This window comes from Bordetella pseudohinzii, assembly GCF_000657795.2.
Taxonomy (GTDB): Bacteria; Pseudomonadota; Gammaproteobacteria; order Burkholderiales; family Burkholderiaceae_B; genus Bordetella; species Bordetella pseudohinzii.
This window is the reverse complement of the sequence record NZ_JHEP02000003.1, coordinates 394,197-448,122: the sequence shown is the minus strand read 5'-3', so window position 1 is coordinate 448,122 and position 53,926 is coordinate 394,197. Positions and strand designations below refer to the sequence as shown.

Sequence of the window (53,926 nt, the reverse complement as noted above, 5' to 3'; positions counted from 1 at the left end):
TGTCCTGTCCTGTCCTGTCCTGTCCTGTCCTGTCCTGTCCTGTCCTGTCCTGTCCAACCGTCCCTCCCGTTGAATCACCAGTCCAGCGCAAGCTTGGCAATGCAAATAGTCTAGGGAGACGGCGTCACGGCGTATGTCGGCGCTTTCGCGTAAACAAGCGCCGGTTTCCTCGCTTCCTATCAACCACGGCTCGCGGTGGCCAAGAAAAATGCCCGCGCGGAGCGCGGGCATATCAAGGGGTACTACGGAGCCTGACAGATCAGCTGGCGTGTTCGACAGGGATCTGCTGGATGCCGGCCAGAAGCCAGCCGCCACTGGTGGGCTTGAAGAGGTTCCAGACCTCTTCGAAGCGGAAAGCCTCGGCACCCGGGTTTTCGCGCAGCATGCCGGAGAAGCGGACGCTGGCCAGGTGGCCGTCGGAGACGGTCTCGATGCCCAGGAGCTCGGCATTGAGCAGCACGACCTCGGTCTTGTTGGCCTCGTTGCCGCGCGCTTCGAGCTGCGGCTTGAGTTCGGCGATCAGGTCGTCGGTGAGCAGGTCGCGCAGGTTGTCGACGCTACCGCTGTCCCAGATGGCCTGGATGCGGACGAACTGCTCCTTGGCCTGCTGCAGGAAACGCGGCGTGTCGAAGTCGCCCGGGATGAACCAGTTGCCGTCCTCGCCCGCCTTGGGCAGGGTGGCGGCGGCCGGCGCGGCAGCGGCGGCGGGCGCCGGCGCCAGGCTCTCGCGCCACATCGGCTGCTGCTGCGCTTGCTGGCCGGCGGAGGCGTTGTACGCGCCCTGCATGGCCTGGCGCGGCGCCGCGCCGCGCAGGCGGCGGACGATGAACAGCACGGCGAAGACCACCAGGCCGATCAGCAGGGCGCTGCCGAGGAATTCGGCCAGCGCGCCGCCCAGGCCCAGGCTGGAGAACAGCGCGGCCAGGCCCAGGCCGGCGGCGATGCCGGCGATGGGGCCGAGCCAGCGCGAGGCGCCGCTCTTGGCGGCCGCGCCCGCGGCGGCCGTGCCGGCCGCGGCGGTGCTGGCGCCCGTGGCGGCGCCGGCCGTGGTGCCCGCGCCCGGGGTGGCCGGCGGCGTGGTCGCCTGGCGTTGGGTGGTGACGTTGGAAGACTGGCGGCCGACGCTGGAGCCGCCACCCGCGCGGCGCGCCTCCGCGTCAAAAGACGCGGTGATCAGCGCGGCGCCGGAGACGGCGATCAGCGCCGCGGCCAGCACTCGGGAAAGGCCAAACTTGGTGGACATGACGGTAATGCTCCTCGTGTATGCGCCCGCCCCACAGGAGCGAGAGGCGGCAGGGCGGCGCCTGCCGTCGATTTCTTACAAAAAACTGAACAACCCTAAGAATAACGGACAAGATCGTCCGCCACAAGTTCCCGGGAGGGCCCGCGCCGGGGCCGCCGGGGACGGGGCGTTCAGCTCAGGCGCACCCCTTCGTGCAGGGCGGCCACGCCGGCGGTCAGGTTGAAGTACTGCACCCGGTCCAGGCCGGCGGCGCGCATCATGTCGGCCAGGGTGTCCTGGTCGGGATGCATGCGGATGGATTCGGCCAGGTAGCGGTAGCTCGCCTCGTCATTGGCGACCTTTTTGCCCAGCCAGGGGAGCACATTGAAGGAATACCAGTCGTAGGCCGGCGCCAGGGGCTTGGCGACCCGCGAAAACTCCAGCACCAGCAACTTGCCGCCGGGCTTGAGCACCCGCGTCATTTCCGCCAGGGCCTTGTCCTTGTGGGTCATGTTGCGCAGGCCGAAGGCCACGCTCACGCGGTCGAAATAGCCATCCGGGAAGGGCAGCTTTTCCGCGTCACAGACGGCCAGCGGCAGGATCATGCCGCCATCGGTCAGCCGGTCGCGGCCCACGCGCAGCATGGAATCATTGATATCGGTGAGCCAGACCTCGCCCGTGGGCCCGGCCCGCTTGGCGAAAGCCCGGGCCAGGTCGCCCGTGCCGCCCGCGATGTCCAGCACCTTCATGCCGGGCCGCACGGCGGCGCGGCCGATGGTGAAGGCTTTCCAGATGCGGTGCAGGCCGGCCGACATCAGGTCGTTCATGACGTCATACCGCGAGGCGACCGAATGGAAGACTTCGGCCACTTTGCGCGCTTTGTCGCCCTCGGGCACGGACTGGAAGCCGAAATGGGTGCTGCCCGAAGGGGACGGATCGGAAGAAGAGGGAGGCTTTTGCATGGTGAAATCCCGGGAGATGGCCCAATGGTAGCCGATTGGCGCAGGGGATCCGGCCTCGGATTCGGTCACATACCTGAAATATTGCGGCCATACTATGGCAACGTTCGCGCCATCAGGCGCCCCGCTGCGTATCCATCCCTATGTCTAGCACCATTCTTGTCGTCGAAGATGAACCCGCCATCCAGGAACTGATCGCGGTCAACCTCTCTTTCGCCGGCCACAAGGTCTTGCGCGCTTTCGACGCCGAACAGGCCCAGACCCTGATCCGCGCCGAACTGCCCGATCTCATCCTGCTGGACTGGATGCTGCCCGGCATGTCGGGCCTGTCGCTGGCCCGCAAGCTGCGCGACGACGAACGCACCCGCAGCGTGCCCGTCATCATGCTGACGGCCAAGGGCTCGGAGCAGGACAAGGTGGACGGCCTGGAAGCCGGCGCCGACGACTACATCACCAAGCCCTTCTCGCCCAAGGAATTGATGGCGCGCATCAAGGCGGTGCTGCGCCGCCGCGCGCCCCAGCTCACCGACGACATCATCGATGTCGGCGGCCTGAAACTCGACCCCGTCACGCACCGCCTCTCGGGCAATGCCCAGCCGCTGCAGATCGGGCCGACCGAGTTCCGCCTGCTGCACTTCTTCATGACCCACCCCGAGCGGGTGTTCTCGCGCTCGCAGCTGCTGGACCAGGTCTGGGGCGACCACGTCTTCGTCGAGGAACGCACGGTCGATGTCCATATCCGCCGCCTGCGCAAGGCGCTGGAGCCCAGCGGCCACGACGCCCACGTCGAGACCGTGCGCGGCAGCGGCTATCGGTTTACGTCCCAGGTGCCGGCGCGGTAAAACCTCTCCACGATGATCTGGCTGCGCACGCTTTCGCTGATTGCCCTGTGGGGGGTGCTCAGCCTGTTGCTCCATGGCCTGGCGGGCTCGCCCGCGGGCTGGATACTCTTTTCCGTCGCCATGATGGGCATGGTGCTGTGGCGCAGCTGGCGCCTGCAGCGGGTCTCGGCCTGGGCCCATGATCCCGATTCGGCGCCGCCGGCCGGCGTGGGGCCCTGGGAAGACATCCTGGCCCCGCTCTACCGCTATACGCGCGCCCGGCGCCGCGAACTGGCCGAACTGCAGGAAACCATGCAAGGCATGCTGGCGGCCGCCCAGGCCCTGCCCGATGGCGTGGTCACCCTCAATGAGGACTTCCAGATCGAGTGGGGCAACCGCATGGCGCGCCGCCACCTGAGCCTGCGCCTGCCCGCCGACCGGGGCCAGAACCTGCTGAACCTGCTGCGCGCGCCGGAATTCGTGGCCTACGCCCATCGCAGCGCCTGGCCCGAACCCATTCTGGTGCGGCTGGGCCAGGCCGGCCAGGAGCGCGTCATGATGATCCAGCTGGCCGCCTATGCCTCCAACCGCCGGCTGCTGATCTCGCGCGACGTGACCCAGATCGAAAAGCTGGAGACCACCCGGCGCGATTTCGTCGCCAATGTCTCGCATGAGCTGCGCACCCCGCTCACGGTGCTGGCCGGCTTTCTCGAAACCCTGCACGAGATGCCGGCAGCGGCCCTGGGCGAAGAACAGCGCAGCCAATACCTGGCCATGATGCTGGAGCAGGCGCAGCGCATGCAGGCCATCGTCGAAGACCTGCTCACCCTTTCCACGCTGGAGTCCTCGCCCGGCTCCGACCCGGTGGCGGTCAACCTCGCCGCGCTGCTGCAGACCGCGCGCCAGCAGGCCGAGGTGCTATCGGGCGGCCGGCATGCCTTCGACTGGCATATCGACCCCGGCCTGGACGTGCTGGGCAATGGCACGGAGCTGGCCTCGGCCCTGTCCAATCTGCTGACCAATGCCGTGCGCTACACCCCCGAGGGCGGACATATCACCGTGCGCTGGGAGGCCACGGCCGACGGCGGCGCGCGCTACAGCGTGCGCGACACCGGCATCGGCATCCCGGCGCGGCATATCCCGCGCCTGACCGAGCGCTTCTACCGGGTGGACCGCGGCCGCTCGCGCGCCGTGGGCGGCACCGGCCTGGGCCTGGCCATCACCAAGCACATCGCCCTGCGCCACGACGCCGAGCTGCTGATCGAAAGCGAGCCCGGCAAGGGCAGCACCTTCTCGCTGCGCTTTCCGCCCGACCGCGTGGTGCCGGCCGAAGCGGCCTGAAAGCCCGGAGGATGGCGGATAATGGCGGATCCGCCATCCTCCGCCTGCCGCCATGCGCATTCTTGTCATCGAGGACGAGCCCAAGCTGGCCGAATACCTGCACAAGGGGCTGTCCGAGCAAAACCATGTGGTCGATCTCGCGCATGACGGGATAGACGGCTGCCACCTGGCCATCGAAGGCGATTACGACGTGGTCATCCTGGACGTGATGCTGCCCGGCCAGGATGGCTTCAGCGTGCTGCGCCAATTGCGCGCGCGCCGGGGCACGCCCGTGCTCATGCTCACCGCGCGCGACCAGGTGGAAGACCGCGTGCGCGGCCTGGAGGGCGGCGCCGACGATTACCTGGTCAAGCCTTTCGCGTTCTCCGAACTGCTGGCGCGGGTGCATGCGCTGCAGCGCCGCGGCCGCGCCCAGGAGCCCACCCTGCTGCGCCTGGACGATCTCGAACTCGATCTGGCCAGCCGCAAGGCCCAGCGCGCCCGCCAGCGGCTGGACCTGACGGCCAAGGAGTTCACCCTGCTGGCCCTCCTCTTGCGCCGCCAGGGCCAGGTGCTGTCGCGCGCCACGCTGGCCGAACAGGTCTGGGACATGAATTTCGACAGCGACACCAATGTGATCGAAGTCGCCATCCGGCGCCTGCGCGCCAAGATCGACGATCCTTTCGAGCGCAAGCTGCTGCACACCGTGCGCGGCATGGGCTATGTGCTGGAGCGCCGCGATTGAAAGCGCCGTCCCTGCAGCTGCGGCTGACGCTGGCGCTGGGCGCCATCGCCCTGCTGGTGTCCCTGGTGGCGGGCCTGACGCTGTACTGGGCCTTGCAGCGCGAGGTGCGGCGCCAGGAGGTGACCGAGGCGGCCGGCAAGGCCGAGCTCATCGCCCACCTGGCCGGCATGCAGCCCGGCTCGCTGACCGAACTGCGCGCCAGTCTGGACGGCATGACCGCCGGCCACGGCAATCTCGGGGTCTGGATCGAGGCCGATGGCCGCCTGCTCTATGGCGCGGCCCCGCCGCGGATACGCCGCCAGGCCGGCCATGAAGTCGAAATCCAGATGCCGGACGGCGCCCGCCTGCATGGGGTGCAGACGCCGCTGGATGCGCATGGCCTGGCCGGCGGGCGCCTGACCGTGGCGGTGGGCACGGGCGCGGGCAGCCAGTTTCTCTACGCCTATGGCAGCGCGCTGCTGCTCATCTGCGCGCTATGGGTGGGCCTGACCGTCGTCCTGTCGGCCTGGGCCGTGCGGCGCACGCTGGCCCCCATGCGGCGCCTGTCGGCGCAGGCGGCCGGCATCGGCCCCGATCATCTCGAGCGGCGCCTGCCGCTGGCCGGCGCCGACCGCGAGGTCCAGGACCTGGCCGCGGCCGTCAATCGCTTGCTGGACCGCCTGCAGCTGGCCTATCAGCAGATGGAAGGTTTCAACGCCAATGTGGCCCATGAGCTGCGCACCCCGCTGGCCACGCTGATCAATGGCGCCCAGCTGGCGCTGTCTTCGCCCCGCGGCAATGACGAATTGCGCGACACCCTGTCCTCCAGCCTCGAAGAACTGGAAGACATGAAGACCCTGATCAATGACATGCTTTTCCTGGCGCGCGCCGACAGCGGCGAACGCGCCGGCGACGCGGCGCCCGTGGACCTGGCCCAGGAGGCCAGGCGGGTGGCCGAGTTCTTCGAGCCCGCGCTGGAAGGATTGCATCTGGACGTACAGGGCCAGGCCGAGGCGCGCGCCAATGCCAATCTGCTCAGGCGCGCGCTGGTCAATCTGGTGGCCAATGCCATCCGCGCCACGCCGCCTGGCGGCGTGATACGCATCGTCTGCGAGACCCTGCCCGGCGGCATGGCCCGGATCTCGGTGCGCAATCCCGGCCCGCCCATCGCGCCGGCCGATCTGCCGCATATCTTCGAGCGCTTTTACCGCGCTGGCGCGGCCCATCGCCGGCGCGGCGAAGGCCATGGCCTGGGCCTGGCCATCGTGCGCGCCATCGCCATCATGCACGGCGGACAGGTCCATGCCCGCAGCGGCGCGGAGGACACCGACATCGGCCTGACGCTGGGGCCGGGCGCCAGATAACAGAATCGTAATGTTGGCGACAGGCTGGGGTCAGAGCGCCCTGGCTAGAGTGGAGGGCTCATTCTTTCGGACGGATCATCCATGAAATCAGCCCTCGGCGCCCTCGCGCTAGCCCTCGCCCCCCTGCTCTCCCTGGCCGCGCCGGGCCAGGGCCACATGGGCCAGATGGACCACACGAATATGAATATGGCGGGCATGAACCACGGCCCGGCCGACATCGGGCAGCCGGCCAAGAACCCCACGCGCGATATTCAGATCGACATGGGCGACAACATGCGTTTCACGCCCGAGCGCATCCGCGTCAAGCCGGGCGAAACCGTGCGCTTCGTGGTGAAGAACAGCGGGCAGATCCGCCATGAGTTCGTGCTCGGCACGCCGGCCGATCTGCAGGCCCACTACCAGATGATGCTGCAACAGCCCGACATGCCCCACCATGGCATGGGCAATTCGGTTTCGCTGGAGGCCGGCCAGACCGGTGAACTGATCTGGCGTTTTCCCAAGCAGGGCGACGTCGGCTTCGGCTGCCTCGAACCCGGCCACTACCCCGCCGGCATGCAAGGCAAGGTGGTGGTGGAATGAGCCCCGCCGATCCGGGCCGCCGGCGCTTCGTGCGCGGACTGGCGGGCGGCGGCGCCCTGCTGGGCGCGGGTTTCTGGCCCGCCCTCTCGAACGCGGCCACCGAGCTGCCTGAATTGCGCGGCACCGAGTTCCAGCTCGACATCGGCGCGACGCCGGTCAACTTCACCGGCCGCCCGCGCATCGCCACCACGGTCAATGGCAGCCTGCCGGCGCCGGTGCTGCACTGGCGCGAAGGCGACGAGGTGACGCTGCACGTGCGCAACCGCCTGGCCGAAGCGACCTCCATCCATTGGCACGGCATCCTGCTGCCCACCGAAATGGACGGCGTGCCGGGCTTGAGCTTTCCCGGCATCGCGCCGGGCGAGACCTTCACCTATCGCTTCCGCCTGCGCCAAAGCGGGACCTACTGGTATCACAGCCACTCCGGCTTCCAGGAACAGACCGGCCTGTACGGCGCCATCGTCGTGCACCCGCGCCGCCGCGACCCCGTGGCCAGCGAGCGCGACTACACCGTGCTGCTGTCCGACTGGACCGACGAAGACCCCATGCAGGTCTTCCGCAAGCTCAAGGTCATGCCGGATTACTACAACCTTATCCGGCCCAGCCTGCAGAGCCTGCGGCGCGATGCGCAGCGCGCGGGCTGGCGCGACGCGCTGTCCGAACGGCTGATGTGGGAACAGATGCGCATGAACCCGACGGACCTGGCCGATGTCTCGGGCGCCACCTACACCTATCTGCTCAACGGCCGCACGCCCGCCGGCAACTGGACCGGCTTGTTCACGCCCGGCGAACGGGTGCGCCTGCGCCTGATCAATGGGTCGGCCATGAGCTATTTCGATGTGCGGCTGCCCGGCCTGAAAATGACGGTGGTCAGCGCCGATGGCCAGGATGTGCGGCCAGTGACGGTCGATGAGCTGCGCATCGGCGTGGCCGAGACTTATGACGTCATCGTCCAGCCCAAGGAAGCGCGCGCCTATACCCTGTTTGCGCAATCCATCGACCGCTCGGGCTACGCCCGGGGCACGCTGGCGCCGCGGGCCGGCATGCAGGCCGAGGTGCCGGCGGTCGACGACGTGCAGGTGCTGTCCATGCAGGACATGGGCATGGACCATGCCGCCATGGGCCATGGCGCGGCGCCGGCGATGGACCATGGCCAGATGGACCATGGCGCGATGCATCACGGCCCGGCCGGCGGCGGCCTGATCGCCGCGGCCCATGCGCATGCGGCCGGCGATGGCGTGGCCAACAATATGGTGCCCGCCATGGTCAGCACGCGCCTGGACGACCCCGGCCCCGGCCTGCGCGGCAACGGCCGCCGGGTGCTGACCTACGCCGATCTGCATTCCATCGTCGAACCGGCCGACAAGCGCCCGCCCAGCCGCGAAATCGAACTGCACCTGACCGGCAATATGGACCGCTATATGTGGTCCTTCAATGGCAAGACCTTTACCGAGGCCGAGCCCATCGTGCTCAAGCAGGGCGAGCGCGTGCGCTTTGTGCTGGTCAATGACACGATGATGCTGCACCCCATCCATCTGCATGGCCTGTGGAGCGACCTGGAGTCGCCCGAAGGGCGGTTCCAGGTGCGCAAGCACACCATCACCGTGCTGCCCTCGCAGCGCATCAGCTACCGCGTGAGCGCCGATGCGCGCGGCAACTGGGCCTATCACTGCCATCTGCTTTATCACATGGAAGCGGGCATGTTCCGCGCCGTGGTCGTGGAGTAAGCCATGAAGACCGCTTTGTTCGGCCTCGCCTTGGCCGCCTTCTGCACCGCTGCCCTGGCCCAGTCCGCCGGCCACGCCGGCCATGTCATGCCCGCCGCCAGCGCCGCCATGCCCGCCGCCGGCGACGGCGCGCCCGCGGTGGGCAGCCTGCCCTCCAGCGATGGCGGCGGCGGCCGGCGCTATGACGAGTACGGCATCCACCCGCACATGCTCGACGATGCCGTGAGCTGGCGCCTGGGCTTCGAGAAGTTCGGCCTGGCCCAGCTGCGCGACGGCAGCAGCGCGGCCCAATGGGACGGCCAGTTCTGGATCGGCAACGATCGCGACAAGCTGGTCGTCGAGAGCGAGGGCGAAAAAGCAGCGGGCCGCTCCGACGCATTTGCCCAGGCCTTCTGGAGCCATGCCATCAGCCCCTATTGGGATCTGCGGCTGGGCGCGCGGCGCGATTTCGGCAGCGAGGCCGCGCGCAACTGGGCCGCGCTCGGGCTGGCCGGCGCCCTGCCCTACAACATCGAGACGCAGCTCACCGCCTACGCAGGCGGTTCGGGCCGCACGGCCCTGCGGCTGCAGGCCGAGTATGATTTCCTGATCACGCAAAGGCTGGTGTTCACGCCCGAAGTCGAGGCCATGGCCTACGGCAAGACGGATCGGCAGCGCGAGACCGGATCCGGCCTGGCCCAGGGCAGCCTGAGCCTGCAATTGCGTTACGAGGTCACGCGCCAGTTCGCGCCCTATGTCGGCGTGTCGTTCAGCCGCAAGTTCGGCAACACGGCCAGCATGGCGCGCGACGCGGGGCAAAGCGTGTCCGATCGCGCCTGGCTGATGGGCGTGCGTTTCTGGTTCTAGGATGCCTGCGATGACATCACCTTCTCCCGCGCGCCGCCGCCTGGCCGGCGCCGCCCTGTTGCTGCCCCTCCTGGCGCCGCTGGCCGCGCGCGCCGCCCAGGACCCGGTCATCGAGGTCTGGAAGACGCCGTCCTGCGGCTGCTGCGGCGCCTGGCTGGACCATCTGCGCGCATCCGGCCTGCGCGTGAACGCGCGCGACGTCGCCGACACCGCGCCCATACGCAAGCGCGCCGGGCTGGCGCCGCAATATGCGTCCTGTCATACCGGACTGGTGGCCGGCTATGCCATCGAGGGCCATGTGCCGGCCGAAGACATCCGGCGCTTGCTCGCGCTGCGGCCCCGGGCGGTCGGGCTGGCCGTGCCCGGCATGCCGGTAGGCAGCCCGGGCATGGACGATCCGGTCTATGGCGGGCGGCGCGATCCCTACGATGTGCTGCTGGTGCTGGCCGATGGCGGCGCCAGCGTCTGGCGCGCCGTGCGCTGAGGCCACACTGCCGCCAAGGGATTGTGCGCTTGGCGCGTGGATCTGGGCCACAATGGAGAAACCGGCGCCCGCTGGCGCCGGCTCCGGGACAAGGCCCGGCCCCCCTCTCCTGACGGCAAACATCCATGGCTCAAATCGTATTTTTCGAGAACGTCCATCCCAGCGCCCGCGCGGTCTTCGAAGCCGCCGGCTACACCGACATCGCCACGCACAGCACGGCCCTGCCCGCCGAGCAGCTGCGCGCCGCCCTGCGCGGCGCCGAAGTCGTGGGGATCCGCTCTCGGACGCATCTCGATGCCGAGCTGCTGGCTGAATTTCCCGACATCCGCGTGATCGGCTGCTTTTGCATCGGCACCAACCAGGTCGATGTCGACGCCGCCATGAAGCGCGGCGTGCCGGTGTTCAACGCGCCTTTCTCCAATACCCGCTCGGTGGCCGAGCTGGTGCTGGGCGAAGCCATCCTGCTCCTGCGCCGCATTCCCGAGAAAAATCTGCGCGTGCATCAGGGGCACTGGGACAAAAGCGCCGCCGGCGCCTTCGAAGCCCGCGGCAAGACGCTGGGCATCATCGGCTACGGCAACATCGGCTCGCAGATCAGCACGCTGGCCGAGGCCGTCGGCATGCGCGTGGTGTATTTCGACGTCGAGGCCAAGCTGCCGCTGGGCAATGCCCGCGCGGCGGCCTCGCTGGAAGAGCTGCTGAACCAGTCCGACGTCGTGACGCTGCACGTGCCCGGCGGCAAGAGCACCGAGAACATCATCAACGCCGAGACGCTGGCGCAGATGCGCCGGGGCGCCATCCTGATCAACGCCTCGCGCGGCACGGTGGTCGATATCGCGGCCCTGGACGCCTCGCTGCGCTCGGGCCACCTGGCCGGCGCCGCGCTGGATGTCTTTCCGACCGAGCCCAAGGGCCCGGACGAAGCGCTGGCCAGCCCGCTCATCGGCCTGCCCAACGTCATCCTCACGCCGCACATCGGCGGCAGCACCCAGGAGTCCCAGGAAAATATCGGCCGCGAGGTGGCGGAGAAACTGGTGCGCTTTCTCAAGGCCGGCACCACCAAGACGGCGGTCAATTTTCCGGAACTGGCCTATGTCGAGCCGGCGGGCGCGGCGCGCATCCTGCACGTGCACCGCAATGCCCCGGGCGCCCTCGGCACGCTGGACAGCCTGCTGGCCGAACACGGCCTGAACATCGTCAGCCAGACGCTGCAGACGCGGGGCCAGATCGGCTATGTCGTCACGGACGTCGACGGCAGGGTGGACGACGCCGTGATGAGCGCGCTGCGCAACCATCCCATCACGGTGCGCTGCGATCGTCTGTAAGCCCGGCGGCCGGGCCTTCGGGCCTGGCCTGCCCCAGGGCGGCCTGCCCCAGGCAGTCCACCATTTTTTCCAGCAGCGGCGAACGCGACAAACGCCCGATCACGCCGATCTCCCGCACGAAATCCGGCTCGCCCAGGTCCATCAGACGCAAGCCCCGCTCGTCCAGCCGGCGGGTGCGCGGCAGCAGCGCGACGCCCAGCCCTTCGCGCACCAGATTCGCCAGGGCGTCGATCTCGTCCAGTTCGACCGCCTCATGCACCGCCACCCGATGGCGCCGCAGAAAGCGATCCACCAGGCGCCCGCCGAAAGACGAACGGTCGTAGCGGATAAAAGGCTCGCTCTCCAGCACATCGCGCCAGGGCCTGGGCGGCATGCGCGCGCTGACCGCCAGCACCATGGGCTCGCGCAGCAGCACCTTCCAGGCCAGTTCGGGCGGCAGCGTGAACGGCGGCCGGATCAGCACCACGAGATCCAGTTCGCCGGCATCGACCTGGCCCAGCAAGGACAGCGACACCCCCGGAACGACACGCACCCGCACATCGGGATAGGCCGCCCGAAACGGCTTGAGCGCATGCACCAGCAGATCCTGCTGCACCGAGGCGATGGCCCCGATGCGCAAGACGCCGCTCACGCGCCCGCCGGCCTGGTTGACCATGCCCTCGGCCAGGGCCAGCAGCTCTTCGGCCTGGGGCAGCAGTTCGCGGCCATGGGCATTGAGCACGGCCGCCTTGCCGCTGCGGTCGAACAGGGCGGCGCCGAGATGGTCTTCCAGGCGGCGGATCTGGGCGCTGACCGCCGACTGGGTCAGCCCCAGCTGGCGCCCGGCGCCGGTGAAGGTGCCGTCGCGCGCCACGGCGACAAAGGTCTTGAATTCACGCAGCATAATCAGGGACGAGCTTATACCCCAGGGCAAGCATCAATTTTTTTGATGGCAAGTCCCAAAAAATATCGTTTTTCGATCAAAAAAACAATACGTAAACTAGCGCTGTCGCAGCCTTGCCGCTGCCTTGCCCTGGAAACGCCATCATGACGACCGCCATCCCTCCTTTCCACCTTGCTTTCCCGGTCCGCGACCTGGCCGAAGCCCGCAAGTTCTACGGTGAACTGCTGGGCTGTCCGGAAGGGCGCAGCTCGCCCGAATGGATCGACTTCAATTTCTATGGTCACCAGATCGTGGCCCACCTGGCCCCGGGCGAATGCGGCGCAAACGCCACCAATGCCGTAGACTCGCATAATGTGCCGGTGCGTCACTTCGGCGTGGTGCTCTCGATGGAACAATGGGAGGCCATGGCCAAGAAACTGACCGATGCCGGCACCGATTTCGTCATCGAGCCCTACATCCGTTTCAAGGGTGAAGTCGGCGAACAGGCAACCATGTTCTTCCTGGATCCGTCGGGCAACGCCCTGGAGTTCAAGGCCTTCAAGAATATCGAGTCGCTGTTCGCCAAGTAAGCCCTTGCCGCCCAGCAGGATTGCCGTTGTCCGAGACTCAAGAAGCCGCTCCCGGTCATCCCGACTGGCGCATCCAACCCCAGGGCGACCGCTGCCTGCTGGTCATCCTGGGCGACAGCATCGCTGAAGCCACCGGCCGGCTCTGCCTGGGGCTGGCCCGCCAGATCCGCCTGGCGCGCTGGCCCGGCGTGGTGGACGTGGTGCCTTCGTTCACCACGGTGGCCGTGCACTACCGGCCGCTGCCCCAGGGCGGCCCGCGGTTCGCCGACCTGGCCGCGCGCGTGCGCGGACTGCTGGCCCAAGGCATCGCGACCGACACGCTGGCCGGCCGCGACGTGGACGTGCCCGTCTGCTACGGCGGCAGGCACGGCCCCGACCTGGCCGAGGCCGCGCGGGCCTGCGGGCTGTCCGAAGACGAGCTCATCGCGCTGCACGGCCAGCCCGGCAGCATGGTCTATATGCTGGGCTTCGCGCCGGGACACAGCTATATCGGCGTGCATGATGCGCGCCTGAACCTGCCCCGGCGCGATTCGCCGCGCACCGAGGTGCCGGCCGGCTCGGTGGCCATCGCCAACCGCCAGACCGTGATCTATCCCAGCCGCCTGCCCGGCGGCTGGAGCATCATCGGCGCCACGCCGCTCGTGCTGTTCGATCCGGCGCGCGAGCCGGCCTCGCTGCTGCAGCCGGGCGACCGCATCCGCTTCGTGCCCATCGATGAGGCCGCCTTCGACCGCCTGCGCGCGGAACAGCCATGAGCATCACCGTACTGAAGCCCGGCATGTTGTCGACCTTCCAGGACGAAGGACGATATGGCTACCAACACCAGGGCATCCCCGTGGCCGGCGCCATGGACGAGCGCGCCCACCGGCTGGCCAATCTGCTGGCCGGCAACAACACCCAGGCCGCCACGCTCGAAATCACGCTCACCGGCCCTACCCTGCGCTTTGACAGCGCGGCCTGCTTGGCCGTGGCCGGCGCCGACCTGGGCGCCACGCTGGACGGCAAGCCGCTGGCGCTCAATCGCCCGCTGATCGCGCGGCCCGGCGCCATCCTGGCCTTCGGCGCGCCGGCGCTGGGCGCGCGCGCCTATCTGGCGGTCTATGGCGGTTTCGCGCTGGAGCCGGTCATGGACAGCGGCAGCACCTATCTGCGCAGCGGCTTTGGCGGCTGGCAAGGGCGCGCGCTGCGCAAGGATGACCGCATCGGCCTGGCCCGGCCCCTGCGCGCCGCAGCCGAGGTGCTCGACCCCCTGGCCCAGATGCTGTGGGACACGCGCATCTACCTGCCCGCGACCCTGCGCGCTTTCGCGCGCGATACCCTGAGAGTGCTGCCCGGCCCGCACTGGGAAGAATTCTCCGCCGGCTCCCGCGCCGCCTTCCTGGAGCAGCCTTTCCGCATCAACGCCCAATCCGACCGCATGGGCTACCGGCTGCAGGGCCCGCCCCTGCGGATGGACCGGCCGCGCCAGATCCTGTCCGAAGCCACCTGCTTTGGCACCGTGCAGGTGCCGGCCGGCGGCGAGGCCATCGTCCTGATGGCCGACCGGCAGACGACGGGCGGCTATCCCAAGCTGGCCCAGGTCGCCAGCGTCGACCTGCCCGCGCTGGCCCAGCGCCGGCCCGGAGAAGAAGTCCGTTTTTCCATGATCGAACTGGAGCAGGCCCAGGCGCTGGACGGCGCCCGGGCGCGCGCCTTCGATGAACTGCATGCCAGCCTGCAAGCCCTGCGCGACCCGCTCTTGCAGTCCATCGCCCTGAAAGAGGCCCGAACATGAGCAAGACCCTGGATCTGAACTGCGACATGGGCGAGAGCTACGGCGCCTGGCCGATGGGCAACGACGCCGGCGTGCTGCCGCTGGTGAGCTCGGCCAATATCGCCTGTGGTTTTCATGGCGGCGACCCCGGCACCATGCGCAAGACCGTCGCGCTGGCGCTGGCCAACGGCGTGGCCATCGGCGCGCATCCCAGCCTGCCGGACCTGGGAGGCTTCGGACGCCGCGTCATGCAGATCAGCGCGCAGGAAGCCTACGACATGGTGGTCTACCAGGTCGGCGCCCTGGCCGGCGTGGCCGCCTCCCAGGGGGCCCGGCTGCATCACGTCAAGGCCCACGGCGCGCTGTACAACATGGCCGCCAAGGACGCCGCGCTGGCGCGCGCCATCTGCACGGCGGTGCGCGACGTGGACCGCCAGCTCATCCTCTACGGGCTGGCCGGCAGCCACTGGATCAGCGAAGCGCGGGCCCTGGGCCTGCCCGCCGCGCAGGAGGTCTTCGCCGACCGTTCCTACCAGGACGACGGCAGCCTCACCCCACGCACCCAGCCCGGCGCCATGATCACCGATGCCGACCAGGCCGTGGCCCAGGTCTTGCAGATGGTGCAGCAGGGCAGCGTGATCAGCGTCAGCGGCAAGACCGTGCCGCTGGCCGCCGACACGCTGTGCATCCATGGCGACCAGCCCAACGCCGTGCCGTTCGCCGGCGCCATCCGCCAGGCCCTGCGGGCGGCCGGCATCGCCGTGGGCGCCCCGCGGGCCTGAATGCTTCAGAGCACGGCGGTTTCGGCGGCCGCCTCGTCGTAGGCGCGCACAATGCCCGGCAGATGGTCCAGGACGTGGGCGCGCGCCGCGTCGGCCGCGCGCAAGGCATCGCCGGCCTCCAGGGCGCGCAGCACTTCGCCATGAAAGGTGTCATAAGCCAGGTGAGCCAGGGCGTGGCGCAAAAAGAGGTAGCGCATGGGCTCGACCTGCTCGTATAGCCGCGCCAGCGTGTCTTCCAGCGGCGTATTGCGGGCGTAGCGCACGCCGGTCAGATAGAAAGCGCGCAAGAAGGCGGCATAGCCGCGGACATCCTGGCCGGCATGCGCGCGCGCCATGTCCCGGTCACAGGCCCGCAGTTCATGCAACAATTCGCCACAAATCATGCCATCGAGCTGTCTCAGCCCGTAGGCGGCCAGCTCGGCGCGCAGCGCATAGATCTGCCGGATCTCGGCTTCCGCATAACGCCTGACGCGAAAGCCCTTGCGCTGCATATGCACCACCAGGCCGGTGAGCTCCAGCAGGCGCAAAGCCTCTCTTATCGGGCTGCGGCTGGTGCCGAAGCGCTGTTCCAGCTCCTGTTCGCGCAGCGGCTGGCCTGGCCTGAACGTGCCATCGATGATCAGCTCGCGGATTTGTTCCTGGAGGAAATAGGGAATCGTGGCTGGCGCTTTGACGTGCAAGTTCGGTTCCAACGGTATGAAAAACTGTTGCATGGAGGGAGACAAATATTGAAACACAAAAGTCTCCGCCGACTCCATAGGAAATCCATACCGCCGGCCCGCGCGGGACCGGCCCGCGCGGCCTGGAACCCAGGCTAGACCAGCACGCGCTCGATGCCGCCCGTATTGGCGCGGCGCACATAGTCTTCCATCCAGCTCTCGCCCAGGATGTGGCGCGCCATCTCCACCACGATGTAATCCGCGTCCATGCCGGTGTCGCCCTGGTAGCGCGACAGGCCCTGCAGGCAGGACGGACAGGAGGTCAGCACCTTGACGTCGCCGTCAAAGCCGTCGGCGCGCACGGCCGCGCCGCCTTTTTGCAGCTCTTCCTGCTTGCGGAAACGCACCTGGGTCGAGATGTCGGGACGGCTGACGGCCAGCGTGCCGGATTCGCCGCAGCAGCGGTCGCTCTTGACCGCCTGCTCGCCCACGAGGGAGCGCACCGTCTTCATCGGATCCTGCAGCTTCATGGGCGTATGACAGGGGTCGTGGTACATATAGCGCACGCCCTGCACGCCATCGAGCTTGATGCCTTTTTCGAGCAGGTATTCGTGGATGTCGATCAGGCGGCAGCCCGGGAAGATCTTGTCGAATTCATAGCCGGCCAGCTGGTCATAGCAGGTGCCGCAGCTGACCACCACGGTCTTGATGTCCAGATAGTTCAGCGTGTTGGCCACCCGGTGAAACAGCACGCGGTTATCCGTGATGATCTGCTCGGCCTTGTCGGTCATGCCATTGCCGCGCTGCGGATAGCCGCAGCACAGATAGCCTGGCGGCAACACGGTCTGCACGCCCGCATGCCACAGCATGGCCTGGGTGGCCAGGCCCACCTGCGAGAACAGGCGCTCCGAGCCGCAGCCCGGGAAATAGAACACCGCCTCGGTATCGGCCGTGGTGCTCTTGGGATCCCGGATGATGGGCACGTAGTTGGCGTCTTCGATATCCAGCAGCTTGCGCGCGGTCTGCTTGGGCAGGCCGCCCGGCATCTTCTTGTTGATGAAGTGCACCACCTGCTCGCGCAGGGGCGGCTTGCCCACCGTGGCCGGCGGATGTTCGGTCTGCTTGCGGGCCACGCTGGCCAGCAGGTCATGCGCGGCGCGCTGGACCTTGTAGCCCACGCCCACCATGGCCTTGCGGGTGGCGTTGATGGTCGCCGGGTCCTTGGCGTTCAGGAAGAACATGGCCGCGGCCGTGCCGGGGTTGAAGGACTTGCGGCCCATGCGGCGCAGCAGCGCGCGCATATTCATCGAGACGTCGCCGAAATCGATATCGACCGGGCAGGGCGTATAGCACTTGTGACAGACCGTGCAATGGTCGGCCACGTCCTCGAATTCTTCCCAATGGCGCAGGCTCACGCCGCGGCGCGTCTGCTCCTCGTAGAGGAAGGCCTCGACCAGCAGCGAGGTCGCGAGGATCTTGTTGCGCGGCGAATACAGCAGGTTGGCGCGCGGCACATGGGTGGCGCACACGGGCTTGCACTTGCCGCAGCGCAGGCAGTCCTTGACCGACTCCGAAATCGCGCCGATGTCGCTTTGCTTCATGATGAGCGACTCATGGCCCATCAGGCTGAAGCTGGGCGTCCAGGCGTGGCGCAGGTCGGCGCCCGGCATGAGCTTGCCGGCATTGAAATGGCCGTTGGGGTCGACGCGGCGCTTGTAGGCCTGGAAGGGCGCGAGCTCTTCCTCGGTGAGGAATTCGTACTTGGTCAGGCCGATGCCGTGCTCGCCGGAGATCACGCCGTCCAGGTCGCGCGCGATCTGCATGATGCGGTCCACCGCCTCGTGCGCCTCGCGCAGCATGCCGTAATCGTCGGAGTTGACCGGCAGGTTGGTGTGCACGTTGCCGTCGCCGGCGTGCATGTGCAGGGCCACGAAGACCCGGCTCTTGAGCACGCGCGCGTGGATGTTCTTGATTTCGTCCAGGATGGGCTTGGCCGCGACGCCCGAGAAAATGCCCTGCAGCCCGGCCAGCACCTCGGTCTTCCAGGAGATGCGCACCGTGCGGTCCTGCACGACGTCGAAGACCCGCGCCCGCGGCTGGGCTTGCAGCCGCGCGCCGAAGGCCTCGGCCATGCCGTCCAGGCCGATGTCCGCCAGATGCGGTCCGGCCTCGGCCAGGGCCAGGTCGAGGTGGTCCAGCAGCCATTGCCAGCGGCGGCGCGCGCCGGCCAGCAGCGCCACGGCCTGCTGGGTGCGTTCGGCCAGCACCTCGGCGCGCGTCAGCGCGGCGTCTTCGGCGTCCTCGGGCTTGCCCACGGGCAGGGGCTGGGCGAGATACTCGTCCAGCGCATCCAGCAGGCGCAGCTTGTTGCGCGTGGACAGCTCGATATTGATGCGCTCGATGTGATCCGTGTACTCGCCCATGCGGTTGAGCGGGATGACCACGTCTTCATTGATCTTGAAGGCATTGGTATGGCGCGCGATGGCCGCCGTGCGCGAGCGGTCGGCCCAGAATTTCTTGCGGGCCTCGGCGCTGACGGCGACAAAGCCCTCGCCATGGCGGGTATTGGCCAGGCGCACCACTTCGCTGGCGGCCGCGGCCACCGCATCTTCGTCGTCGCCCACGATATCGCCGATCAGCACCATCTTGGGCAGCACGCCGCGCTTGCTCTTGGTGGCATAGCCCACCGCGCGCAGATAGCGCTCGTCCAGGTGCTCCAGGCCGGCCAGGATGGCGCCGCGCTGGCGGCCCTCGCCGTCCAGATAACCCTTGACCTCGACAATGGACGGGATGGCATCGCGCGCCTGGCCGAAGAACTCCATACAGACCGTGCGCGTATGGCGCGGCATGCGGTGCACCACCCAGCGCGCCGAAGTGATCAGGCCGTCGCAGCCTTCTTTCTGCACGCCCGGCAGGCCGGCCAGGAATTTATCGGTCACGTCCTTGCCCAGGCCTTCCTTGCGGAAGACGCGGCCCGGAATCTCCAGGATTTCGGTGCGCAGCAGCTTCTCGCCGGGCTGGGCCGCGCCGTCGAAGCACTTGACCTCGAAACGCGCCACTTCCACGTCGTGGATCTTGCCCATGTTGTGGTCCAGGCGCGTGACTTCCAGCCAATTGCCGTCCGGATCCACCATGCGCCACCAGGCCAGGTTGTCCAGGGCCGTGCCCCAGAGCACGGCCTTCTTGCCGCCGGCGTTCATGGCGATATTGCCGCCCACGCAGGAGGCCTCGGCCGAGGTCGGATCCACGGCGAAGACAAAGCCGCCGCGCTCGGCCGCCTCGGCCACGCGCTTGGTGACCACGCCCGCGCCGGTGGCGATCACGCCCACCTGGTCGTCGCGGCCGGGCAGGCGCGCCAGCTCGACTTCGCCGATCTGGTCGAATTTCTCGGTATTGATGACCGCCGACTTCCAGGTCAGCGGAATGGCGCCGCCGGTGTAGCCGGTGCCGCCGCCTCGCGGCACGATGGTCAGCCCCAGCTCGATACAGGCGCGCACCAGGGCGGCGATTTCTTCCTCGCCGTCCGGCGTCAGCACGACAAAGGGGTATTCGACCCGCCAGTCGGTCGCGTCGGTGACATGGGCCACGCGCGACAGGCCGTCGAACTTGATATTGCCGCGCGCCGTGATCCGCCCCAGCACCTTCTGCGCCTGCTTGCGCAACTGGTCGGTCAGGTCGAACTGCGCCTCGAATTCGGCCACCGCGGCGCGCGCGCGCGCCAGCAGTTCCACCACCTTGGCGTCGCGCTGGGAATCATGCCCCTGGGCGGCGGCCCCTTCGGGCTCGCGGCGCTTGTCGATCTCGCCCAGGCGGTGATGCAGGGCCTCGATCAGCAACTTGCGGCGCTTGGGGTTGTCCAGCAGGTCATCCTGCAGATAGGGATTGCGGCGCACCACCCAGATATCGCCCAACACTTCGTAGAGCATGCGGGCCGAACGGCCGGTGCGCCGCTCGCCGCGCAGGTCGGACAATAGTTGCCAGGCGTCCTCCCCCAATAGCCGGCCGACGATCTCGCGGTCGGAGAACGACGTGTAGTTATAGGGAATTTCGCGCAAACGCGCGCCGGGTGCGGGCGGTATCGCCGCAGTCAGGATTTGGCTGGCGAGGGGGGCGTTCATGGAAGCAGCTGGAAGGGGCCCTAAAAAAGCATTTTAAGACATTGCCGGGCCCGGGCCGGCCAAGACCCCCCGGCGCCCCGGGAATAGACGTTCAGGAAACCGTCAGCTTGGGCTCAAATGGCCCAGAGCAGGCCCGCGGTCAGGACGACGTAGCGGGCCAGTTTGCCCACCGCCATATAGGCCACGCAGGGCCAGAAGGACAGGCGCAACCAGCCGGCCACGGCGCACAGCGGGTCGCCCACGCCTGGCAGCCAGGCCAGGAGCAACGCGGCCGGCCCCACGCGGCGCAGCCATTGCCGCGCCCGGGCATTCCAGCGCCCCGACATCCGCCGGGCGAAACCGCCCTGCTCTTCGGGCGCATGGGGATGCTTTTCGCGCCAGCGCTCAAAAGCCTGGTGCGCGCCCAGGCCCATCGCGTAGCTGATCACCCCGCCCAGGGTATTGCCCAGCGCGGCGACCACGATCGTCGGCCAGAACATATCGGGCTGCAGCTTGATGAAGCCGAAGACCACCGCTTCCGAGCCCAGCGGCAGCAAGGTGGCCGAGAGCACGCAAACCAGGAAGACGGCCGGCAGGCCCACCTCGGGCAAGGCCAGGGCGGCCAGCAGCCAATGCACGGAGTCGAGCAGCCATTGTTCCATGCGGCGCAGTGTAGCCCGCCCGCGGTTGGCCGGCCCCCGGATGGCCGCCCCCCCTGTGGTAATCTGCCCGACGCTACTTTTTACGCACCGGCTGTTCCATGTCCACTGATTATCTGAAACGCATCCTGACCTCCAAGGTCTACGACGTCGCTGTCGAATCTCCGCTCGAAACCGCTCCCCTGGTGTCGCAGCGAATTTCGAACACCGTCCTGCTCAAGCGCGAAGATACCCAGCCGGTGTTCAGCTTCAAGCTGCGCGGCGCGTACAACAAAATGGCCAACCTCTCGCCGGCCGCCCTGGCGCGCGGCGTGATCGCCGCCTCGGCCGGCAACCACGCCCAGGGCGTGGCCCTGGCGGCGCGCCGCCTGGGCTGCCGCGCCGTGATCGTCATGCCGACGACCAGCCCGCAAGTGAAGATCGACGCCGTGCGCCGCCTGGGCGGCGAGGTCGTCCTGGCCGGCGAAAGCTTCACCGATGCCTACCAGCACTCGCAGAAGCTTGAAAAAGAACAGAAGCTGACCTTCGTCCATCCCTTCGACGACCCGGACGTCATCGCCGGCCAGGGCACGGTCGGCATGGAGATCCTGCGCCAGCACCCCGGCCCCATCGAAGCCGTATTCGTGGCCATCGGCGGCGGCGGGCTGATCGCCGGCGTGGCGGCCTATATCAAGCAGCTGCGCCCCGAGATCAAGATCATCGGCGTGCAGACCGAAGACTCCGACGCCATGGTGCGCAGCGTGCGCGCCGGACGCCGCGTCACCCTGAGCGATGTCGGCCTGTTCTCCGACGGCACCGCCGTCAAGCTGGTGGGCGCCGAGACCTTCAAGCTCACGCGCCAATATGTCGATGACTTCGTGGTGGTCAATACCGACGCCATCAGCGCGGCCATCAAGGACGTCTTCCAGGATACGCGCAGCGTGCTCGAACCGGCCGGCGCGCTGGCCCTGGCCGGCGCCAAGCAGTACGCCGCCCAGCACAAGCTCAAGGGCAAGACGCTGATTGCCATCACCAGCGGCGCCAACATGAATTTCGACCGCCTGCGCTTCGTGTCCGAACGCGCCGAGGTGGGCGAGATGCGCGAAGCGGTGTTCGCCGTGAGCATGCCGGAGCAGCGCGGCAGCTTCCGCCGCTTCTGCGAACTGGTGGGCGACCGCAGCGTCACCGAGTTCAATTACCGGATATCGGATGCCGCGCAGGCCCATGTATTCGTCGGCCTGCAGGTCAGCTCGCCCGCCGAGCCGGACAAGATCGCCGCGCATTTCCGCAAGAGCGGCTTTGCCACCCTGGATCTCACGCACGATGAAATGGCCAAGACCCACCTGCGCCACATGGTGGGCGGGCGCTCTTCGCTGGCCAAGAATGAACTGCTCTACCGCTTCGAGTTTCCCGAGCGGCCGGGCGCGCTCATGCGCTTTCTCAACGCCATGAACCCCGATTGGAACATCAGCCTGTTCCATTACCGCAACCAGGGCGCGGACTACGGCCGCATCCTGATCGGCATCCAGGTGCCGCCCTCGGACAAAAAACTGTTCAAGACCTTCATCGCCGAGCTGGGCTATCCGCACTGGAACGAGACCGAAAACCCGGCCTACAAACTCTTCCTGTAAGGCCGCCGGAATAAAAAAAGGGCCTCCCTTATGGGGAGGCCCTGCTTCTTCGCGTTAAAGACGTCCGGCCGCAAACTTTGGGTTCGTGTCACTCACGGTCTACGGAGATAGGCACCGCGAATTCCTTCAACTTGATGCCGGACGTCTGCAACACTTAGAACCGGTGACGGATACCGACCGCGAACGCCGTATCCTTCGCATCGTGCTGGAAGGCGTAGTTGTCGGCGTACGAAGCGTAGGCGTACAGGTTGGTGCGCTTGCTCAGGTCATAGGTGTAACCCAGGCTGTACACGTTGAACGTGGCGTCGTCGCCCGTCAGCTTGTCGTTGTCCGGGGTGGCGCGCTGCCAGGAACCGAACACGGCATGACGGCCCAGGGGCACGGTCGCGCCGATCATGTACGAGTTGGCGCGGAAGCCGTCGGCGCCGCGGAAGGAACCGAACTTGTTCATGCCGTCCGGGGTCGTGCCCATGTCCTGGCCAACGAACCAGCCGTCGCGGGTCTGGCCAAAAGCGGCAGCCAGCTTGACCACTTCGAAGTCATACGAAGCGCCGAGGGCATAAGCCTGGACCGAGTCCGTGTCCTTGCCGCCGGTGATGTTGTTGCTGACGTTCATGCGGTCATAGACCAGCGCCACGTTCAGGGGGCCGTTCAGGTACTGCAGGCCGGTGGTCAGAACGCGGTTGTTGTCGTTGGTCTGGAAACCCTTGCGACCGTTGGTGTCTTGCGTGTCATCCGCGTTGAAGGCGTAGCCGATGCCAAACTTGAAGCCGCTGAAGCTCGGGGTTTGGTACAGGACCATGTTGTCCAGGCGCATCGTGTTCGCGGTGCTGAACGTCGTACCCAGGTTGGCGGTGTTGTAGCTGATCGAGAAGGGATCGATCGAGCCCAGGAACTTCGACGCCATATTGGTCTGGCGGCCGAATTCCAGGCGGCCCCAGGTGTCGCTGTCCAGGCCAACCGTGGCTTGACGGCCGAACAGGCGGCCATTTTGCTGCGAGTTGCCGTTCAGGGGACCGAAACCGGCTTCCAGGTTGAACACGGCGCGCAGGCCGTCACCCAGGTCTTCCACACCGCGCATACCGAAGCGCGAACCGCTGCTCACGCCTTGAACGGCGCCGAAGCGGTTCTGCTTGTCGCCCTTGAATTTCACTTGCTCGTAACCGATACCGGCGTCGATCAAACCGTACAGCGTGACCGAGTCAGCCGCTTGCGCCGCGCCAGCGAAACCGGCCAGCAGCGCCACAGCCAATAGCGTCTTTTTCATGATGAGTTCCCATTGCGGAAGGACTTGAAAAGGCTTGCGCGCGCTACGCTCATTGCGTCTACCCCACTGCTTTTTGAGGCCTCGGGGCGGCGCGCACAATGAAAGTTTCAGTCGTGTAACGATCAGGAGTAACCCTTATTTCGGAGAACACCTTTCCATCAATGAAAATATAAAGACCCTAATTACATATTAAGGCCATATCTGGAATACCGATTTCCTGCCCGCCTCCCAGGGAAGCCCGGGCGAAAGCGGCGATTTCAGCCCTGGCCGGAACGCCTCCCTGTGGCGGCCGGCGGGTAGTCCAATTCGCCGAAAGTTACTTCCCCCGCGTCCCTGGCCTGTTGTAATTCCGCCGCAATCTGGGCCCGCGTCTTGCCCACGGCGGGCTTGGCCGCGGGCGGATAGTCCAATTCACCCTGCGGGACCCGCCCCTGTTCCTGCCGCTCCCGCTCAACGGCGGCCCGCGTCTTGAAGCGGCCCTGGGGCTGGACCGGGGGATAGTCGAGTTCGCCGGACGCCATCTGTCCGGCCGCCTTGGCCGCCAGGCGCTCGGCGCGCACCTGCTCGCGCGTCTTGGGCGCGGCCGGGCCGGCGCTTTCGGGGGGTGGGATCTTGGCCATAGGCGTCGTCGCGGGCGCTCGCATGGGGGGATGACTGATCGTATTGCCGGCGCCGCCTCCAGGCAACGAACACGAAAGCGGCGCGCAATCGGAGTATCCTGCGCAGCGGGATTAGTAAAAACCCTTAATTTGAGTATCATCTTTCCATCAGTGGGATCAAACGCCCAATGAAGGAAAAATACGGCCTGTTTATAGAACGAAAATCTTGCGATTCAGTTTGCTGAAAGCACTGCCTGGAAAGCAGATTTCCAACTGCGCAATAATCAGGGCACGTATCATAGGCGCGCCAGCAGACACACCCGGAACGATTATGGACATCCAGCTCAACGACATCGCCTTGTTCGTCGAAGTCGCCAAGCGCAAGAACTTCAGCCACGCGGCCGAAGCCTTGGGTATCCCTACGTCCACCCTGTCGCGCCGCGTGAGCGAGCTGGAACGCAGCATAGGCATGAAGCTGCTCAACCGCAGCACGCGCCGCATCGACCTGACCGAAGCCGGCGCGGTGTACTTCGAGCGCTGCCGGCATATCGTCGAAGAGGCCCGCGTGGCCCATGAGCAGCTGCAGGACATGGCCGCCCAGCCCAAGGGCCGGCTGCGCATCTCCATGCCCACCAGCCTGGCGCAGCTCTTCCTGCCCATCGTGATCCGCGATTTCCGCGAGCAGTATCCGGACATCGAATGCGATTTCGACCTGAGCATGCGGCCCATCGACCCCATCAGCAATCCTTTCGACCTGGTGCTGCGCTTCGGGCCGCAGCCCGACTCCAGCCTCATCGCCAAACAGATCGTGCTGATGACGCAGCAGCTCTATGCCTCGCCCCAGTATCTGGAGCAGCACGGCGAGCCGCGCGTGCCTTCGGACCTGGGCCACCATGAATGCCTGCGTCCGGCCATGAACGAAGCCTTTTCCTACTGGGTGCTGCACTCGGGCGAGAAAGTCGAGCGCGTCCAGGTGACGGGCCGGCTGGCCGCCAACAACGTGGGCATGCTGGGCCGCCTGGCCAGCCAGGGCATGGGCATCACCCCGCTGCTGGTCTTTGACGCCATGGAGCGCGCCATCTCGCAAAGCGGGCTGGTGCGGGTGCTGCCGCACTGGAGCCTCACCCCCATGCCCCTGTTCGCCCTGCTGCCCTCGCGGCGCATCCCGGCCAAGACCCGGGCCTTTCTGGATTTCATCCAGCCCCGCCTCACGGACGCCTGAGCGGCGCTAGTCCCCCTGGGAAAACTGGCAGACCGTGTAGAGCGGCGTGCCGGTCTGCGCGATATGCTGCGAGCCGCCCAGATAGGGCAGGTCGATGACGGCGGCCGCCTCGACCACATTGGCGCCCAGGCGCTGCAGCAGCTTGATGGCCGCGACCATGGTGCCGCCGGTGGCGATCAAATCGTCGATCAGCACCACGCGCTGCCCGGTGCGCACCGCGTCGGTGTGCATTTCGACCGTGGCATTGCCGTACTCCAGCGAATATTCTTCGGCCACGGTGCGATAGGGCAGCTTGCCCTTTTTGCGCACCGGCACGAAACCGAGATTCAGCTCATAGGCCAGCACGCTGCCCAGGATGAAGCCGCGCGCGTCCACGCCCGCCACCAGGTCCAGGCGTTGGCGCATATAGCGGTAGACGAAGAGATCGACGAGGGCGCGGAAGGTGCGCGGATCCTGCAGCACCGGCGTGATGTCGCGGAAGACGACCCCGGGGGCAGGCCAATCGGGGACGCTGCGTATGGTGCGCCGGATGAGTTCGGCGTAATCGGTCTGCATGATGAGAACTCCCCGGTTTGAAGCAAGGCGAACTATAACCGCGCCCGGCCCCCGAAGCCAGGACGATCAATGCAGGCGCGCGCCGTCGAGCGACAGAATGCGGTGCACCGCGCCCGCGGGCAGGCGCGCATGCGTGGCCAGGACCACCGCCCTGGCGCCGCAGGCCTGCGCGAGATCGGCCAGAAAGGCCGCTTCGTTGGGACGATCCAGGCCCGCGGTCGGCTCATCCAGGAGGATGATCTCGGCCGGCGACAGCAGCACCCGGGCCAGGCACAGCCGCCTCGCCTGGCCGGCCGACAACCCGGCGCCGGCCTCGCCCACCCAGGTATCCAGCCCCTGAGGCAGTCCGCGCGCGAAATCCGCCAGGCGGGCCGATTCCAGCGCCCGCCACAGCGCGGCCTCGTCGGCCTCGGGCGCGCCGATCAGCAGATTGCTGCGCAAGCTGCCCAGAAAGACCGGAGAATCCTGGGACAAGAGCGCAATGCGCCGATGGACATCGGCCTGGGCGGCCTGGCGCAGATCGCAGCCGCCCAGCGTCACGGCGCCCGCCTGCGGGTCTTCCAGCCGCAGCAGCAGATGCAGCAAGGTGGATTTGCCCGCGCCGCTGGGCCCCAGGATGGCCACGCGCTCGCCCGGCGCCAGAACGAAGTCCAGGCCATCGAGCACCGGCTGATCGCGGCCGGGATAGGCAAAGCGCAGCCCCTGGGCCCGCAACTCGCCCTGCGCGGGCAGGGGCCGGGGCAGGTCTGGATCGCGCAGATCCGGCTCGGCGCGCGTGAGGTCGCCGATGCGCCGCGCCGCGGCGCGCGCGGCCCCAAGCCGCGACACGCCGCGCATGATGGGCCCGGCCACTTCGAATAGGCCCAGCGTGGCCAGCAACAGGCCGGCCAGCAGCGGCCCCTGCCCCGCCGCCAATGCCGGCAGGCCGAACCAGAGCACGGCCACCACCGCCGCGCCCGCGGCCGCCTGGACCAGCCAGAGCCCGTGGGCGGCCAGCCGCGCCTGGGCGCGCCGCGCCTGCTGCAGCTGCCCGCAAGCCGCGGCGAAGTGCGCGCGCGCTTGCGGCTGCGCATGCAGGGCCGCGATGTCCACATGGCCCTCGACCGCTTCCAGCACGGCATGGCGCAAGGCGCCCGCGCTCGCCTGGGCCGTCTCGCCGGGCCGGCGCGCGGCCCGGGCCAGCCACCAGGGCACCAGCACGCTGGCCGCCAGAAGGGCGGCGGCCACGGCCAGTCCCGCGGCGGGCAGGTGGTAACCCAGCACCAGGCAGAACATGGCGCCGCCCGCCAGGGCCGTCGCCACCGGCATCAGGACAAAGAGAAAGACCGTGTCCAGCGCGTCCACATCGCCCGTCAGGCGCGCCACGAGGTCACCGGCGCGATAGCGCGCCAACTGGCGCGGCGTCAGGCGCACGAGGGCGCGGAATACCGTGGCGCGCAGGTCGGACAGCAGGCGCAAGGTCGCGGCATGGCCGACCAGCCGTTCGGCATAGCGCGAGGCGATGCGCAGGAAGGACAGCCCCCGCACCAGCGAGGAGGGAACGAAAAGATTGAAAACCGCCCCCGCGCCGGCCAGCGCGGCGCCAGTCAGAAACCAGCCCGATACGCCCAGCAGGCCCACGCCGGCGGCCACGGTCAGCAGGGCCAGGGCCAGCGCGCCGGCCAAGGCGCCGCGCCGGGGCGCATAAAGCGTCTTCAACAGGCGCCACATGATCAGCAGGCCTCCAGGCGGCCATGGGCCAGTCGCCAGCGGCGCGGCAGACGCCGCGCGACCTCGGCCGAATGCGAGGCCAGGACCAGGCTGCGCCCGCGCGCGAAGGCCAGGATCTCGTCCAGCACGCGGGACTGCGTGCCTTCGTCCAGATGCGCGGTCGGCTCGTCCAGGAGGATGAGGGCGGGATCGCGCAGGAACAGGCGCGCCAGCGCCAGCCGCTGCGCCTGGCCGCCGGACAGGCCCTGGCCCCGGCCGTCCAGCCAGGTGCCCAGCCCCTCGGGCCAGGCCTGCGTGAATTCCAGCACGCAGGCGCGGCGCGCCGCCTCGTGGACGGCGGCATCGTCGGCGCCGGGACGCGCCAGGCGGATATTGTCGGCCAGCGTGCCGGCGTGCAGATAAGGCCGCTGCCCGATGAAGGCGACCCGCTCGCGCAAGGCCGCCTCGTCCCAATCGGCCAAGGGCCGGCCGTCCAGCCACAGCCCGCCTTCGGCGGCCGCGCCCAAACGGCCCAGCACCTGCAACAGGCTGGACTTGCCCGCGCCGCTCTCGCCCATGAGGGCGATATGCTCGCCCGGCTTGATGTCCAGGTCCACGGCGTCGAGCACCGCTTGCGGGCGGCCCGGCAGGACCAGCGTCAGCTGACGGGCGCGCAGGCTGGCCGCCCCCGGCGCGCTAGACGGGGCAGGCGCCGGCGACGGCGGCGGCGCCGCTTCGGACAGGTCGCCAAACAAGGCATGCAGCTGATGCACAGCCGCGCGCGCGGTCCCGCGGTCGTGGTAGTGCGCGGCGAACTGGCGCAGCGGCGCATAGACCTCCGGCGCCATCAAAAGGCAGAAAAAACCCGCCTGCAGCGTCAAGGGCGTAAAGCGGATGTCGATATAGCCCAGATAAGTCAGGCCGATATAGACCGCCACGCCGGCCACGCCCAGCGCGGCGAAAAACTCCAGCACGGCCGAGGACAGAAAGGCAATGCGCAGCACCGACAGCGTGCGCCGCCGCAAGGCTTCGCTGGCCTGCGCCACGGTCTGGCCCTCGGCTTCGGCGCGGCCGAACAGTTTCAGCGTGGCCAGTCCGCGCAGGCGGTCGGCGAAAAACCCGGACAGGCGCGCGAAGGCCTGCAAATGCCGGCGGCTGGCGGCCTCGGCCCCCCAGCCCACCAGGGCCATGAACAGGGGAATGAGCGGCGCGGTCACCAGCAGCAGCAGGCCGGACACCACATCGAAGGGCAGCACGATGACCGAAAAGGCCACCGGCAGGATGGCCGCCGCGCCCATGGCCGGCAGGTACTTGGCGAAAAAGCCGTCCAGGGCCTCCACCTGTTCGATCATGGCGCTGGCAAGTTCGCCGGAAGCCTGCCCGCGCGACCACTGCGGCCCGCGGGCCAGCAAACGCGCGAACAGCGCCTCGCGCACCTGGCGCTTGATGGATTCGGCCGCGCTGGCGCCGGCGCGCTCGCCCACCCAGCCCAGGCAGGCGCGCAACAGGATCAACAGCGCAATGAAGCAAATGGGTTTGAGCAGCTCGGCGCGCGGCGCCTGGACCACGATGGCCTCATGCAGCACATGCGCCAGCAGCCAGGCCTGCCCCACCAGCAGCGCCCCCGAGAGCAGGGGCGCCGCGGCGGCCAGGCCGATGGCCCGGCCCGCGAGCCGGGTTCGTGACATCAACCAGCGCGATTGCTCGCGCGGCAACTTCAGCAGCACGCCCGAAGGGTCGTGCTCCACACTTGAAGGACCGCTCACTCGTCGGCCGGCTGTCTGAACGGATCGTGGGCATGGCCCTCGCGCAGTTCAAACCACATCGCATTGAGGATGGCGAAGGCACAGGCCAGGCCCAAGCCGAGAATCCACGAGAAATACCACATGACCGGGCTCCTGTATCAGTAAGAGTTGGGCGTGCCGCCTATCGATTCCTGTGTCACCTTGCCGCGCATCACGCGATACACCCAGGAGGTGTAGAGCGTGACAATGGGCAGGAAGATGATCACGGCGATGACCATGATCCACAGCGTCAGGTGGCTGGACGAGGCGTCCCAGATGGTCAGGCCGGCCTTGGGATTGACCGCAGACGGCATGATGAAGGGAAAGAGCGCGAAGCCGACGGTCAGGATGATGCCGGCGATGGCCAGCGAGGAGGCGATGAAGGACAGCACGTTGGCGCGCATGGCCAGCAGCGCGATGGTCAGCAGCGCGCCGGCCACGCCCAGCACCGGCCCGATCCAGAACAACGGCCATTTGGCGAAGTTGCCCAGCCAGGCGCCCTGCTCGACCGCCACGGTCTTCAGCATGGGATTGGACGGGCCATTGGGATCGATGACGCTGGTGATCACCTGGCCATCGAGCTTGGCCACCCAGAAGCCGGCCGCCACGAACAGCGCCGCCGTCAGCAGGGCCGTGAGCTGGCCGATGCGGCGCGCGCGCCCGGAGACCGGATCTTCGGTGCGCCAGGCAAGCAGCACCGCGCCATGCATGACGAGCATGAGCACGCTGATCACGCCCGCCAGCAAGGCAAAGGGCGTAAAGAGCTGGAAGAAATGCCCTTCCCAGCTGGGACGCAGCGTCACGGCGTCGAAGTTCTGCGGCACGCCGAGAATGATATTGCCCATGGCCACGCCGAACACCAGCGACGCCACCACGCCCGAAAAGCACAGCACGTAGTCCCAGTTGTTGCGCCAGCGCGGGCTCTCCATCTTGCTGCGGTACTTGAAGGCCACCGGGCGCAGGATGAGCGCCAGCAGCAACAGCATCATGGCCAGGTAGAAGCCCGAGAAGGAGGCCGCATAGAGCACCGGCCAGGCCGCGAAAATGGCGCCGCCGGCGGTGATGAGCCAGACCTGGTTGCCTTCCCAGACCGGCCCCACCACGTTGATCGCGATACGGCGCTCGGCGTCGGTCTTGGCCACCACCGGCAGCAGCGCGGCCACGCCGAGGTCAAAGCCGTCCATCACGGCAAAGCCGATCAGCAGCGCGCCGAGCAGCACCCACCAGATCACGCGCAGCGTGTCCAGATCAAAGGGGATCAAGGTTTCCATTTGCGTTCTCCGGCTCAGGCGTCAAGGGCGGCGTTGACCGCCCGGCTCGTCGGAATCAGGGGCTTGTCCGACTTGGGACCGGCCTTGATGGCATGCGTCATGACCTTGATGCCGATGATGAGCAGCACCGTATAGAGCACGATGAAGACCGTCAGGCTGATCGCCAGGTCCAGCATGGTCAGGCCCGAGGCCGCGTAATACGTCGGCAGCACGCCTTCGATCACCCAGGGCTGGCGGCCGTACTCGGCCACGAACCAGCCGCATTCGATGGCCAGCCAGGGCAGCGGCAGGCTCCAGAAGGCGATCTTGAGCAGGCGCGGATAGGTATCGAGCCGGCCGCGCGTGGACAGCCAGAAGGCCACGGCGAAGAAAAGGATGAAGTAAAAGCCCAGCGCCACCATGATGCGGAACGTCCAGAACAGCGGCGTGACCGAGGGGATGGTGTCCAGCGCCGCCTGGTGGATGTCGGCGTCGCTCACCTTGCTCAGGTCGGGCTGGTAGCGCTTGACCAGCAGGGCATAGCCAAGGTCCTGCCAGGTGCGGTCGAAGATCATGCGCGCCTCGGTGTCCTTGGGATTGGCGCGGATGCGCTCCAGCGCCGCGTTGGCCGCCATGCCCTCGCGGATGCGCGACTCGGCGCGGCGCACCAGGTCGTCGATGCCCAGCAGCGGCGTGGTCAGCGAACGGGTGCCGATCAGGCCCATCACATAGGGAATCGAAATCGCGAAGTCGTTCTTGCGCTCGGCCTGGTTGGGCCAGGCGATCAGGTTGAAGCCGGCCGGCGCGGGTTCGGTATGCCACATCGCCTCGATGGCCGCGATCTTCATCTTCTGGTGTTCGGTGCTGAGATAGCCGCTTTCGTCGCCCAGCACCACGACCGACAGGGCCGAGGCCAGGCCGAAGCTGGCGGCCACCGCCATGGAGCGCTTGGCCAGGTCGATGTGCCGGCCGCGCAGCAGATACCAGGCGCTGATGGCCATCACGAACATGGCGCCACAGACGTAGCCGGCGCTGACCGTGTGCACGAACTTGGCCTGCGCCACCGGGTTGAACAGCACCGCGGCGAAGTCGGTCATCTCCATGCGCATGGTGTCGGGATTGAAGATCGCGCCCACGGGGTTCTGCATCCAGCCGTTGGCGACGAGAATCCACAGCGCCGACAGATTGGTGCCGAAGGCCACCAGCCAGGTGACGACCAGGTGCGACACCTTGGACATGCGGTTCCAGCCGAAGAAGAACAGGCCGACGAAGGTGGCCTCCAGGAAGAAGGCCATCAGGCCTTCAAGGGCCAGCGGCGCCCCGAAGATATCGCCGACGTAGTGGCTGTAGTACGACCAGTTCATGCCGAACTGGAACTCCATCACCACCCCGGTGGCCACGCCCAGTGCGAAGTTGATGCCGAACAGCGTGCCCCAGAACATCGTCATGCGCTTCCAGATCTGGCGTCCGGTCATCACGTACACGCTTTCCATGATGGCGATCAGGAAAGACAGGCCTAGCGTGAGCGGAACGAAAAGGAAGTGATAGAGGGCGGTCGCCGCAAATTGAAAACGCGACAAATTGACGACGTCGAGGTCAATCATGAGTACGCTCCCAAATAGGCGAGAGGCCGGCACAACCGACATGGCCTTCCGGCACGCTCGTTCGACATGATACGGCCCTTGAATACAACTTCATAGACTTATTCCCGAATGCTAGCGGGCGAGCCCTTGTCCCGGCCGCGCAACTTACCGGCAAAATCCAACACCTTCTGGACCTTGGAACCCAGGCGCATCAGGTTCTGCAGGGTCTCGGGGGGCAGGCGTTGCACCTCATCGAACCAGCCGGTAGACAGCTCGATGAGTTCCAGCATCTCGTGCATGCGCTGTTGCGCATGGATTTCGCCCTCGTCGGACGGGCGCGCCAGCAGTGTGTCGCGCAGAAGCGTCAGGGTGGGGTCGATTTCGCGTTTGCGCTTCTCTTCCATCAGGATGCGGAAGATCTCCCAGACATCCTTGGGCGTCTCGAAGTAGTCGCGCCGGTCGCCGACCTGGTGTATCAGCCTCACCAGGCGCCAGGATTGCAGCTCCTTCAGGCCCATGCTCACGTTGGAGCGCGAAAACCCGAGCGATTCGGCGATGTCGTCGGCGTGCAGGGGCCGCGGCGACAGGAACAGCAGGGCATACATCTGGCCGACGGTGCGATTCACGCCCCAACGGCTGCCCATCTCGCCAAAATGCAACACAAAACGCTCGACCTGGGGGGAAAGTGCCACGGACAACCTTTGTTACTTCAATTTCAGGAATTTCTGAAATTATCGAAGCGGCTGACACAAAAGGCAAGTTCCGCGTTGTTCCCACGCGCCAGTCCCGCTCGGCCGCCATTGTGGGGCGCGCGGGCGGCGGAAATGCAAACGGCCGGTTGGCTCCTTTGATCTGGAGCAAACCGGCCGTTGATGAGGCGCGGGAGAGCGGTTACATCAACCCGCCTTGACCGACACCGCCGCCGAGACCCGTCTGGCTTTCTCGCGCGCGGCCTCGGCCGTCTCGGCCACCGCCAGGCCCACGCCCATGCGGCGCTTGACGAAGGCCTCGGGCTTGCCGAACAGGCGCACATCGGTGCCCGGCTCGGCCAGGGCCTCGGCCACGCCATGGAAGGTGACGCCCCGGCCTTCCAGGCCGCCATAGATGACGCTGCTGGCCCCCGGCTGGCGCAGGCGGGTATCCACCGGCAGGCCCAGCAGGGCGCGCGCATGCAGCTCGAATTCGTTCTGGGCCTGGGTGATCATCGTGACCATGCCGGTGTCGTGCGGACGCGGGCTGACCTCGGAGAACCAGACCTCGTCGCCGGCGACGAAGAGTTCGACCCCGAAAATCCCCAGGCCGCCCAGGTTGCCGGTCACGCCCAGGGCGATTTCCTGGGCGCGCTCCAGCGCCTTGGCCGACATCGGGTGCGGCTGCCAGCTCTCGACATAGTCGCCGTCGACCTGCTTGTGGCCGATGGGTTGGCAGAATTGCGTCACGATCTGGCCGTCGGCCCCGCGCGCGCGCACGGTCAACAGCGTGATCTCGTAATCGAAATTGATGAAACCCTCGACGATGGCCCGTCCGCCGCCCACGCGGCCGCCCTCCTGGGCATAGCGCCAGGCCGCCTCGACGTCGGCCTCGCCGCGGATGACGGACTGGCCCTTGCCGGAAGAGGACATGACCGGCTTGATGACGCAGGGATAGCCAATGGCGCCGATGGCCGCGCGCAGCTCGTCCAGGGTATCGACGAAACGATAGGGCGAGGTGGGCAGACCCAGGGTCTCGGCGGCCAGGCGGCGGATGCCTTCGCGGTTCATGGTCAGGCGGGCGGCGCGGGCGGTGGGCGTGACGCGCGCCACGCCGGCCGCCTCCAGCTCGACCAGCAGATCGGTGGCGATGGCCTCGATCTCGGGCACGATGATATGCGGGCGCTCCAGCTCGATCACGGCGCGCAAGGCGGCGGGATCCGTCATGGACACGACATGGGCCCGGTGGGCCACCTGGTGGCCGGGCGCATCCGCATAGCGGTCCACGGCGATGACTTCGACGCCCAGGCGTTGCAGGGCGATGATGACTTCCTTGCCCAGCTCGCCGGAACCAAGCAGCATGACGCGGGTGGCCGAGGGGGACAGGGGGGTGCCGAGCACCGGAGCGGGAAAGGTGGACATGAGGAAAGCGACCTGGGCGGGAAAAAGACAGCGGGCGGCCAAGCGCCACCCGGGCCGCCAGAATGCCATAGGCCCGCCCCCGGCGGCAAATGCGGCGGCCTCTCGTTTAAAATCCCCCCATGACGAACCATGTCCCCACTTCCGCCGACGCCCTGGCCTCGGCACGCCGCAGCCTGCATATCGAAGCCCAGGCCATCCTGGACCTGGCTGCGCGCCTGGACGACAGTTTCACCCGCGCGGTGGACATGCTGCTGGCATGCCGGGGCCGCGTGGTCGTCAGCGGCCTGGGCAAGACCGGCCATATCGCGCGCAAGATCGCGGCCACCCTGGCCTCCACCGGCACCCCCGCTTTCTTCATGCACGCCGCCGAGGCGGCCCACGGCGACCTGGGCATGCTGACCGGCCAGGACGTGCTGGTGGCCCTCTCCTATTCCGGCTCCGGCCAGGAACTGCTCACCATCCTGCCGGTGGCGCGCCGCCTGGGCGCCGGCGTGATCGCCATTACCGGCAACCCGGAATCCGAGCTGGCGGGACTGGCCGATGTGCACCTGGACGCCAGCGTGGCCCAGGAAGCCTGCCCGCTGAATCTCGCCCCCACCGCCAGCACGACAGCCTCGCTGGCCCTGGGAGACGCCCTGGCCGTGGCCTGTCTGGAGGCCAGGGGATTCGGCCCCGACGACTTCGCCCGCTCCCATCCGGGCGGCGCGCTGGGCCGCCGGCTGCTCACCCATGTGCGCGACGTGATGCGCCAGGGGCAGGCGCTGCCCACCGTGACCGGCGCCGACCCGCTGTCCCGCGCCCTGGAAGAAATGTCCGCCAAGGGCATGGGCATGACGGTCGTGGTGGACGAGAAATTCCATCCGGTCGGCATCTTCACCGACGGCGACCTGCGCCGCCTGATCGAACGCAAGGGCGACCTGCGCGGCCTGACGGTGGCCGACGGCATGACGCGCAATCCCCGCAATGTCGATCCCGATGCGCTGGCCGCCGAGGCCGCGCGCATCATGGACGAAAAACGCCTGAGCCAGATGCTGGTCGTCGACGATGACGGCGTGCTGATCGGCGCCCTTCACATGCACGATTTGATGGCTGCGAAAGTGGTATGACGATGCCTTCCCGACTCCCCCACCCCGCCGACGCCCTGGTGCTCGCCCGCATCCCGGCCCCGGTCCGCGAACGCGCCATGGCGGTGCGCCTCATGGTGTTCGACGTCGACGGCGTCCTGACCGACGGCAGCCTTTACTTCGGCGAGCACGGCGAGATGTTCAAGCGCTTCAACGCCCTGGACGGCCATGGCCTGCGCCTGCTCATGGAAGGCGGCTTCAAGGTCGCCCTCATGACCGGCCGGTCCGGGCCCGTGGTCGACCGCCGGGCGGCCGAGCTGGGGATTTCCGAGGTCTTGCAGGGCGTGCGCGACAAAGGCGCCGCCCTGGCGGAACTTGCCCAGCGCCAGGGCATCCAACTGGACCAGACCGGCTATATGGGCGATGACATCATCGACCTGCCCGCCATGCAGCGCGCCGGCTTCGCGGCCAGCGTGAGCACCGCCCCCGCCTATGTCGCGCAGGCCGCCCACTGGGTCTCCACGCTGCCCGGCGGCGGCGGCGCGGTGCGCGAATGCTGCGACCTGCTGCTGGCCGCCCAAGGCCGCCTGGGCGCCTTCCTGACCTCGCCCACGGTCCTGACCGGCCCCGGCGCCATTCAATAACCCCATGAAAGACCGTTTCCCCGCGCTGATCGCCCTGTTCCTGCTGGCCTGCCTGGTGGTGGGCACCTGGTGGGCGGCCGATTACGCGCAGCGGGCCATCGCGATCGATCCGCCGCGCCGCATCACGCACGAAAAAGACGCCTGGTCGCGCAATTTCGTGATGCTGCGCACCGACCCGCAGGGCCGGCCCATCAACCGCATGGAAGGCGTCTACGGCGAGCATTTCCCCGATGACGACTCCTACCATGTGACCTCGCCCCGCGCCATCGGCCAGCAGGCCGGCAACCCGATCACCATCGGCGTCTCCAAGACGGCCATCATGGAGCAAGGCGGCAAGCGCATCGTCATGAACGGCGATGCCCACGTGCACCGCAATCCCGACGCCAACAATGACACCCTGGACGTGCGCAGCCAGCAGCTCATCCTGCTGCCCGACGAAGACCTGGTCTTCACCGACCTGCCGGCGCAGGTCATCAAGGGCAATTCGCGCATGAACGGCACCGGAATGCGTTACAACAACAAGACGCGGCAGTTGGAGGTGTACTCATCGACCGACGTCGAGATCGCTGGCGGCGCAGGCCGCAAGCAGCCCCCCGCGCCCGCCAACACCCCTCAGAACAAACCATGACCCACACCTCCTTCGCGCATCGCCTGATCGGCTCCCTGCTGCTGGCCGCCGCCATGTGTGCCCCCGCGCTGGCCCAGCAGGCCGCGCAGGGCGGCAAGCCCGAAGAGCCCAGCACGCTCATCCTCTCGGACTCGCTGCACTATGACGACATCAAGCGCCAGAGCGTGTTCACCGGCAACGTCGCCCTCACCCGCGGCCTGATGACCCTGCACGCCGACAAGCTCGAAGTCCACGAGGACGCGCAGGGCAACCAATACGGCACGGCGACGGCCAACAAGGGCAAGCTGGTGCGCATCCGCCAGGAGCGCCCCGAGAACTTCGAAGTGATCGAGGGAGAGGGTCTGCGCGCCGAGTACGACGGCACCAAGAGCCAGTTCGACCTGATCGGCCAGGCCGTGGTCACCCGCTTCATCTGCGGCAAACCGTTTGACACCATTCGCGGCGACCGCGTGCGCTACAACGAGAAATCCGGCACCTACCAGGCCGAGGGCGGCCCCAACTCCTCCGCGCCAGGCGGCCGCGTGCGCTCCTTCGCGCCGCCGCGCGCCAAGGCCGATGCCGCCATCGCCGAATGCCGCGAGGGCAAGAAAGCCCCCGCCCCCGCGAAGAAGTAAGCCCGCCCCGGCCCTTGTCGCACACAGGACTCCGCTCCCGATCCATGACGCCCTCCATCCCTTCCACCAGCACGCTGTCCTCTCTGCAACAGGGCAATCTGCGCGCCACCGGGCTGCGCAAGACGTATAACGGCCGCGCGGTCGTGCAGGACGTCTCCCTGTCCGTCGAAAGCGGCGAAGTCGTGGGCTTGCTCGGCCCCAACGGCGCGGGCAAGACGACCAGTTTCTACATGATCGTGGGCCTGGTGCCCGCCGACGCCGGCCGCATCGAGATCGATGGCAGCGAAATCACCGCCATGCCCATCCACAAGCGCGCCCGCATGGGGCTGTCCTATCTGCCCCAGGACGCCTCCGTGTTCCGCCGCCTGACGGTCGAGCAGAATATCCGCGCCGTGCTGGAGCTGCAGGTCGACGAACAGGGCAAGCCGCTGTCGGCCGCCAAGATCAACGAAAGCCTCGAAGCCCTGCTCGAAGAACTCCAGATCGGCCACATCCGCAGCAACACCGCCATTTCGCTGTCCGGCGGCGAACGCCGCCGGGTGGAAATCGCGCGCGCGCTGGCCACCAACCCGCGCTTCATCCTGCTGGACGAGCCTTTCGCCGGCGTGGATCCCATCGCGGTGATCGAAATCCAGCGCATCGTGCGCTTCCTGAAAAGCCGCGGCATCGGCGTGCTGATCACCGATCACAATGTGCGCGAAACCCTGGGGATCTGCGACCGCGCCTACATCATCAGCGAGGGCAAGGTGCTCACCGATGGCCATCCCGACGAAATCGTCGGCGACCCGGCCGTGCGCCGCGTCTACCTGGGCGAGCACTTCCGCATGTAAACGCGGTCCCGCCCGTAAAACCCGTTGCCCTGGCGCAACGGGTTTTTTTTGCCCGCCGGCAACACCGATTCCGGGCCCTTGTCACCCCCGGGAAGATCCCTAGCCGGGGGGTCAGGAAACCCCGCATTTTTATGCGCTAGGTCAACTTGAATTCGGGTGGGGAGTCTATACACTAGTACTCAAGATCCCGCGTTTTTCACGACGCTTTTTTCGAGAAGGAGGATGCGTAACGTTACACATCGCGCACCATGCGCACTTGTTTATCCCATCTCTTTTTCTGGAAGGAGAGCGCACTATGAACCTGAGCATTAGCGGTCGTCGCCTCGATGTCACCCCGGCCATCCGGGAATATGTCATGAACAAACTGGCGCGAGTGTTGCGGCACTTCGATCATGTGATCGATACCCAGGTCATGCTCTCAGTGGAGCCCCTGCGGCATAAAGCCGAAATCACGATGCATCTGCGCGGCAAGGATATTCATTGCGAAGCCGTGGATGAAAACCTGTACGCGGCGATCGACCTGCTTGTCGACAAGCTGGATCGCCAGGTCATCAAGCACAAGGATAAGGTCCAGAGCCACGCCGGCGAGTCCGTGAAGCGACAAAGCGACGCCCTGAATGCGCCGCAACCCTAGTCCCGCGCCTCACAAGCACTCAAGCCATGCTTGATTCCACCCTGACCTGATACAGGTCGCATCGGATCCGGTGTCCCCCAAGAGCTTCTTGACGGGACATCGGCGCCAAAAATCCCGTCCCCAATACTTTCCGCTGCCTGCGACAGGCTTCCCAGCCACGTCCACTCAGACTATGCTTGCCTGCCACGGTGCAAATCGCCAGGCTTTTTTGCACTGCGTCATAAAACTCTATAATGATCCGCATGAATCACTTGTCGCGCATTCTGCCCGCCGGCAATGTCGTGCTCGATATGCTTGCCACCAGCAAGAAGCGGGCATTCGAACAGGCCGGTCTTCTATTCGAGAATCACAATGGCTTGGCTCGATCCGTCGTGTTCGACAGTCTGTTCGCGCGCGAACGGCTGGGATCGACGGCGCTGGGGCAAGGCGTCGCCGTGCCGCACGGCCGGGTCAAGGGCCTGGAGCAGGCCGTCGCCGCCTTTGTCCGCCTGGCGCAGCCCATCCCTTTTGACGCGCCCGATGGCCAACCCGTCTCCATGCTGCTCTGCCTGCTGGTCCCGGAAACCGCCACGCAGCAACACCTGGACATCCTGGCCGAACTGGCCCAGCTGATGTCGAACAAGGCGCTGCGCGAGGCCCTGGCCACCGAAACAGATCCCGCCATCGTGCATCGCATGCTGACCACGGGCAAACTCTGACGCAGGACCGCCATGCTAACGGTGCAGGAACTGGTCGACGATAACGCCGACAAAATCCCCTTCAACTGGATAGCCGGACATGGCGCGGCCGACCGCGCCATTCCCGATGACGGCATGGCGGCCGCCGACCTGGTCGGCCACCTCAATCTCATCCACCCCTCGCGCATCCAGGTCTTCGGCCAGGAAGAGCTCGCGTACTACACGCGCTTTGACCTGCGCCGCCGCATGCACCACATGGATGAGCTGCTGATCGGCGGCGTGCCGGCCATCCTGCTGGCCGACGGCCTGTCCGCGCCGCAGGACCTCATCGACCAGTGCGACCAGCACCAGGTGCCCCTGCTGTCCACACCCGTGGCCGCGGCGCAGTTGATCGACCTGCTGCGCATCTATCTGGGCAAGAAGCTCGCGCCCACCACCACCGTGCACGGCGTCTTCCTCGATGTGCTCGGCCTGGGCGTGCTGATCACCGGCGAATCCGGCCTGGGCAAGAGCGAGCTGGCGCTGGAGCTGATTTCGCGCGGCCATGGCCTGGTGGCCGATGACGCGGTGGAGTTCTCGCGCACCGCGCCCAATATGATCGAGGGCCATTGCCCGCAGCTGCTGCAAAACCTGCTGGAAGTCCGCGGCCTGGGCCTGCTGGACATCCGCACCATCTTTGGCGAGACCTCGGTGCGCCGCAAGATGCGCCTGAAGCTGATCGTGCACCTGGTGCGCGCCACCGCCCAGGACAAGTTCGAGCGCCTGCCCCTGCAGGACATCACCCAAGACATGCTGGGGCTGCCCGTGCGCAAGGTCATGCTGCAGGTTGCGGCCGGCCGCAACCTGGCCGTGCTGGTCGAGGCCGCCGTGCGCAATACCATCCTCAAGCTGCGCGGCATCGACACCCTGGGCGAATTCATGGAACGCCAGGCGATGGCGATCCTGCAAAGCAGCAAATAAACGCCGCGCCCCGCTCAGGGGCGCGCGTCCTGGCGTGCGCGCTTGACCTCCAGCGCGCTCACCGCGCCGGCATCATTGCCCCAACTGCTGCGGATATAGGTCACGACCGCCGCAATATCGTTATCGTCCAGGAAAGGCCCGAAGGGCGGCATGCCATGCGGCCGCGGATTGGCCGCGGTGGCCGGCGCGAAGCCGCCATCAAGCACCATGTGTATCGTGTTCAGCGACGAAGTCGCGGTGACCGAAGGATTCATGGCCAGCGGCGGCCAGGCCTGGCCGCTGCCCCGGCCGTTGTCCTGGTGACAGCCCGCGCAATGCTGGCCGTACAGGCGCTCGCCGATGCGCATGACGCTGGCCGTCGGCGCGCGCTTGCCGTCAGGCAGGGCCACGGCCGGCGGCAGGGCCTTCAGATAGACGCCGATGGCCTGCGCATCGTCGGCGCTCAGATGCTGGGTGCTGCCCAGCACCACCTCGGCCATCGGCCCGGTGGCCACCGAGGGCGTGGCCATGCCATGGCGCAGCAGGCCGGCGATGTCTTCGGCGCGCCAGCTGCCCAGCCCGCGCAGGGCATCGCTGTTCAAGGGCGGCGCATACCACTGGATGACGGGAATCACGCCGCCGGGAAGGCGCGCGCCGTCCTGGGTCGCGCCCAGCGAATTGCGCGGCGCATGACAGGCCGCGCAATGCCCGGGGCCCTGCACCAAGTAGCGCCCGCGGTTCCATTGCGTCGATTGGGTCGGATCCGGCTGGTATGCGCCGGCGCGGAAGTAAAGCGCGCGCCAGGCGGCCAGCAGCGGGCGCTGGTCATAGGGCCAATCCAGCGCGGGCGGGCGGCTGGCCTGCTTGACCGGCGGCACGGTGCGCAGATAGGCGTAGAGGGCGTCGACGTCTTCGCGCGGCATGCGCGTGTACTCGGTGTACGGGAAGGCCGGATACAGCAGCCGCCCGCCAGGCGCCTTGCCTTCATGCAGCGCGCGCCAGAAATCCTCCGCGCTCCAGCCGCCGATCCCGGTTTCGGGATCCGGCGTGATGTTGGGACCATAGAGGGTGCCGAAAGGCGTGGGAACAGGCGTGCCGCCGGCATAGCGCGGGCCGCCGCGCGCCGTATGACAGGCCGCGCAATTGCCCACCTGGGCCAGGTAGCGGCCGCGCTCGACCAGCGTCCCGGCATCGAGGCGCGCGGCCTGCGGCAGGGGCTCCTCGCGCGTGCCCAGCCAATACACCAGGCCCGCCGCGGCCGCCAGCAGCGCGGCGAGCGTCAAGGCGATGAGGGTCATCCATTTTTTCATCGGGCCGCCCCCTGCTGGCTGCCGCAGGCCGCCGGCAGCGGCTGGTCCGCCTCGGGAGCATAGTCCGCGGGCACCGGCTGCGCCGACAGCCAATACGACAAGGCGCCGACGTCCTGCGGCGTGAGCTTGTGGGCCACCGAGGCCATGCAATCGGGCGCCGCGGCCCGGCGCAGCCCGTTTTGCCAGCTGCCGATCTGCGCCACGATGTAGTCGCGCGGCAGGCCCAGCAGGCCGGGGATGGCCGGCAACATGCCGCCCAGGCCCTGCCCATGGCAGCTCACGCAGGCGGGCAGGCCGCGCGCCGGATCGCCCTGGAAGACCAGCGCGCGGCCGCGGGCCTGCTGCCCGGCCCCGCCCTCGGCGGGCGGCGCGGCGGGATACGGCACATGCTGATGCGCGAAATAGGCCGCGATCTCGCGCAGATAGCCGTCCGGCAGCCCCGTGAGCAAATGCGTCATCGGCGGGTATTGCCGCCGCCCATCGCGAAAGTGCAGCAATTGCTGGTACAGATAGTCTTCAGGCTTGCCCGCCAGGCGCGGATAATAGCCATCGGGGCCGGCCCGGCCCTGCGCGCCGTGACAGGCCGTACAGGCCGCCACGCGCGCGGCCATGGTGCCGGGTTCCAGGCGCGCCTGCTGGGACGCGGCCGCCAGGGGCCAGGCCAGCAGGCAAAGGGCCAGGCATCTTGCTGCAATATTGCTGAGAGAATCGGGAACTAACATCTCGTTATCGTTTTCAGCGCCGGAACGCGGTTTAAAGAGATAGACCCTGGTGACGCTCCCATGCAACCGTGCGGCACCATGACGGAGGGCTTACCGACCCATCGCCGGCAAAACCATGCCACAATCATAGCCATGTTAAGAGTCGTCCTCATCACTGGCATTTCCGGCTCCGGAAAGTCAGTTGCGCTGCGCATGCTCGAAGACGCGGGTTTTACCTGCGTGGACAACCTCCCCCTGCGTTTCCTGACGGAGTTCGTCGCCGCTTCGCGCGACGACGGCATGGAGCGCGTCGCGGTGGCCATCGACGTGCGTTCGCCCGGCGAGCTGGCTGAACTGCCCAATGTCATCACGGCGCTGCGCGCCATGGGCACGGAGCTGTCGGTCGTCTTCCTGGATGCCAACACGGACACGCTGGCGCAACGCTATTCGGAATCGCGCCGCCGCCATCCGCTGACCGACCGGGTCTCGCGCAGCGGCAAGCCGGCCTCGCTGACCGACTGCATCGCCATGGAGCGCGAACTGCTCGCGCCGCTGCGCGACCAGGAACACGTGATCGACACTTCGGACCTGACGCCGGGGCAATTGCGCAGCTGGATACGCGATCTCATCAAGGCCGACCGCCCGCCCCTGGTGCTGACTTTCGAGTCCTTCGCCTACAAGCGCGGCGTGCCCAGCGACGCCGACCTGGTTTTCGATGTGCGCTGCCTGCCCAATCCCTATTACGACCGCAACCTGCGCCCCCTGACCGGCCGCGACCAGCCCGTGGCCGAGTGGCTGGCCGGCTTTGACATCGTGCAGCGCATGATCGATGACATCGACGGTTTCATCCGCCGCTGGCTGCCGCAATACACACTGGACACGCGCAACTATCTCACCGTCGCCGTGGGCTGCACGGGCGGACAGCACCGTTCGGTCTACGTGGTCGAAGAGCTGGCGCGCCGCTTCAGCGATCACGATCCGCTGCTGGTGCGCCACCGCACCCAGCTGCCCGACGAGTCCGCATGAGGTCGCCGCTCGCGCTCCTGGCGATGGTGCTGCTGGCCGTGGCGCTGGCCGGCTGCGGCACCACGGGCAAACGCGGCGGCGGCTACTACAAGGACGACGGCCCGGGCGCCAACCCGCCGTCCAACCTGGACAGCATCCCGGACGCCGTGCCGCGCCTGGAACCCCTGGCCAGCGGCGCCAACCGGCCCTATGTGGTCTTCGGCAAGCGCTACGTGCCCGACACCAGCGAGCGGCCCTTCCGCCAGGAAGGCATCGCGTCCTGGTACGGCAAGAAATTCCACGGCAATTCGACCTCGATCGGCGAGTCCTACGACATGTACAGCATGACGGCGGCGCACCCGACCATGCCCGTGCCCAGCTACGCCCGCGTGACCAGCAAGCTCAACGGGCGGACGGTCATCGTGCGCGTCAATGACCGCGGCCCCTTCCACAGCGACCGCATCATGGACCTGTCGTATGCGGCGGCCCATAAACTGGGCATCATCGGCCCGGGCAGCGGCGCCGTGGTGGTCGAGCGCATCCTGCCCAGCGAAATCCGCGGCATGCAGGCCGGGGCCGCGCCCTCCGGCCCGGAACCCATCGCCCTGGCCGGGCAGCCCGCCGCCGTTCCCGTCGCGCTGCCCGAGCCCGCGCCCAAGCCGCCGGCCACGGCGCTGCGCGGCGCCGAGGTCTATCTGCAGCTGGGCGCCTTCAGCCAGCCGGCCAATGCGCAAAGCCTGGTGAGCCGGATCAACGGCCTGATGTCGGGCGAGCCGGCGGCCATGGTCGAGCAGGCCGACAACCTGTATCGCGTGCGCATGGGGCCCTATGCCTCGCGCGAAGCCGCCATGGACGCCGTGCGGCGTGTCTCCGACCGCACCGGCATCCTGCCCAGCCTGGCGTCGCAATAAGCCCCTACCAGGGCAGATCCATCTGCCCGTCGCAGACCCGGCGCGCCCGCGCCGTATGGCCCGGATAGCGGTGGCCTTCGTGCGACAGCAGCGCATGCTTGCGCCGCAGGCCGCCGCCAAAACCGGTGAGCGCGGTGTCATAGCCGACGACGCGATGGCAGGGGATGATGATGGAAATCGGATTGCGGCCCACGGCCTGCGCCAGGGCCCGGATGGCGCGCGGCCGGCCGATGCGCTGCGCCAGCTGGCCGTAGCTGACGGTCGCCCCGAAAGGCAAGGCCAGCAGGCCGTCCCAGACCGCGCGCTGGAACACCGTGCCGCGCGGCGCCAGCGGCAGATCGAAGGCGCGGCGCTGGCCGTCGAACCACTGCAATAGCTGCGCCTGGGCCAGGCGCAGCACGTCCAGCTCGGCCTCGCCGGGCCGCGGGCGCGCGGGCTGGCCCAGGTCCTCCTGGTCCAGGAACCAGGCGCCGCACAGGAAAGGCCCGCTGGCCAAGAGGCGCAGGCCGCCCAGCGGCGTCTCGATGTCCAGCGCCGCGCTGTCGTCCAGGATGCGGCTCATGCGCCCTCCTTGCGCGCCAGGGCGCGCTGGTAAAGCGCATCGCGCGGCTGGCCGGTGGCTTTGGCGGCGATCCTTGCCGCATCGCGCACCGAGACACTCTCAAGCAGGGCGTCGAGCAGGCGGTCCAGCGCCGGATCGGCCGGGCCGGCATCCGGGCTGGGCGCGGCGGCGTGCAGGATCAGCACGAATTCGCCCTGCTCGCGGTGAGCGTCGCCCGCCAGCCAGGCGGCGGCCTCGGCCAGCGGAAAGCTCACGATTTCCTCGAAGCGCTTGGTGAGTTCGCGCGCCACGGTCAGCCGCCGTTCGGGGCCGCAGACCTGCAGCAGATCGGCCAGGGTGGCCGCGAGCCGGTGGGGCGACTCAAACATCAGGACCGGCGCGGGCAGCGCGCTCCAGTCGGCCAGCCAGCGCTGGCGCGCCGCCGCCTTGGGCGGCGCGAAACCGGCGAAGGCGAAGGCGGGATTTTCGTCCGTGGTCACACCGCTGCCCATCAGGGCGGTGATGACGGCACTGGGCCCGGGGATGGGCAGCACCGGATAGCCGGCTTCGCGCACCGCGCGCACCACCCGGGCGCCGGGGTCGCTGACCGCCGGAGCGCCGGCGTCGGAGACCAGGGCCACGCGCTGGCCCTGGGCCAGGCGCTGGCAGATGGCCTCGGCCGCCTGCGCCTCATTGTGGCGGTGAGCGGCCATCAAGGGCGTGGCGATCCCCCAGGCGTCGAGCAGCGTGCGGCTGGCGCGGGTGTCCTCGGCGGCAATGATGTCGGCGCGCGCCAGCGCCTGCCAGGCCCGCAGGCCCAGGTCGCCCAGGTTGCCGATAGGCGTGGCCACGACATAGAGCGCCCCCTCGGGCCAATGCTGCGCGGCCACCCGCTCGGCGACCCGGCGCCAGGCGTCGCCGGCGACAGAGGATGTGACTTCTTGATTCATAAGGGGAACCGCGGGGGTGGAAACCCTGCCAGTGTAGCCCCATGCGCCTTGCCGACCTGCTGCCGCGCCTGTGCCGGCGCGCTCTCCGTCCCGACCCGCGCCATCTCCAGGGGCGGCGCGCCGAAACCGAAGCGCTGCGCCTGCTGCGCGCCCATGGGCTGCGGCTGCTGGCGCGCAATGTGCGCAACCGCCACGGCGAGCTGGACCTGGTCATGCGGGATGGGCCGCTGCTGGTCGTGGTCGAGGTGCGCTGGCGCGGCAGCGCGGCCTGCGGCGGCGCGGCGGCCAGCATCGGCGCGGCCAAGCAGGCGCGGCTGGCGCGCGCGGCCGCCCTGTGGCAGATACAGGCCGGCCTGGCCGGGCAAGCCCTGCGATTTGACGTGCTGGCCTTCGAGGCCGGCCGGCCGCAATGGCTGCGCGACGCCTTCCAGCCCGACATTCAGTCACAGGCGTTACGCCGCCGGCGCCGCCGGGGCTGATCGGCCGGCGCGCCCCATGAGATAATCCGCGCCATGGATATGACCTCTCGCATGACGTCGCACTTCCGCGATGCGATGGCGCTGTGCGAACAAAGCATGCACGCCCTGTCCGAGCCGCTGTCGGCCGCGGTGGAGCTGCTGTTCGCGGCATTGGCCAACAATGGCCGGATTCTGGCTTGCGGCAACGGCGGCTCGGCCGCCGACGCCCAGCATTTCATCGCCGAGCTGGTGGGGCGCTTCGAGCGCGACCGCCTGCCGCTGGCCGGCATCGCCCTGAACACCGACACGTCCATCCTCACGGCGGTGGGCAACGACTACGGCTTTGACGAGATCTTCGAGCGCCAGGTCAGCGCCCTGGGCCAGCCCGGCGACGTCCTGGTGGCGATCTCCACCAGCGGCAATTCCCCCAATGTCGTGCGCGCCATGCAGGCCGCGCACGAGCGCGAGATGCACGTCATCGCCCTGACCGGCAAGGGCGGCGGCGTCATCGGGGAACTCATCACGCCGCATGACGTCCATCTATGTGTTCCGCACGACCGCACCATGCGCATCCAGGAAATACACATCCTGTTGCTGCATGCCCTGTGCGATGGTATCGATGCCCTATTGCTTGGAGACACCGAATGATGATGCCCAAAGCGCGACGCGCGGCCCGTCCCCTGATCCTGGCCGCGGCCCTGGCCGCCACCGCCGCCTCGCTGTCGGCCTGCGTGCCGCTGGTGGTCGGCGGGGCCGCCGCCGGCACCGCCGTGGTGGCCACCGACAGGCGCAGCTCGGGCGTCCAGCTCGATGACCAGAACATCACCTTCCGGGTGGAAAGCCAGATCAGCCAGAAGCTGGGCAACAATGCCCGCGTCAACGCCCTGGTCTACAACGGCCAGGTGCTGCTCACCGGCGACGTCCCCACCGAGGCTGACCGGGCCCAGGCCACGGCCATCGCCCAGGGCGTGGACAAGGTCAAGTCGGTCAGCAACCAGCTGACGATCGGCCCGGCGGCCGCCTTCTCGACGCGCTCCAACGACACCTGGCTGACCTCCAAGGTCCGCACGGCCCTGGTCAACGCCCAATACGTGCCCTCGCGCACCATCGCGGTCACGACCGACAAGGGCGTGGTCTACCTCATGGGCATGGTGACGCAGTCCGAAGGCGATTACGCCGCCAACGCGGCCTCCAGTGTCGGCGGCATCACAAAAGTGGTAAAACTCTTCGAAATCATCAGCCGCGAAGAGGCCGTCCGCCTGTCCGGCAGCAATGACGGCAAGGCCGCGCCCATCGAGTCGGGCGCCTCCTCCAGCCAGGGCGCCTCGTCCAGCCAGGGCGCCGCCCCGGCCGGCGGCGGCTCGGACGGCGGCATCGAACTCATGCCCATCAAATGAAAAAAATCGCGCTCGCCCTGGCCGTGGCGGTCATCGCCGGCATCGGCGCCTGGTTTGTCTGGCGCCCGGCGCCGGCCGCGCCCCAGGTGGTCTTCACCCTGCTCGACGGCAAGCAAGTCGCCATGCAGGACCTCAAGGGCAAGGTGGTGCTGGTCAAGTTCTGGGCCACCAGCTGCGTCACCTGCATCAAGCAGATGCCGGACACGATTTCGGCCTATAACAGCTACGCGCCCAAGGGCTATGAGGCCATCGGCGTGGCCATGCAATACGATCCGCCCAACTACGTGCTCAACTACGCCCAGACCCGCCAACTGCCCTTCCCGGTGGCGCTGGACAGCAAGGGCGAGATCGCCCGGGCCTTCGGCGATGTGCGCCTGACGCCCACGGCCTTCCTGATAGACAAACAGGGACGCATTATTAAGCGCTATCTGGGCGAGTACGACGTGGCCGAGTTCCACGCCACGGTCGAAAAAGCCCTGGCCGCCGGCTGACGCCGGCCGGCGGAAAAAAAAAGCGCCTTCCCGCGGGAAGGCGCTTTGCATGGGGGCCTCAGAAGGCGGGCACGACGGCGCCCTTGTACTTCTCGACAATAAACTTGCGCACCGCCTCGCTGTGCAGGGCCTGCGCCAGTTTCTTGACGGCCGGGGCATCCTTGTTGTCCGCGCGCGTGACCACGATGTTGGCGTAAGGCGAGTCGGAGCCTTCGATGAACAGGGCGTCCTTGGTCGGCACCAGGCCGGCTTCCAGGGCGTAATTGGTGTTGATCAAGGCCAGATCGACGTCGTCCAGCGAGCGCGGCAGCATGGCGGCCTCCAGTTCGCGGAACTTGAGCTTCTTGGGGTTCTCGACCACATCGACCGGGGTGGCCAGGATGTTGGACGGGTCTTTGAGCTTGATCAGGCCTTGTTTCTGCAGCAGCACCAGCGCGCGGCCGCTATTGGACGGATCGTTGGGGATGGCCACCGAGGCGCCGGTTTTCAGCTCGTCGAGCTTCTTGATTTTCTTGGAATAGGCGCCGAAGGGCTCGACATGCACCAGGGCCACGGGCACCAGGTTGGTCTTGCGGTCCTTGTTGAAACTGTCCAGATAGGGCTTGTGCTGGAAGAAGTTGGCGTCGAGCTGCTTGTCGGCCACCTGCAGATTGGGCTGGACATAGTCGCTGAACACCTTGATGTCCAGCTCCACGCCTTCCTTGGCCAGCACCGGCTTGACGACCTCCAGGATCTCGGCGTGCGGGACCTGGGTGGCGGCGATCGTCAGTTTCTCGGCCTGGGCCTGGGTCGCGCCCAGGGCCAGGGCGGAGAGCAGCAGCGCCGAGCGCAGGAGCTTGAATGTCATCGAATTGCCTCTGATATCGTTGATTCTTGGGGGGCCGGACCGGGAAAATCCGCCCGGCCGTTGCAAAAACGCCCCCAATTTACTGCAAACCTGCCCGTTTGTCGGCCATATGGACATGGCGCCGAAGCATATGCCAACGGTCTTGACTACAATCCGGACTGTGCTTGCCGCCATGCCGCTACCCGCCATGGGCGCAGGCACTTTTTTCCATCTTTTTTTCTTAGGTTCATAACTGTTGCCATGACCGACGCCCCTGACCCTGCCGCCGTAATGTCTCCCGCTGTCAAAGCCGCCGTTCTCTCCGAAGCCTTGCCCTATATCCGACGATTTCACGGCAAGACCATCGTGGTGAAATACGGCGGCAATGCCATGACGGAAGAGCGATTGCAGCGCAGCTTCGCCCACGACGTGGTGCTCCTGAAGCTGGTCGGCCTGAATCCGGTCGTCGTGCATGGCGGCGGTCCGCAGATCGACGACGCGCTGCGCCGCATCGGCAAGCAGGGCACCTTTGTGCAAGGCATGCGCGTGACCGACGCCGAAACCATGGAAGTGGTCGAGTGGGTGCTGGGCGGCCAGGTGCAGCAGGACATCGTCATGATGATCAACGAGGTCGGCGGCAAGGCCGTGGGCCTGACGGGCAAGGACGGCATGCTGATCCAGGCCCGCAAAAAGCTCATGAGCAACAAGGAAAATCCCGCCCAGCCGCTGGACATCGGCTTCGTGGGCGACATCACCCGCGTGGAGCCGGCCGTGGTCAAGGCGCTGCAGGATGACCAGTTCATCCCGGTGATTTCGCCCATCGGCTATGGCGAGGACGGCACGGCTTACAACATCAATGCCGACGTCGTGGCCGGCAAGATGGCCGAGGTGCTGGGCGCCGAAAAGCTGCTGATGATGACCAACACCCCCGGCGTGCTCGACAAGAGCGGCAATCTGCTGCGCAGCCTGTCGGCCCAGACCATCGACGAGCTCTTCGAAGACGGCACCATCTCGGGCGGCATGCTGCCCAAGATCTCCTCGGCCCTGGACGCCGCCAAGAACGGCGTGAACTCGGTCCACATCGTCGACGGGCGCGTCCCGCACTGCCTGCTGCTGGAAATCCTCACCGACCGCGGTGTCGGCACCATGATCAGCTCGCACTGATGCTGGCGCGCCGCCAGTTATCGCGGCCGGCGGCGCGGGTGCGCCGCTCGCGCCGCGAGCCGTCCGGCGACGGCCTGCTATGGCTGTTCGACCTGGACAACACCCTGCACGACACCTCGCACGCCATCTTTCCGCGGATCGACGCGGGCATGACGCGCGCGGTGTCGGAACTGCTGGAAGTCGACGCCGACACGGCCAATGGTTTTCGCACCAAGTACTGGAAGCGCTACGGCGCCACGGTGATCGGCATGGTGCGCCACCACGGCGTGGACCCGCAGCGCTTCCTGCACCGCAGCCACGACTTCGATGTCCGGCCCCTGGTGCGCGCCGAGAAAGGCCTGGCGCACAAGCTCAAGCGGCTGCCCGGCCGCAAGGTGCTGCTCACCAACGCGCCGCTGCACTATGCGCGCGCGGTGCTGCGCCATCTGGGCATCCTGCGGCACTTCGACGCGCTCTGGGGCATCGAGCAGATGCGCCTGCACGGCGAGTTCCGGCCCAAGCCCTCGTCGGCGCTGCTGCGCTATGTGCTGGCCCACGAAGGCGTGCCCGCCCGGCGCGCGGTGCTGGTCGAAGATACGTTGGACAATCTGCGCGGCGCCCGGCGCGCCGGCGTGCGCACCGTGCATGTGTATCACCCCGGCACGCCTTTCGCGCGCGCCCATCGGCACCGTCCTGCTTATGTCGACTTGCGGGTAAACTGCGTGACTGACTTGCTGTTGCGCCGCCGTCCGCTGCGGGGCTGACAGTCAACCTGCCTCCGACCACGGCTCCGTCATGGCGACCAAACCCGGCGAAAGAAAGACCCAGATTCTGCAAACGCTGGCCGAGATGCTGGAGCAGCCCCACGCTGCCCGCATCACCACGGCCGCGCTGGCCGCGCGCCTGCAGGTCTCCGAAGCGGCGCTCTATCGCCACTTCGCCAGCAAGGCGCAGATGTTCGAAGGGCTGATCGAATTCATCGAGACGACGCTCTTCACGCTCATCAACCAGATCGCGGCCGCCGAGCCCCAGGCGCTGTCGCAAACCCGCAAGACCGTCTCCATGCTGCTGGCCTTCGCCGAGCGCAACCGCGGCATCACCCGGGTCCTGACGGGCGACGCCCTGGTGACCGAAGACAATCGCCTGCAAGAACGCATCAATCACATCAACGACCGCATCGAGGCCACCCTGAAGCAATGCCTGCGCAACGCGGTCAGCGAGGGCAGCCTGCCCGCCCAGGCCAATGTGGCCGCTCACGCCAGCCTGCTGACCCATCTGGTCATGGGGCGCTGGCTGCGCTATGCGCAAAGCGGTTGGCGCGTGGCGCCCACGGTCCATCTCGAAGAACACCTGAGGCTGGCGCTGCCCTGAGGCAGGCGTCCCGCGGTTAACCGCGCAGCATAATCGTCCCCCCCTCTGCCCACAAGGTCAAAACCGTGCTAGCTTGATTGCCATCAATGCGGGTTTTCCTCTAGTTGTTACGCTTGTTTCGTCGTAGTGTTGACTCAGAAACGGAGATGGATATGACCGCGCAAGCCGCTGTCCCTGCCCAGCAAGCCCCCAAAAAGAAAATCCCCATAGGCCTGGTCGCCGGCATCATCGCCCTCGTCGCCGTCCTGCTCCTGCCCACCCCCGCCGACCTGCCCATCGCCGGCCACCGCATGCTGGCCATCCTCGCCTTCGCGGTGGTGGTCTGGGTCACCGAAGCCGTATCCTATGAAGCCAGCGCCATCATGGTCACGACCTTGATGGCCTTTCTGCTGGGCACGGCCCCCTCGGTCAAGAATCCCGAGGTGCTCATCGGCACCTCGGCGGCCATCACCATGGCCTTGCAGGGTTTCGCCAACTCCGCCCTGGCGCTGGTGGCCGGCGCCCTGTTCATCGCGGCGGCCATGACCTTCACCGGCCTGGACCGGCGCATCGCGCTGGTGACCTTGTCCAAGATCGGCACCAGCACCCGCCGCATCCTGGTGGGCGCCATCGCGGTCACCATCGTGCTCAGCCTGGTGGTGCCCAGCGCCACCGCGCGCAGCGCGGCCGTGGTGCCCATCATGATGGGCGTGATCGCCGCCTTCGGGGTGGACAAGCGCTCCAACATCGCCGCCGGCATCATGATCATCGTGGCCCAGGCCACCAGCATCTGGAACGTCGGCATCCAGACCGCCGCCGCGCAGAACCTGCTCACGGTCGGCTTCATGGAAAAAATGCTGGGCGAGCGCGTGAGCTGGGCCGAATGGCTGATCGCCGGCACGCCGTGGTCCATCATCATGTCCGCCGTGCTGATCTTCATCGTGCTGAAGATGCTGCCGCCCGAAAGCGACGAGATCGCCGGCGGCAAGGAAGCCGTCGAACGCGAGCTGCGCGAGCTGGGTCCCATGACCGCGCCGCAGAAGCGCCTGCTGGCCGTGTCCATCCTGCTGCTGCTGTTCTGGTCCACCGAAAAACTCCTGCACAACTTCGACACCACCTCGACCACCTACTTCGGTCTGGTGCTGCTCATGCTGCCGCGCATCGGCGTCATGACCTGGAAGGACGTCCAATCGCGCATCCCCTGGGGCACGGTCATCGTCTTCGGCGTGGGCATCAGCCTGGGCTCGGCCCTGCTGTCGACCCAGGCCGGCCAATGGCTGGGCAATCAGGTGGTCACCCACACCGGCCTGGACCATGTCAGCCCGCTGATGATCTTCGCCATCCTGTCGGCCTTCCTCATCCTCATCCACCTGGGCTTTGCCAGCGCCACGGCGCTGACCTCGGCCATGCTGCCCATCCTGATCTCGGTGCTGCAGACCCTGCCGGGCGACTTCAACCGCCTGGGCATGACCATGCTGCTCGGCTTCGTGGTCAGCTATGGCTTCATCCTGCCCATCAACGCGCCGCAGAACATGGTCTGCCTGGGCACGGAAACCTTCACCGCCAAACAGTTCGCCAAGGTCGGCATCATCATCACCATCATCGGCTTCGGCCTCATGCTGCTGATGGGCATGACCTACTGGCGCTGGCTGGGCATTCTGTAAGGAGCCCGGAATGAAAATCGCGCTTGCCGATGCCATTGCCTATGGCGAAAACCTGCTCTGCGCCCAGGACGTGCCGCGGGACATCGCCCGCGACGTGGCCGAACACCTGGCCGAGTCGGACCGGGTGGGCTATACCAGCCACGGCCTGTCCATCCTGCCCAACTACGCCCGCGTGCTGAAAGACGGCTTTGTGCGCGCCGACGGCCGGCTGCAGCTGCTGACCGACAACGGCAGCTTCCTGGCCTTCGACGGCGACAACGGCTTCGGCCAGCATGTGGGCAAGATGGCGGTGCAGGCCGCCATCGCGCGCACCCAGGAACTGGGCTCCTGCATTCTCACCCTGCGCCGCAGCCATCACCTGGGCCGCATGGGCCACTATGGCGAAATGGCCGCCCACGCCGGCCTGATCCTGCTGGCCTTCACCAATGTGATCAACCGCGTCCCGACGGTGGCGCCCTTCGGCGGCGCGCGCGCCTGCCTGACGACCAACCCGCTCTGCTTTGCCGGCCCGCTGCCCGGCGGACGCCCGCCCCTGATCGTGGACATGGCCACCAGCGCCATCGCCGTCAACAAGGCGCGCGTGCTGGCGGCCAAGGGCGAACAGGCGCCGCCGGGCTCGCTGATCGACGCCGAAGGCAAGCCGACCAACGACCCCCATGCCCTGTTCACCGATCCGCCCGGCGCGCTGCTGCCCTTCGGCGGCCAT

Annotated in this window: 55 protein-coding genes (1 of these 55 running past the window's edge); 34 read left to right on the top strand and 21 right to left on the bottom strand. The window is 67.5% G+C overall.

Annotation, left to right across the window (positions count from 1 at the left end):
- Nucleotides 1–259: 259 nt before the first annotated feature.
- Entirely contained in the window at nucleotides 260–1,243 is a 984-nt protein-coding gene (locus tag L540_RS06500; RefSeq protein ID WP_043210059.1) for a Tim44 domain-containing protein, read from the bottom strand.
- Nucleotides 1,244–1,413: 170 nt separating this feature from the next.
- Complete coding sequence (gene ubiE / locus L540_RS06495) at nucleotides 1,414–2,184, bottom strand: bifunctional demethylmenaquinone methyltransferase/2-methoxy-6-polyprenyl-1,4-benzoquinol methylase UbiE (protein WP_043210061.1); 771 nt, start codon at nucleotides 2,182–2,184, stop codon at nucleotides 1,414–1,416.
- A 140-nt stretch (nucleotides 2,185–2,324) separates the two neighbouring features.
- On the opposite strand from ubiE, the gene phoB reads away from it, so the two are divergent.
- From phoB to serA, 9 genes are all read left to right on the top strand, one after another.
- Nucleotides 2,325–3,023 (top strand): phosphate regulon transcriptional regulator PhoB, encoded by a 699-nt coding sequence (gene phoB, locus L540_RS06490; RefSeq protein ID WP_043210063.1) that lies wholly within the window; start codon nucleotides 2,325–2,327, stop codon nucleotides 3,021–3,023.
- A gap of 12 nt (nucleotides 3,024–3,035) precedes the next feature.
- Nucleotides 3,036–4,343, top strand: a complete 1,308-nt coding sequence (phoR, locus tag L540_RS06485) for a phosphate regulon sensor histidine kinase PhoR (RefSeq protein WP_043210065.1) — start codon at nucleotides 3,036–3,038, stop codon at nucleotides 4,341–4,343.
- Nucleotides 4,344–4,395: 52 nt separating this feature from the next.
- On the top strand, nucleotides 4,396–5,067 hold the full coding sequence (locus L540_RS06480) for a heavy metal response regulator transcription factor (RefSeq protein WP_043210066.1): 672 nt from the start codon (nucleotides 4,396–4,398) through the stop codon (nucleotides 5,065–5,067).
- A complete protein-coding gene (locus L540_RS06475) occupies nucleotides 5,064–6,410 on the top strand; it encodes a heavy metal sensor histidine kinase (RefSeq protein ID WP_043210068.1) in 1,347 nt (448 codons plus the stop codon). The genes L540_RS06480 and L540_RS06475 overlap by 4 nt, the downstream gene beginning before the upstream one ends.
- Before the next feature lie 81 nt (nucleotides 6,411–6,491).
- Complete coding sequence (locus tag L540_RS06470) at nucleotides 6,492–6,989, top strand: cupredoxin domain-containing protein (protein WP_043210070.1); 498 nt, start codon at nucleotides 6,492–6,494, stop codon at nucleotides 6,987–6,989.
- Nucleotides 6,986–8,716: a copper resistance system multicopper oxidase gene (locus tag L540_RS06465; protein ID WP_043210072.1), complete on the top strand. Its 1,731-nt coding sequence runs from the start codon at nucleotides 6,986–6,988 to the stop codon at nucleotides 8,714–8,716. Before L540_RS06470 ends, L540_RS06465 begins: the two co-directional genes overlap by 4 nt.
- Nucleotides 8,717–8,719: 3 nt before the next feature.
- On the top strand, nucleotides 8,720–9,562 hold the full coding sequence (locus L540_RS06460) for a copper resistance protein B (RefSeq protein WP_048026093.1): 843 nt from the start codon (nucleotides 8,720–8,722) through the stop codon (nucleotides 9,560–9,562).
- A gap of 10 nt (nucleotides 9,563–9,572) precedes the next feature.
- Nucleotides 9,573–10,046, top strand: coding sequence for a DUF411 domain-containing protein (locus L540_RS06455; protein ID WP_043210074.1), 474 nt, complete (start codon nucleotides 9,573–9,575; stop codon nucleotides 10,044–10,046).
- A 125-nt stretch (nucleotides 10,047–10,171) separates the two neighbouring features.
- Nucleotides 10,172–11,371, top strand: a complete 1,200-nt coding sequence (gene serA, locus L540_RS06450; protein ID WP_043210076.1) for a phosphoglycerate dehydrogenase — start codon at nucleotides 10,172–10,174, stop codon at nucleotides 11,369–11,371.
- Here serA and L540_RS06445 read toward each other — a convergent pair.
- Nucleotides 11,346–12,254: a LysR family transcriptional regulator gene (locus L540_RS06445; RefSeq protein WP_043210079.1), complete on the bottom strand. Its 909-nt coding sequence runs from the start codon at nucleotides 12,252–12,254 to the stop codon at nucleotides 11,346–11,348. The genes serA and L540_RS06445 overlap by 26 nt on opposite strands.
- A 143-nt stretch (nucleotides 12,255–12,397) precedes the next feature.
- On the opposite strand from L540_RS06445, the gene L540_RS06440 reads away from it, so the two are divergent.
- The 4 genes from L540_RS06440 to L540_RS06425 are packed head-to-tail and all read left to right on the top strand — an operon-like array spanning nucleotide 12,398 to nucleotide 15,358.
- Complete coding sequence (locus L540_RS06440) at nucleotides 12,398–12,823, top strand: VOC family protein (RefSeq protein WP_029580044.1); 426 nt, start codon at nucleotides 12,398–12,400, stop codon at nucleotides 12,821–12,823.
- 20 nt (nucleotides 12,824–12,843) lie between these two features.
- Nucleotides 12,844–13,578, top strand: a complete 735-nt coding sequence (gene pxpB / locus L540_RS06435) for a 5-oxoprolinase subunit PxpB (RefSeq protein WP_372432999.1) — start codon at nucleotides 12,844–12,846, stop codon at nucleotides 13,576–13,578.
- Complete coding sequence (locus L540_RS06430; RefSeq protein WP_043210084.1) at nucleotides 13,575–14,597, top strand: 5-oxoprolinase subunit C family protein; 1,023 nt, start codon at nucleotides 13,575–13,577, stop codon at nucleotides 14,595–14,597. Before pxpB ends, L540_RS06430 begins: the two co-directional genes overlap by 4 nt.
- Nucleotides 14,594–15,358: a LamB/YcsF family protein gene (locus tag L540_RS06425; RefSeq protein ID WP_043210086.1), complete on the top strand. Its 765-nt coding sequence runs from the start codon at nucleotides 14,594–14,596 to the stop codon at nucleotides 15,356–15,358. Before L540_RS06430 ends, L540_RS06425 begins: the two co-directional genes overlap by 4 nt.
- 5 nt (nucleotides 15,359–15,363) lie before the next feature.
- Here the strand turns inward: L540_RS06425 and L540_RS06420 are convergent, their stop codons facing one another.
- The 3 genes from L540_RS06420 to L540_RS06410 all read right to left on the bottom strand — a co-directional run bounded on the left by L540_RS06420 (nucleotide 15,364) and on the right by L540_RS06410 (nucleotide 20,776).
- The gene (locus tag L540_RS06420) at nucleotides 15,364–16,071 is read right to left on the bottom strand and encodes a GntR family transcriptional regulator (RefSeq protein ID WP_082149567.1); all 708 of its coding nucleotides are present in this window, start codon (nucleotides 16,069–16,071) and stop codon (nucleotides 15,364–15,366) included.
- Between the two features lie 101 nt (nucleotides 16,072–16,172).
- On the bottom strand, nucleotides 16,173–20,135 hold the full coding sequence (locus L540_RS06415; protein WP_043210091.1) for a DUF3683 domain-containing protein: 3,963 nt from the start codon (nucleotides 20,133–20,135) through the stop codon (nucleotides 16,173–16,175).
- A 113-nt stretch (nucleotides 20,136–20,248) separates the two neighbouring features.
- Nucleotides 20,249–20,776, bottom strand: coding sequence for a YqaA family protein (locus L540_RS06410; RefSeq protein WP_043210093.1), 528 nt, complete (start codon nucleotides 20,774–20,776; stop codon nucleotides 20,249–20,251).
- A gap of 98 nt (nucleotides 20,777–20,874) precedes the next feature.
- Here L540_RS06410 and ilvA point away from each other — a divergent pair, with 98 nt between their 5' ends.
- Entirely contained in the window at nucleotides 20,875–22,383 is a 1,509-nt protein-coding gene (gene ilvA / locus L540_RS06405; protein WP_043210096.1) for a threonine ammonia-lyase, biosynthetic, read from the top strand.
- Nucleotides 22,384–22,537: 154 nt separating this feature from the next.
- Here the strand turns inward: ilvA and L540_RS06400 are convergent, their stop codons facing one another.
- Complete coding sequence (locus L540_RS06400; RefSeq protein WP_043210098.1) at nucleotides 22,538–23,650, bottom strand: porin; 1,113 nt, start codon at nucleotides 23,648–23,650, stop codon at nucleotides 22,538–22,540.
- Between the two features lie 257 nt (nucleotides 23,651–23,907).
- The gene (locus L540_RS06395; protein WP_043211026.1) at nucleotides 23,908–24,270 is read right to left on the bottom strand and encodes a DUF4148 domain-containing protein; all 363 of its coding nucleotides are present in this window, start codon (nucleotides 24,268–24,270) and stop codon (nucleotides 23,908–23,910) included.
- 310 nt (nucleotides 24,271–24,580) lie between these two features.
- Here L540_RS06395 and L540_RS06390 point away from each other — a divergent pair, with 310 nt between their 5' ends.
- Nucleotides 24,581–25,471, top strand: a complete 891-nt coding sequence (locus L540_RS06390; RefSeq protein ID WP_043210100.1) for a LysR family transcriptional regulator — start codon at nucleotides 24,581–24,583, stop codon at nucleotides 25,469–25,471.
- 6 nt (nucleotides 25,472–25,477) lie between these two features.
- Here the strand turns inward: L540_RS06390 and L540_RS06385 are convergent, their stop codons facing one another.
- The 8 genes from L540_RS06385 to purT all read right to left on the bottom strand — a co-directional run bounded on the left by L540_RS06385 (nucleotide 25,478) and on the right by purT (nucleotide 34,443).
- Nucleotides 25,478–26,026 carry an adenine phosphoribosyltransferase gene (locus L540_RS06385; protein ID WP_043210102.1) on the bottom strand — a complete coding sequence of 183 codons (549 nt, stop codon included), beginning with the start codon at nucleotides 26,024–26,026 and terminating at the stop codon, nucleotides 25,478–25,480.
- 66 nt (nucleotides 26,027–26,092) lie between these two features.
- Complete coding sequence (gene cydC, locus L540_RS06380) at nucleotides 26,093–27,742, bottom strand: thiol reductant ABC exporter subunit CydC (RefSeq protein ID WP_043211029.1); 1,650 nt, start codon at nucleotides 27,740–27,742, stop codon at nucleotides 26,093–26,095.
- Nucleotides 27,739–29,481, bottom strand: coding sequence for a thiol reductant ABC exporter subunit CydD (gene cydD, locus L540_RS06375; RefSeq protein WP_043210104.1), 1,743 nt, complete (start codon nucleotides 29,479–29,481; stop codon nucleotides 27,739–27,741). Before cydD ends, cydC begins: the two co-directional genes overlap by 4 nt.
- Nucleotides 29,478–29,603 (bottom strand): cytochrome bd-I oxidase subunit CydX, encoded by a 126-nt coding sequence (gene cydX, locus L540_RS06370; protein WP_029580030.1) that lies wholly within the window; start codon nucleotides 29,601–29,603, stop codon nucleotides 29,478–29,480. The genes cydD and cydX overlap by 4 nt, the downstream gene beginning before the upstream one ends.
- A 15-nt stretch (nucleotides 29,604–29,618) precedes the next feature.
- A complete protein-coding gene (gene cydB / locus L540_RS06365) occupies nucleotides 29,619–30,770 on the bottom strand; it encodes a cytochrome d ubiquinol oxidase subunit II (RefSeq protein WP_043210107.1) in 1,152 nt (383 codons plus the stop codon).
- A gap of 14 nt (nucleotides 30,771–30,784) precedes the next feature.
- The gene (locus tag L540_RS06360) at nucleotides 30,785–32,353 is read right to left on the bottom strand and encodes a cytochrome ubiquinol oxidase subunit I (RefSeq protein WP_043210108.1); all 1,569 of its coding nucleotides are present in this window, start codon (nucleotides 32,351–32,353) and stop codon (nucleotides 30,785–30,787) included.
- A gap of 98 nt (nucleotides 32,354–32,451) precedes the next feature.
- Nucleotides 32,452–33,024 carry a GbsR/MarR family transcriptional regulator gene (locus L540_RS06355; RefSeq protein WP_043211031.1) on the bottom strand — a complete coding sequence of 191 codons (573 nt, stop codon included), beginning with the start codon at nucleotides 33,022–33,024 and terminating at the stop codon, nucleotides 32,452–32,454.
- 204 nt (nucleotides 33,025–33,228) lie between these two features.
- Nucleotides 33,229–34,443 (bottom strand): formate-dependent phosphoribosylglycinamide formyltransferase, encoded by a 1,215-nt coding sequence (purT, locus tag L540_RS06350; RefSeq protein WP_043211033.1) that lies wholly within the window; start codon nucleotides 34,441–34,443, stop codon nucleotides 33,229–33,231.
- Between the two features lie 119 nt (nucleotides 34,444–34,562).
- Here purT and L540_RS06345 point away from each other — a divergent pair, with 119 nt between their 5' ends.
- The 8 genes from L540_RS06345 to hprK all read left to right on the top strand — a co-directional run bounded on the left by L540_RS06345 (nucleotide 34,563) and on the right by hprK (nucleotide 40,494).
- Nucleotides 34,563–35,549 (top strand): KpsF/GutQ family sugar-phosphate isomerase, encoded by a 987-nt coding sequence (locus L540_RS06345; protein ID WP_043210110.1) that lies wholly within the window; start codon nucleotides 34,563–34,565, stop codon nucleotides 35,547–35,549.
- A complete protein-coding gene (locus L540_RS06340; protein WP_043210111.1) occupies nucleotides 35,546–36,151 on the top strand; it encodes a KdsC family phosphatase in 606 nt (201 codons plus the stop codon). The genes L540_RS06345 and L540_RS06340 overlap by 4 nt, the downstream gene beginning before the upstream one ends.
- 4 nt (nucleotides 36,152–36,155) lie before the next feature.
- Nucleotides 36,156–36,779 (top strand): LPS export ABC transporter periplasmic protein LptC, encoded by a 624-nt coding sequence (gene lptC, locus L540_RS06335; protein WP_043210114.1) that lies wholly within the window; start codon nucleotides 36,156–36,158, stop codon nucleotides 36,777–36,779.
- On the top strand, nucleotides 36,776–37,393 hold the full coding sequence (lptA, locus tag L540_RS06330; RefSeq protein WP_043210116.1) for a lipopolysaccharide transport periplasmic protein LptA: 618 nt from the start codon (nucleotides 36,776–36,778) through the stop codon (nucleotides 37,391–37,393). Before lptC ends, lptA begins: the two co-directional genes overlap by 4 nt.
- Nucleotides 37,394–37,437: 44 nt before the next feature.
- Entirely contained in the window at nucleotides 37,438–38,223 is a 786-nt protein-coding gene (gene lptB, locus L540_RS06325; protein WP_043210118.1) for an LPS export ABC transporter ATP-binding protein, read from the top strand.
- Nucleotides 38,224–38,518: 295 nt separating this feature from the next.
- Complete coding sequence (gene hpf, locus L540_RS06320) at nucleotides 38,519–38,857, top strand: ribosome hibernation-promoting factor, HPF/YfiA family (RefSeq protein ID WP_043210120.1); 339 nt, start codon at nucleotides 38,519–38,521, stop codon at nucleotides 38,855–38,857.
- 242 nt (nucleotides 38,858–39,099) lie between these two features.
- Nucleotides 39,100–39,555 (top strand): PTS sugar transporter subunit IIA, encoded by a 456-nt coding sequence (locus L540_RS06315; protein WP_043211035.1) that lies wholly within the window; start codon nucleotides 39,100–39,102, stop codon nucleotides 39,553–39,555.
- 12 nt (nucleotides 39,556–39,567) lie between these two features.
- Nucleotides 39,568–40,494 carry an HPr(Ser) kinase/phosphatase gene (hprK, locus tag L540_RS06310; protein ID WP_029580018.1) on the top strand — a complete coding sequence of 309 codons (927 nt, stop codon included), beginning with the start codon at nucleotides 39,568–39,570 and terminating at the stop codon, nucleotides 40,492–40,494.
- Nucleotides 40,495–40,508: 14 nt separating this feature from the next.
- On the opposite strand, the gene L540_RS06305 is transcribed toward hprK, so the two are convergent.
- Nucleotides 40,509–41,783 (bottom strand): c-type cytochrome, encoded by a 1,275-nt coding sequence (locus L540_RS06305; protein ID WP_043210123.1) that lies wholly within the window; start codon nucleotides 41,781–41,783, stop codon nucleotides 40,509–40,511.
- Nucleotides 41,780–42,505: a c-type cytochrome gene (locus L540_RS06300; protein ID WP_372432933.1), complete on the bottom strand. Its 726-nt coding sequence runs from the start codon at nucleotides 42,503–42,505 to the stop codon at nucleotides 41,780–41,782. Before L540_RS06300 ends, L540_RS06305 begins: the two co-directional genes overlap by 4 nt.
- A gap of 132 nt (nucleotides 42,506–42,637) precedes the next feature.
- On the opposite strand from L540_RS06300, the gene rapZ reads away from it, so the two are divergent.
- Together rapZ and L540_RS06290 are read left to right on the top strand one after the other, a co-directional pair.
- A complete protein-coding gene (gene rapZ, locus L540_RS06295; protein ID WP_043210126.1) occupies nucleotides 42,638–43,510 on the top strand; it encodes an RNase adapter RapZ in 873 nt (290 codons plus the stop codon).
- The gene (locus L540_RS06290; protein WP_043210128.1) at nucleotides 43,507–44,400 is read left to right on the top strand and encodes a septal ring lytic transglycosylase RlpA family protein; all 894 of its coding nucleotides are present in this window, start codon (nucleotides 43,507–43,509) and stop codon (nucleotides 44,398–44,400) included. The genes rapZ and L540_RS06290 overlap by 4 nt, the downstream gene beginning before the upstream one ends.
- Before the next feature lie 4 nt (nucleotides 44,401–44,404).
- On the opposite strand, the gene L540_RS06285 is transcribed toward L540_RS06290, so the two are convergent.
- Nucleotides 44,405–44,962: a methylated-DNA--[protein]-cysteine S-methyltransferase gene (locus L540_RS06285; RefSeq protein WP_043210131.1), complete on the bottom strand. Its 558-nt coding sequence runs from the start codon at nucleotides 44,960–44,962 to the stop codon at nucleotides 44,405–44,407.
- Nucleotides 44,959–45,891, bottom strand: a complete 933-nt coding sequence (gene rsmI / locus L540_RS06280) for a 16S rRNA (cytidine(1402)-2'-O)-methyltransferase (RefSeq protein WP_043210133.1) — start codon at nucleotides 45,889–45,891, stop codon at nucleotides 44,959–44,961. The genes L540_RS06285 and rsmI overlap by 4 nt, the downstream gene beginning before the upstream one ends.
- 41 nt (nucleotides 45,892–45,932) lie before the next feature.
- Between rsmI and L540_RS06275 the strand changes: the two genes are divergently transcribed.
- From L540_RS06275 to L540_RS06260, 4 genes are read left to right on the top strand one after another with little or no spacing between them, the layout of a single operon-like run.
- A complete protein-coding gene (locus L540_RS06275; protein ID WP_043210137.1) occupies nucleotides 45,933–46,370 on the top strand; it encodes a YraN family protein in 438 nt (145 codons plus the stop codon).
- 33 nt (nucleotides 46,371–46,403) lie between these two features.
- Nucleotides 46,404–46,997, top strand: coding sequence for a phosphoheptose isomerase (locus tag L540_RS06270; RefSeq protein WP_043210139.1), 594 nt, complete (start codon nucleotides 46,404–46,406; stop codon nucleotides 46,995–46,997).
- Nucleotides 46,997–47,746, top strand: coding sequence for a BON domain-containing protein (locus L540_RS06265; RefSeq protein ID WP_043211037.1), 750 nt, complete (start codon nucleotides 46,997–46,999; stop codon nucleotides 47,744–47,746). Before L540_RS06270 ends, L540_RS06265 begins: the two co-directional genes overlap by 1 nt.
- A complete protein-coding gene (locus tag L540_RS06260) occupies nucleotides 47,743–48,237 on the top strand; it encodes a peroxiredoxin family protein (protein ID WP_043210141.1) in 495 nt (164 codons plus the stop codon). The genes L540_RS06265 and L540_RS06260 overlap by 4 nt, the downstream gene beginning before the upstream one ends.
- 58 nt (nucleotides 48,238–48,295) lie before the next feature.
- Here the strand turns inward: L540_RS06260 and L540_RS06255 are convergent, their stop codons facing one another.
- Nucleotides 48,296–49,084, bottom strand: a complete 789-nt coding sequence (locus L540_RS06255; RefSeq protein ID WP_043210143.1) for a MetQ/NlpA family ABC transporter substrate-binding protein — start codon at nucleotides 49,082–49,084, stop codon at nucleotides 48,296–48,298.
- A 240-nt stretch (nucleotides 49,085–49,324) separates the two neighbouring features.
- On the opposite strand from L540_RS06255, the gene argB reads away from it, so the two are divergent.
- From argB to L540_RS06230, 5 genes are all read left to right on the top strand, one after another.
- Nucleotides 49,325–50,227, top strand: a complete 903-nt coding sequence (gene argB / locus L540_RS06250; RefSeq protein WP_043210146.1) for an acetylglutamate kinase — start codon at nucleotides 49,325–49,327, stop codon at nucleotides 50,225–50,227.
- Nucleotides 50,227–50,970 carry a pyrimidine 5'-nucleotidase gene (locus tag L540_RS06245; protein ID WP_043210148.1) on the top strand — a complete coding sequence of 248 codons (744 nt, stop codon included), beginning with the start codon at nucleotides 50,227–50,229 and terminating at the stop codon, nucleotides 50,968–50,970. Before argB ends, L540_RS06245 begins: the two co-directional genes overlap by 1 nt.
- A gap of 31 nt (nucleotides 50,971–51,001) precedes the next feature.
- The gene (slmA, locus tag L540_RS06240; RefSeq protein ID WP_043210150.1) at nucleotides 51,002–51,577 is read left to right on the top strand and encodes a nucleoid occlusion factor SlmA; all 576 of its coding nucleotides are present in this window, start codon (nucleotides 51,002–51,004) and stop codon (nucleotides 51,575–51,577) included.
- A gap of 152 nt (nucleotides 51,578–51,729) precedes the next feature.
- Nucleotides 51,730–53,220, top strand: a complete 1,491-nt coding sequence (locus L540_RS06235; RefSeq protein WP_043210151.1) for a DASS family sodium-coupled anion symporter — start codon at nucleotides 51,730–51,732, stop codon at nucleotides 53,218–53,220.
- Nucleotides 53,221–53,230: 10 nt separating this feature from the next.
- Nucleotides 53,231–53,926, top strand: the 5' portion of a protein-coding gene (locus tag L540_RS06230) for an Ldh family oxidoreductase (protein ID WP_043210153.1). The gene runs 360 nt beyond the window's last position; 696 of the gene's 1,056 nt are visible here — the first part of the coding sequence; it begins with the start codon at nucleotides 53,231–53,233; its stop codon lies beyond the right edge, outside the window.

Coding starts and splice junctions, on each gene's coding strand:
- L540_RS06500 (WP_043210059.1), bottom strand. CDS start 1,243: ATGTCCACCAAGTTTGGCCTTTCCCGAGTGCTGGCCGCGGCGCTGATC.
- ubiE (WP_043210061.1), bottom strand. CDS start 2,184: ATGCAAAAGCCTCCCTCTTCTTCCGATCCGTCCCCTTCGGGCAGCACC.
- phoB (WP_043210063.1), top strand. CDS start 2,325: ATGTCTAGCACCATTCTTGTCGTCGAAGATGAACCCGCCATCCAGGAA.
- phoR (WP_043210065.1), top strand. CDS start 3,036: ATGATCTGGCTGCGCACGCTTTCGCTGATTGCCCTGTGGGGGGTGCTC.
- L540_RS06480 (WP_043210066.1), top strand. CDS start 4,396: ATGCGCATTCTTGTCATCGAGGACGAGCCCAAGCTGGCCGAATACCTG.
- L540_RS06470 (WP_043210070.1), top strand. CDS start 6,492: ATGAAATCAGCCCTCGGCGCCCTCGCGCTAGCCCTCGCCCCCCTGCTC.
- L540_RS06465 (WP_043210072.1), top strand. CDS start 6,986: ATGAGCCCCGCCGATCCGGGCCGCCGGCGCTTCGTGCGCGGACTGGCG.
- L540_RS06460 (WP_048026093.1), top strand. CDS start 8,720: ATGAAGACCGCTTTGTTCGGCCTCGCCTTGGCCGCCTTCTGCACCGCT.
- L540_RS06455 (WP_043210074.1), top strand. CDS start 9,573: ATGACATCACCTTCTCCCGCGCGCCGCCGCCTGGCCGGCGCCGCCCTG.
- serA (WP_043210076.1), top strand. CDS start 10,172: ATGGCTCAAATCGTATTTTTCGAGAACGTCCATCCCAGCGCCCGCGCG.
- L540_RS06445 (WP_043210079.1), bottom strand. CDS start 12,254: ATGCTGCGTGAATTCAAGACCTTTGTCGCCGTGGCGCGCGACGGCACC.
- L540_RS06440 (WP_029580044.1), top strand. CDS start 12,398: ATGACGACCGCCATCCCTCCTTTCCACCTTGCTTTCCCGGTCCGCGAC.
- L540_RS06430 (WP_043210084.1), top strand. CDS start 13,575: ATGAGCATCACCGTACTGAAGCCCGGCATGTTGTCGACCTTCCAGGAC.
- L540_RS06425 (WP_043210086.1), top strand. CDS start 14,594: ATGAGCAAGACCCTGGATCTGAACTGCGACATGGGCGAGAGCTACGGC.
- L540_RS06420 (WP_082149567.1), bottom strand. CDS start 16,071: ATGCAACAGTTTTTCATACCGTTGGAACCGAACTTGCACGTCAAAGCG.
- L540_RS06415 (WP_043210091.1), bottom strand. CDS start 20,135: ATGAACGCCCCCCTCGCCAGCCAAATCCTGACTGCGGCGATACCGCCC.
- L540_RS06410 (WP_043210093.1), bottom strand. CDS start 20,776: ATGGAACAATGGCTGCTCGACTCCGTGCATTGGCTGCTGGCCGCCCTG.
- ilvA (WP_043210096.1), top strand. CDS start 20,875: ATGTCCACTGATTATCTGAAACGCATCCTGACCTCCAAGGTCTACGAC.
- L540_RS06400 (WP_043210098.1), bottom strand. CDS start 23,650: ATGAAAAAGACGCTATTGGCTGTGGCGCTGCTGGCCGGTTTCGCTGGC.
- L540_RS06395 (WP_043211026.1), bottom strand. CDS start 24,270: ATGGCCAAGATCCCACCCCCCGAAAGCGCCGGCCCGGCCGCGCCCAAG.
- L540_RS06390 (WP_043210100.1), top strand. CDS start 24,581: ATGGACATCCAGCTCAACGACATCGCCTTGTTCGTCGAAGTCGCCAAG.
- L540_RS06385 (WP_043210102.1), bottom strand. CDS start 26,026: ATGCAGACCGATTACGCCGAACTCATCCGGCGCACCATACGCAGCGTC.
- cydX (WP_029580030.1), bottom strand. CDS start 29,603: ATGTGGTATTTCTCGTGGATTCTCGGCTTGGGCCTGGCCTGTGCCTTC.
- cydB (WP_043210107.1), bottom strand. CDS start 30,770: ATGGAAACCTTGATCCCCTTTGATCTGGACACGCTGCGCGTGATCTGG.
- L540_RS06360 (WP_043210108.1), bottom strand. CDS start 32,353: ATGATTGACCTCGACGTCGTCAATTTGTCGCGTTTTCAATTTGCGGCG.
- purT (WP_043211033.1), bottom strand. CDS start 34,443: ATGTCCACCTTTCCCGCTCCGGTGCTCGGCACCCCCCTGTCCCCCTCG.
- L540_RS06345 (WP_043210110.1), top strand. CDS start 34,563: ATGACGAACCATGTCCCCACTTCCGCCGACGCCCTGGCCTCGGCACGC.
- L540_RS06340 (WP_043210111.1), top strand. CDS start 35,546: ATGACGATGCCTTCCCGACTCCCCCACCCCGCCGACGCCCTGGTGCTC.
- lptC (WP_043210114.1), top strand. CDS start 36,156: ATGAAAGACCGTTTCCCCGCGCTGATCGCCCTGTTCCTGCTGGCCTGC.
- lptA (WP_043210116.1), top strand. CDS start 36,776: ATGACCCACACCTCCTTCGCGCATCGCCTGATCGGCTCCCTGCTGCTG.
- lptB (WP_043210118.1), top strand. CDS start 37,438: ATGACGCCCTCCATCCCTTCCACCAGCACGCTGTCCTCTCTGCAACAG.
- hpf (WP_043210120.1), top strand. CDS start 38,519: ATGAACCTGAGCATTAGCGGTCGTCGCCTCGATGTCACCCCGGCCATC.
- L540_RS06315 (WP_043211035.1), top strand. CDS start 39,100: ATGAATCACTTGTCGCGCATTCTGCCCGCCGGCAATGTCGTGCTCGAT.
- hprK (WP_029580018.1), top strand. CDS start 39,568: ATGCTAACGGTGCAGGAACTGGTCGACGATAACGCCGACAAAATCCCC.
- L540_RS06305 (WP_043210123.1), bottom strand. CDS start 41,783: ATGAAAAAATGGATGACCCTCATCGCCTTGACGCTCGCCGCGCTGCTG.
- L540_RS06300 (WP_372432933.1), bottom strand. CDS start 42,505: ATGTTAGTTCCCGATTCTCTCAGCAATATTGCAGCAAGATGCCTGGCC.
- rapZ (WP_043210126.1), top strand. CDS start 42,638: ATGTTAAGAGTCGTCCTCATCACTGGCATTTCCGGCTCCGGAAAGTCA.
- L540_RS06290 (WP_043210128.1), top strand. CDS start 43,507: ATGAGGTCGCCGCTCGCGCTCCTGGCGATGGTGCTGCTGGCCGTGGCG.
- L540_RS06285 (WP_043210131.1), bottom strand. CDS start 44,962: ATGAGCCGCATCCTGGACGACAGCGCGGCGCTGGACATCGAGACGCCG.
- rsmI (WP_043210133.1), bottom strand. CDS start 45,891: ATGAATCAAGAAGTCACATCCTCTGTCGCCGGCGACGCCTGGCGCCGG.
- L540_RS06275 (WP_043210137.1), top strand. CDS start 45,933: ATGCGCCTTGCCGACCTGCTGCCGCGCCTGTGCCGGCGCGCTCTCCGT.
- L540_RS06270 (WP_043210139.1), top strand. CDS start 46,404: ATGGATATGACCTCTCGCATGACGTCGCACTTCCGCGATGCGATGGCG.
- L540_RS06265 (WP_043211037.1), top strand. CDS start 46,997: ATGATGCCCAAAGCGCGACGCGCGGCCCGTCCCCTGATCCTGGCCGCG.
- L540_RS06260 (WP_043210141.1), top strand. CDS start 47,743: ATGAAAAAAATCGCGCTCGCCCTGGCCGTGGCGGTCATCGCCGGCATC.
- L540_RS06255 (WP_043210143.1), bottom strand. CDS start 49,084: ATGACATTCAAGCTCCTGCGCTCGGCGCTGCTGCTCTCCGCCCTGGCC.
- argB (WP_043210146.1), top strand. CDS start 49,325: ATGACCGACGCCCCTGACCCTGCCGCCGTAATGTCTCCCGCTGTCAAA.
- L540_RS06245 (WP_043210148.1), top strand. CDS start 50,227: ATGCTGGCGCGCCGCCAGTTATCGCGGCCGGCGGCGCGGGTGCGCCGC.
- slmA (WP_043210150.1), top strand. CDS start 51,002: ATGGCGACCAAACCCGGCGAAAGAAAGACCCAGATTCTGCAAACGCTG.
- L540_RS06235 (WP_043210151.1), top strand. CDS start 51,730: ATGACCGCGCAAGCCGCTGTCCCTGCCCAGCAAGCCCCCAAAAAGAAA.